Below are 57671 nucleotides of genomic sequence, written 5' to 3' on the forward strand. Positions count from 1 at the left end.
CTCGTCTCTGCCCGGCGGCAGGGCGCCGAGTTCGGCCCAGTCGAGTTCCTGTTCCAGCATGTGAAAGACATCGTCGTCGATCTCGCCGGCGCGGCGCATTGCCGCCAGTCTGCGGCGTTTCGCAACGATGACATTGCGGCGCTGCTTGTCGAGCCGGCTGACCTCGCGCGGGTGTTTCCCGTCCACGGCGATCTCGCGCTCGGAGGTGTACACGTCGCGCAGGATGCGGGTGGATTTGTCTTCGCCGCCGGCGAGTTCGGCAAGTGCTGCATCGATCAACGTGACACGGGCTCTGGCGAGGTCGCGGTCCAGGGAGGTGTCCGGTTCGAATTTCAGGAAACGGATCAGCGGCCCGAGCGTCAGGCCCTGGACGATGAGCGTGCCGAGAACGACGGCGAGCGCGCTGAGCAGGATGATGTCGCGATCGGGGAAGTCGATCGGCAGGGCGAGCGCGGTGGCCAGCGTGACGAGGCCGCGCATGCCGCACCAACCGGCAAGCAGGCTCGTCGCGAAGGTGGGAACGGCCTGTTTCGTGCGCCCGCGCGCGGCAAGAAAGTTGATGACGCGGTTATAAAACAGCACCCAGGCCAGCCGGACGAGAATGACCGTGACGAAGACCATGGTGGCGAAGGTGATCGCGAAATCCAGGCGGCCGGGATCGAGGTCGAGGACGATCTGACGGGCCTGCAGGCCCATCAGCAGGAAGGCCAGCACATTGAGCAGAAAGACCGCGGCCTCCCAGACCGAATAGGAATGGATGCGGTGGCGGGCCGTCTGCCGCTCGGGCATGTAGCGGGCGATGACCATCGCGTAGACGACGATCGCCAGTATTGCCGAAAAGTGTAGCCGCTCGGCGATGATCCACGTGCCAAAAGTGGCGACGAATTCAAGCAGGGTGCCGCCGAGCGTGCCGGCGAGCCTCAGGCCGACGACCATGTAGAGACGGCCCATGAGGTAACCGAGGATGAGGCCGCCCGGCACGGCGAGCGCCAATTCCGTCAGGGCACCGGCGAAGAAGGCGGGGCTCGCGGCGGCTGCCACCGCGGCGCTGAAGATCAGGAGCGCGACGGCGTCGTTCAGAAGGCTTTCGCCCTTCAGGATCACATAGGTCTGGCGCGGCAGGGTGAAGCGGTCGAGCATGGCGGTCGCCGCCGCCGCATCCGGCGGCGCGACGATGGCGCCGAGTGCGACGGCCGCGGCAAGCGGCAGGCCGGCGATCGTCACGCTGACGGTGGCGACGGCGGCGGCCGTCAAAATCACGGCGATGGCGGCGAGCGAGAGGAGCGGCAGCCAGTTGTGTCTCAACGTCCTCGGCGGCAGATCATAGGCGGCGTCGAAAAGCACGGGCGCGACCAGCAGCGCCAATGCAAGCTCGGGATCGATTGCGACCTCAGGCGCCCAAGGCACGGTGGCGACGATGACGCCGGCGATCGCCAGCATTGTCGGATAAGGGATCCGGAACTTCCTGGAGAATTGCAGAAAGACGATCGCCACCAGCAGCAGCGTCAGCATGCTTTCGAAGAACGCCATCGAGCTCCCCAATGCGGCGCCTCCGGCGGAGGCGACGACTACAGGCAGAATTAGGGCGGAGCTGGGCCGCGGCTACCGTCTGGCGTCTGCAACCGGCGAAAGGAAGAACTGCAGGGCAAGCCTGAGCCGGCCTGCGGCATTTTCGCCGCTGCTTCCGAATCTGGCATCCCAGCTCTTGTGTGGCGTACATGCTCAATATATCTACCGATATCATAAGTATGCTTATAAATAATGATCGCAGGTTTTCATGAACGCCACTCCGACCCTTGGTTTCCTTCTCCACGACGTCGCACGGCTGCTGCGCAAGCGGTTCGAGCAGCGCGCGAAGTGCCTTGGGCTGACCCGGTCGCAATGGCAGACGCTTGCCTATCTCTCGAACAATGAAGGCATCCATCAAGGTGGCCTTGCCGAAATCCTCGAAGTCGAGCCGATCACACTGGTGCGCATTCTCGACAAGCTCGCCGAACGCGGGCTGATCGAGCGCCGCCAGCACCCGACCGACCGGCGCATCTGGCTGCTCTACATGCGCGACGAGGCGCACCCGCTGCTCGCCGAAATGCGCGAGCTCGGCGACACCACCCGCGCAGAAGCGTTGGAAGGCGTCTCAGTCGAGCAGCGCGAGCAGCTTTTCCACATCCTATCCGTAATGAAGACGAACCTGGTTCAGGCATGCCGGAGCCCGGTTGACGAGAACGAGACGAACGATGGCTGATCAATCCCCCCTCCGCGTCGTTGCCGACGCCAATGCCAAGACTCCTGTCGAAGAAACGGAAGCGAAACAGCAGGAAACGGTAGCCGAAGCGCCTTCATCCAATTCAGCGCCGGCTGCCGCCGTGGCTGCGCCTGGCGGCAATAAGGTCCGCCGCCGGCGCAGTCTCACGCGGCCGATCCTGTTCGCCCTGCTGCCGGCGGCGCTCGTCGTCGGCGGCTATTATTATGTCAATGGCGGCCAGGTGATGTCGACCGACAACGCCTATATCCAGGCCGATATGGTCGGACTCACCACCGATGTCTCGGGCATCGTCGATCAGATAAACGTGCATGAGAACGAGGCGGTCAAGGCAGGGCAGGTGCTCTTCAGCCTGCGGTCGGATGCTTTCAAGATTGCGCTCGATGGCGCCAAGGCGCAGCTCGGCGCGCAGCGCAACCAGATCATGAATCTCAAGGCCAGCTATCAGCAGTCGCTTGCCGAGATCACGCAGGCGCAAGCCGATCTGCCCTACTATCGGGATCAGTTCGATCGGCAGCAAAACCTCGTCAACAACGGTAGCGCGACCCAGTCGGCCTATGACGAAGCCAAGCACAATCTGGAAGCCGCTGAGCAGAAGGTTGCCGTCGCCAAGGCGGAGGCCGCAACGACCCTCGCCCAGCTCGGCGGCTCCGCCGATCAGCCGGTCGAGGAGAATCCGCTCTACCTGCAAGCCAAGTCGAATGTCGACAATGCCCAGCGTGAACTCGACCACAGCGTCGTCAAGGCGCCGTTCGACGGCATTGTCACCAATGTCAACGCGCTGCAGGTCGGTTCCTATCTGCAGGCGTCGCAGCAGGCCTTCTCGCTTGTTGCCACCGATCACCTTTGGATCGCCGCCAGCCCGAAGGAAACCGAGCTCACTTACGTCAAGCCCGGCCAGACGGCCGAGATCTACGTCGACACCTATCCCGGCGTGAGATGGAAGGGCAAGGTCGAGAGCATCAGCCCGGCCTCCGGCTCCAGCTTTTCGCTGCTGCCGGCGCAGAATACCACGGGCAACTGGGTGAAGGTCGTGCAGCGCATTCCGATGCGCGTCAGCATCCAGGAAACCGAAGGCAAGCCGCCGCTCCGCGTCGGCATGAGCACGGTGGTCGATGTCGAGACCGGCCATGTCCGCGGCCTGCCTGATTTCGTCAACAAGCTTCTGGGCCGGCCTCAGGGCGGGGATCATGAGTAGCGCTTCTGCATCTGCGGCGACGCCGGTTGCCAATCGCGGTGCGATCACGGCCTGCGTCATTCTCGCCGTCATCATGCAGGCGCTGGACACGACGATCGCCAACGTGGCGCTGCCCTATATCCAGGGAAGCGTGTCGGCCTCCGCCGACCAGATCAACTGGGTCTTGACCTCCTATATCGTCGCGGCGGCGATCATGACGCCGCCATCGGGCTTCCTCGCCGCCAAGTTCGGCCGCAAGCGCGTGCTGCTCGTCGCCATCGCCGGCTTCGTGGTTGCTTCGGTGCTCTGCGGCCTGGCGCAATCGCTGAACCAGATCGTTGCCTTCCGCCTGCTGCAGGGCCTGTTCGGCGCATCGCTGGTGCCGCTTTCCCAGGGCATCCTTCTCGATATCTATACGGTGGAGGAGCGCGGCTCGGCCATGGCGCTTTTCGGCGTCTCGGTCATGGTCGGACCGGTCCTCGGCCCAGTCATCGGCGGCTGGCTGACCGACAATATCAGCTGGCGCTGGGTGTTCTACATCAACGTGCCGATCGGCGCGCTTGCTTTCGCCGGTATCGTCATCTTCGTTTCGGAAACGAAGAGGGATGCGCTCGCCAAACTCGATTGGTTCGGCTTCGGGATGATGAGCCTGTTCATCGCCGCGCTGCAGCTCTTCCTCGACCGCGGCGAGCAGCTCGACTGGTTCTCCTCGGGCGAGATCATGCTCGAAGCGATCGTCTGCGCCGCCGCATTCTATTTGCTTCTGGTGCACACGCTGACGGCAGAAAAATCCTTCGTCAATCCGAAGCTGTTTCTCGACCAGAACTTCACGGTCAGCATGATCTTCATCTTCGTGGTTGGCGTCACCTACCTCGCATCACTGGCGCTGATGACCCCCTATCTGCAGACGCTGATGGGTTATCCCGTCATCACCGCCGGCATCGTCATGGGGCCGCGCGGGCTCGGCACTATGCTCTGCATGTTCATTGTCGGGCGGCTGATCGGCAAGGTCGATACGCGCTTGCTGCTGGTGCTCGGTCTCGGCCTAACCGCCTGGGCGATGTACGACATGACCGGCTGGACGCCCGATGTTTCGCAATGGACGATCGTCTCGGTCGGCTTCATCCAGGGCGCCGGCCTGGGCTTTCTCTTCGTGCCGCTGACGACCATCGCTTTCGCGACGCTGCCGGCCCATATGCGCGGCGACGGCACCGGCCTCTACAATCTGTCGCGCAACATTGGTTCGGCGGTCGGCATCTCGATCGTCTCGGCCCTGATCGTCGAGAACACGCAGAGCAACCATGAATCGATCGCGGCCTATGTGACGCCGTTCAACCATGCCTTCAACGCTGTGGCGGCGCAGGGCCTCAGCCCGGTAACGGCGGCGGGGCGTGCTTCGCTCAACGAGATCATCACGCTGCAGTCGACGATCATCGCCTATATGGACGATTTCAAGCTACTGATGCTGATGTCGCTTGCGGTCATCCCGCTGGTGCTCTTGCTACGCAAGCCGAAGGCGGCGCCCGCCGTCGACCACAGCGCAGTCATGGAATAGTCAGCGAAACGGCTTGCTGAGATAACGCGATCCCTGAATGCCGAAGCGCCACGGAACTTCGGCATTCTTCGTAATGCCGATGCGTTTTCCCGAAACTATAGGCACCGGCGCGGAGGGCGTGAGTGTGTAGGGCGGGCGGTCGAGCAGTCTGTCATTGATCTCGATATCGATGCCGAGCGCCTGACAGAGCTTGCCGGGGCCGCTGCAGAGCGACGTCAGCGCATCGGTGCCGCGTCGCTCCATCATCACGGGGATTCCGGTTTCCGGCTCCAGGGCGCGGATGAGGGCCGCCGAGCCCGGATGGCAGACGAAGTTCAGGCACCAGTACATGCCGTAGATGCGGTAGATATAGACATTGCCCGGCTTGCCGTACATGGCGCCGTTGCGCTTGGTCGGGCCGCGGAAGCTGTGCGAGGCCTCGTCATCGGGGAAATAGGCTTCGGTCTCGGTGATGCGTCCGCCGACGCCATTCACGGTCAGATGGCAGCCGAGCAGGTCGCGGGAGACGGCGATCGCATCGCGCTCGAAAAATGCCCTGAGGCTTTCGCCGGCGAGCGTGCCGGCGCCGATCGCGCCTGATATCGTTCCACCATCGGTCATATCAGACGCAGATAACATCCAGTGTGGCTGCCGTCATCCCAAAAGGCATCAGTGGCCGGCATTCGGATCGCGCATCGGGATCGACGACGATGTGACCGAGACCGGGTCACTCGCCGGGAAGGAATCTTCCAGACCCTCCTCCAGCTCTTCTTCGAGCAAGGCGGGATCCTTGCTGCGCGCGCCGTCGCTATGGGCCGGTTCGATGGCTGCTGCGAGCAGGGTCTTGGCGCGCATGACGGCGTTTTCCGAGGTCAGCTCAGGCGTGCTCCGCAGCGTCACGGCAATGCTGTCTTCGCCTTCGCCGCCGAATTCGACGACGAAACCGTCTTCCGTCTGGTAGACGGTGATATCGTAGAGTGCCATGGCCGTTCTCCGAGGGCGCGCATATTAGCAGGGCGCATTTTAGTGAAGCGCGTTTTCGGAATTTTGTCGAGCGAAGACCTTCACCAGCCAGTCGATGAAGACGCGCACGCGCGGTGAAAGCTGGCGGTTGCGAGGGTAGAGCAGGGAAACCGGCGTCGGGGTCAGTGGAAAATCCTTGAGCACGTGGATCAGCGCTCCCTCGGCAAGGTCCTTTTCGGCGTGATAGCGCGGGATCTGGATCATGCCGAGGCCCATCCTCGCCGCTGAAATATAGCTTTCAGCGGCGTTGACGGCGACGGTGGCGGGAATGGTGATCTCACGCACCGTGCCGTCGACGATGAATTCGAGCGGCAACAGGCTGCCGGTGCTGCTGGACCGGAAGCCGACCATGCGGTGGCCGGCAAGCCGATCCGGGTGCTGCGGCAGGCCATGGGTGGCGATATAATGGGGAGAGGCGAGCGTGATCTCATCCAGCATGGCGACGCGCCGGGCGACCATGTCGCTATCGCCCAACGTGCCGACGCGCAGCACGCAATCGATGCCTTCGCGCACCAGATCGACCAGCCGGTCGCCCTCGCTCATGTAGAATTCGATCTCTGGATAAGTCTCGAGAAAGGACGGCAGGCTCGGCAGCAGGAAATGGCGGGCAAGCGTGCCGTGCACATCGACGCGCAGCAGGCCCTTCGGTTTGGCGCCGGCAAAAGCGCCTTCGGCATCCTCGATATCGGCAAGAATCGACAGGCAGCGCTGGTAATAGGCTTCGCCATCGAGCGTCGCACTGACATGACGTGTCGTGCGCTGGAGCAGGCGCACGCCGAGGCGGGCTTCGAGCTGCTTTACCGCATCGGTAACGGTCGAGCGCGGCAGGCCGGTGTCTTCGGCGGCAAGCGTGAAGCTGCGACGTTCTACGACACGGCAAAACACGCGCATGGCATCGAATCTGTCCATCTATTTGTTCGTTATTCCCGGATAGTTATGGCGAAGAATGCACGATTATCCGCTTTTGGGAAAGGCGCATCTTGTCCTCATCGAAAACGCGCTGCGGCGCAGGATGAAGGAGAAGGACAATGGCTTCCAACGAAAACGGCAAGGTTGCACTCATCACCGGTGCTTCCCGCGGCATCGGCGCAGCAGTCGCTCGACGCCTCGCCAGGGACGGTTTCACCGTCGTCATCAATTATTCCGGCAATGCGGCTCCGGCCGAGGAACTGGCCCGGGAGATCGAGCAGGCCGGCGGCAAAGCGCTGACGGCGAAAGCCGATGTCAGCGAGGCGCAGGCCGTCCGCCGCATGTTCGATGCTGCGGAAACCGCCTTCGGCGGGGTCGACGTGCTCGTCAACAATGCCGGCATCATGATGCTCGCGTCGCTTGCCGAGGCTGACGATGCCAATTTCGACCGCCAGATCGCCGTCAATCTCAAGGGTACCTTCAATACGCTCAGGGAAGCGGCCAAGCGCCTGCGCAACGGCGGCCGGGTCATCAACTTCTCGACCTCGGTCGTCGGTCTGAAGCTCGAAACCTACGGTGTCTACGCCGCCACCAAGGCCGCCGTCGAAACACTGACGGCGATCATGGCCAAGGAGATGCGCGGCCGCAACATCACCGTCAACGCCATCGCGCCCGGCCCTGTGGCCACGGATCTTTTCCTCAGCGGCAAGTCGGACGAACTCATCGCCCGCATGGCGAAGATGAACCCGCTGGAACGTCTCGGCACACCCGAAGACATTGCATCTGCGGTTGCCTTTCTCGCCGGCCCGGACGGCGGCTGGATCAACGGCCAGACGCTGCGCGCCAATGGCGGGATGATCTGACGACAGACCGGCGGCCGCTTCCAGACCGCCGTCATCGCAATTATGTGAACGTGATTGCGGAATTTTTCCTTACAATCCTGCGGAGAGTGCGTATATCTGTTTTATCGCGAGAGAGTGGAATTCCCTGCCGCTCTCTTCCGAACCTCCGGAGCCTGCCGCGCCCATCTGCGGTGCGACAGGCTTGATGTTCAAAGTTGTAAATTGCGGCCCGTCGAAGGTTTTCCCCTGCCTTCCGGGCCGTATTTGTACTGGCGCTTAGACGTCGTTCAGTCTCGCCTCTCCCAGAAGCTTCACCAGCCAGTCGACGAAGACCCGCACCTTGTTGCTGAGATGGCGGTTCGGGGGATAGACGACGTAGAGCGGCAGCGCATCGCGGCGCCAATCCGGCAGCACGCGCACGAGCTCGCCCTTCGCAATCGGCTCGCGCGCCATGAAGATCGGCACCTGCGCGATGCCGAGACCCGTCAATGCAGCTGTCAGATAGGTGCGGCTATCGTTGACCGAGGCGATGTAACGCGGACTGGTCTCGATCACCTCCTCGCGCCGGCGAAATTCGAAGGGCAGCGTTCGGTTGTTTTGGGCGCGGAAATAGTTGACGGAGTAGTGGTCAGACTCCAGATCCTCCGGCCGCTCGGGCATGCCGAATTTCTGGATATAGCTCGGCGAAGCACAGGTGATCATCTCGACTTCGGAAACGCGCCGGGCAATCAGCGACTGGTCGGCCGGCGTGCCGGCGCGCAGCGCGCAGTCGACATTTTCCGCGAGATAATCGACCGTGCGATCGCCGACACCGAGGTCGATACGGATATCGGGATAACGCTGATAAAAATCGCAGAGTGCGGGAACGACGATCCAATCGGCGAAAGCGCCGGCCATCTCGACGCGCAGCCGCCCGCTCGGCAAGCTCTGCGAATTGGAGAGGCTGCCGTCGAGTTCCTCCAGCTCCGAAATAATCTGGGCGGCGCGTTCGTAATAAAGAGCGCCATCCGTGGTGACCATGACCCGGCGCGTCGTACGATTCAGAAGCTTGGTGCGCAAATGCGCCTCCAGGCCCTGGATGAGATTGGTCACTGTTGCCTTGGGCATGGCGAGCATGTCGGCGGCGCGGGTGAAATTGCCCGTCTCCACGACGCGAATGAAGACGCGCATTGCCGAGAGTTGATCCATCGGTTTCAAATCCGCAGTTTGCGTTGCACCATTGTTCGAGATCTGGAACAGTGTTATCGCGATATAGCTTCTTATTCCTTGGTTGGAATAACAATATCTTTTTTATGGAAAATGCAAGCGGCAGCTGTTGTCTGCCTGCGGCCGACGCAAAGAGACCGGAAGCATGACGGTGGAATGGAAAGATATGTTGCTGGATAAGGTGGCCATCGGCCCCGTTTCCGCACGCATCTACCAGGGCGCCGATTACGGCAAGGGGCCGCCGATCGTGCTTTACCTGCATGGCGGCGCCTTTCTCGACAGCGAGAAGAACGTCGACCGGCCGGTGGCGATGAGTCTGGCCAAGGCCGGCGCCATCATCGTCGCCGCCGACTACAGCAGCCTGTCCGGCAATCTGTTTCCGCAGGCGCTCGAAGTCTCTTTCTCGGTTTTCACTTATCTCGCCAACAAACGCGCCGGTCTTGGCGACCGCAAGTCGCTGCTCTTCGTTGCCGGCGAAGAGGCAGGCGGCAATGTCGCTGCCGGTGTGGCGCTGAAGGCGCGCGACCAGATGCCGGATGCGCTCGACGGCCAGGTGCTGATTTCGCCGCTGCTCGATCCCTTTATGGGTACGTCGTCGATCCGCAAGGCCGAGGCCATCGGCATGCGCCAGCGCTGGACGGAGGGCTGGAGCCATTATTTGAGCGGCGGCGGTTGCCACCCTTATGCGGCGCCGTGCCTCTGTTCGCGTATTTCTGGCGTCGCGCCGGCGCTGATATTCACCGCGGAGGATGATCCTCTGCACGACGAAACAATTGGTTACGGTGCCCGCCTGAAACAGGCCGGCGTCGGTGTGCGCCAGCATGTTCTTCCCGCCGGGACGGGCTGGCCCTCGATTTATGGTGGGAAATCCGACGGAGCGCCCGACTGGCAGGAAAACGTCAGCCGCCATTTCGGAAGCTTCCTTCGGGACGTAAGCGTCCAACCGCAATTGCATTGAAGAAGACCTGATATTTCGGCGGCCTGGGGCCGCAAGGAGAGTACTCATGACGTCCAGAAGTAAGCGCTGGGCCCTGTTGGGCGCCGGCATAGGCCTTGTTGCGTCCGTTTCCGGGGCCGCATTGTTTTTCGAATTGCCGATGAGCACGACCGCCACGGCTGCTTCCGCCCCCGCGCAGGCTCCCGCTGTGCCGGTGACGGTTGCCGTCGTTGCGGCGCGCGACGTGACGGCCTGGGAGAATTTCTCCGGCCGTCTCGAAGCGGTCGACCGGGTGCAGGTGCGCTCCCGTGTTGCCGGCGCCATCCTGTCGGTGGCTTTCCGTGAAGGGGCGCTGGTCAAGCAGGGCGACCTGCTCTTCACCATCGACCCGGCCCCCTACCAAGCGAGCGTGGCGCAGGCGCAAGGTCAGGTCGCTTCGGCCGAAGCCAAGGTCAGCCTGGCACAGACCGAACTCGACCGCGGCCGCAGGCTTTCCGACAATCGCACCATCTCCCAGAGCGATCTCGATCAGCGCCAGAGTTCACTGGCCGAGGCCCAGGCGGGGCTGCGTTCGGCGCAGGCCGCCCTGCAGTCGGCCCAGCTCGATCTCGATTACACCGAGGTGCGGGCTCCGGTTTCCGGCCGCATCGGCAAGATCGAGGTGACCGCTGGTAACCTCGTCGCGGCCGGTTCGACCTCGCCGGCGTTGACGACGCTCGTTTCCGTCGATCCGATCTATGCGAGCTTCAATGCCAGCGAAGAGATGGTGACGCGCGCGCTTGCCCAGCTTCCGCAGACGGACAGCGCCCTGCCTGCCGTCGAAGAGATCCCGGTCGAGGTCGGCACGCTGACCGACAGCGGTACCCCGATCAAGGGCAAGCTGCAGCTGATCGACAACGAGGTGGATGCATCAAGCGGCACGATCGGCGTGCGGGCCGTCTTCGACAATCCGGGCGGACGCCTCATCCCCGGCCAGTTCGTGCGGGTGCGCATGGGCCAGCCGAAGGCCGAGAACAAGATCGTCATCAGCGACCGTGCCGTCGGCACGGACCAGGACAAGAAGTTCGTCTTCGTCGTCGATGGCGAGAACAAGGTCGCCTATCGGCAGGTCCAGCTCGGCACGCTGGCTGACGGCCAGCGGGTCGTCGAAAGCGGCCTGAACGTCGGCGAAAAGATCGTCGTCAACGGTCTGCAGCGCATCCGTCCCGGCGCCGTCGTCGCACCTCAGATGGAAGAGAAGGTCGCGACCGCGCAGTAAAGACTTTGCCTTCCCCTCCGGGGGAAGGCCAACACCCGAAATGATATGACCCGCCGGCGGCTCCCAAACCGCCGGAGAGGGACGTTGCATCCATGTTCACCCCGGAGAGGGCTTTGATATGAACATCTCCAGATTCTTTGTCGACCGCCCGGTCTTTGCCGGCGTTCTTTCGGTCCTCATCCTGGTTGCCGGCCTGATCGGCCTGCGCGCGCTGCCGATTTCCGAATATCCGGAGGTCGTGCCGCCGTCGATCGTCGTGCGCGCCACCTACCCCGGCGCCAATCCGTCCGTCATCGCGGAAACAGTGGCAACGCCGCTCGAAGAGCAGATCAACGGCGTCGAGGGCATGCTCTACATGTCCAGCCAGGCGACATCGGACGGCGTGCTCAACGTGACCGTCACCTTCAAGCTTGGCACCGACGCGGACAAGGCGCAGCAGCTCGTGCAGAACCGCGTCAGCCAAGCCGAACCGCGGCTGCCGTCGGAAGTTCGTGCCCTCGGCATCACCACGGTCAAGAGCTCGCCTGACTTCATCATGGTCGTCAACCTCGTCTCTGACGGCGACAATCACGACATTACCTATCTTCGCAATTACGCGACGCTGAATATCAAGGATCGGCTCGCCCGTATCGCAGGCGTCGGTCAGGTGCAGGTCTTCGGCGCCGGCGACTATTCCATGCGGGTCTGGATCGATCCGCAGAAGGCAGCCGAGCATGATCTCGCCGCCAGCGACATCAGCAACGCCATCAGCTCCCAGAACGTTCAGGCCGCCGCCGGCATCATCGGCGCTTCGCCGAGCCAGCCGGGTGTGGACCTGCAGCTGAATGTGAATGCCCAGGGCCGTCTGCGCACGCCCGAGGAGTTCGGCAGCATCATCGTCAAGACGGGCGCCAATGGCGAGATCACCCGCCTTCGCGATGTCGCCCGCATCGAGCTCGGTGCTGCGGACTATACGTTGCGTTCGCTGCTTGACGGCAAGCCGGCCGTTGCCGTTGCCGTCCTTCAGGCGCCTGGTTCGAACGCGATCGAGATTGCGGACAATGTGCGCGCCACCATGGACCAGCTGCAGCTCGCCATGCCCCAGGGCGTCAAATACGAGATCGTCTACGATACGACGAAGTTCGTACGCGCCTCGATCGAGAAGGTCATCGACACGCTGCTCGAAGCCATTGCGCTCGTCGTCCTCGTCGTCATCCTGTTCCTGCAGACGTGGCGCGCCTCGATCATTCCGCTGATCGCGGTTCCGGTATCGATCATCGGTACCTTCGCGGTCATGTATGTCTTCGGCTTCTCGATCAACGCGCTCAGTCTGTTCGGGCTGGTGCTTGCGATCGGTATCGTTGTCGACGACGCGATCGTGGTGGTGGAAAACGTCGAGCGCAATATCGAACATGGCCTATCGCCACGGGCTGCGACCTACAAGGCGATGAAGGAAGTCTCCGGTCCGATCGTTGCGATCGCGCTGGTCCTCGTCGCCGTCTTCGTCCCGCTCGCCTTCATCTCCGGACTGTCGGGACAGTTCTATCGCCAGTTCGCGCTGACGATCGCCATCTCGACCGTCATCTCGGCCTTCAACTCGCTGACGCTCTCTCCGGCGCTGGCCGCTCTTCTCCTGAAGGGCCATGATCAGCCGAAGGACTGGCTGACGCGGTTCATGGACGCCATCTTCGGCTGGTTTTTCCGCGGCTTCAACCGTGTCTTCGGCGCGGGTTCGAATGCCTACGGCAAGGGCGTGGGTGGGCTCTTGTCGCGCAAAAGCATCGTCATGGTGATCTATCTGGCGCTGGTTGGTGCGACCTACAGCATGTTCAGCACGGTCCCCGGCGGCTTCGTGCCGTCTCAGGACAAGCAGTATCTGATCGGCTTCGCCCAGTTGCCGGATGCTGCAAGCCTCGACCGCACGGAAGACGTCATCAAGCGCATGACCGATATCGCGCTGGCGGAGCCGGGCGTTGCCAATGCGATCGCCTTCCCGGGGCTGTCGATCAACGGCTTCACCAACTCCTCGAATGCCGGCATCGTCTTCGTGACGCTGAAGGACTTCGAAGAGCGCAAGACGCCGGATCTCTCGGGCGGCGCAATCGCTATGGCGCTGAACCAGAAATTCGGCGCCATCCAGGATGCCTTCATCGCCATGTTCCCGCCGCCGCCGGTCAATGGTCTCGGCACGACAGGCGGCTTCAAGCTGCAGATCGAGGATCGTGCCGGCCTCGGCAACCAGGCGCTCGACGAGGCCACGAAGGCAGTGCTTGCAAAGGCCTACCAGACGCCTGAACTCGCGGGGCTGTTCTCCAGCTTCCAGATCAATGTGCCGCAGCTCTATGCCGATCTCGACCGCGCCAAGGCCGAGCAGCTCGGGGTTTCCGTCACCGACGTCTTCCAGACGCTGCAGATTTATCTCGGTTCGCTTTATGTGAACGATTTCAATGCCTTCGGCCGCACCTACAGCGTCCGTGTGCAGGCCGATGCGAAATTCCGCGCCCAGCCGGAAGACATCGGCCAGTTGAAGGTCCGTTCGGCATCGGGCGAGATGATCCCGCTTTCGGCGCTGCTGAAGGTGGAGCCAAGCACTGGTCCGGAGCGTGCGAACCGCTACAACGGCTTCCTCGCTGCCGATATCAACGGCGGTCCGGCACCGGGCTTCTCGTCCGGCCAGGCGCAGGCGGCAATCGAGAAGATCCTTCACGAGACCCTGCCGGCGGGCATCGACTTCGAATGGACGGATCTGACCTATCAGCAGATCCTTGCCGGCAATTCGAGCATTGTCGTCTTCCCCCTGGCTCTGCTGCTCGTCTTCCTCGTGCTGGCCGCCCAGTATGAAAGCCTGACGCTGCCGCTTGCGATCATCATGATCGTGCCGATGGGCGTTCTGGCCGCACTGACGGGCGTCTGGCTCACGGGTGGAGACAACAACATCTTCACTCAGATCGGTCTTGTCGTCCTTGTCGGCCTATCGGCGAAGAACGCGATCCTGATCGTGGAATTCGCCCGCGAACTGGAGTTCGAGGGAAGGACACCGCGGGAGGCCGCGATCGAGGCCAGCCGCCTTCGCCTTCGCCCGATCCTAATGACCTCGCTCGCCTTCATCATGGGCGTCGTGCCGCTCGTCGTCTCCACAGGCGCCGGCTCGGAAATGCGCGCCGCCATGGGGGTCGCGGTTTTCTCGGGTATGATCGGCGTGACCTTCTTCGGCATCTTCATGACGCCGGTTTTCTACGTGTTGCTGCGGCGGCTGACGGGCAACCGTCCGCTCGTCCAGCACAAGCCGGACGAACACAAGGAAGAAGAGGCGGAGGTTATCCGGCTCGCGGCGGAATAAACGGAATTCAACCTTCCTTTGTCGAGTAAATCGGGCGGGAACTTCGGTTCTCGCCCGTATCGTTTGGGGCGTTCGATAAAAATGCGCTACGTCCGTCAAAACGGTTTGCATCGCCGAACGAGGGGACTATCAAAGATGGACAACGGTTTGGGAGGACTGAATGACGAGTTCGACAAAAGGTCATGACGGCAGGCGGATCGCCTTTCTCGGCACCGGCCTGATGGGGGCGCCCATGGCTCGCCGGCTGCTTGCCGGAGGCTTTGCCGTCATCGTCTGGAATCGCGATTCCAGCAAGGCCGAGGCGCTTGCGGAAGACGGCGCGGTTTGCGTGAAAACACCGGCGGATGCCGTTTCCGGCGCCGACGTCGTCATCACCATGCTGACCAACGCCGGGGCGGTGGAGGACGTGTTGTTCGACCGGGGCGCGGCCGATGCGATGGCGCCGGGCACCGCCGTCATCGACATGAGTTCGATTGCCCCGCATTTCGCCCGCGATCATTCGGCGAGGCTTGCCGAACGCGGCATCCAGCATGTCGATGCGCCGGTATCCGGCGGTGTCGTCGGGGCGGAAGCCGGTACGCTCGCGATCATGGCGGGCGGCGACAAGGACGTGATCGACGGACTTGCGGATGTCTTTGCGCCGATGGGGCGGGTAACCCGCGTCGGTCCGAGCGGGGCGGGCCAGCTCGCCAAGCTCGCCAACCAGCAGATCGTTGCCGTGACGATCGGCGCCGTCGCCGAAGCGATGTTGCTGATCGAGGCGGGCGGCGGCTCGCCGGCGGCCTTCCGAGACGCCATTCGCGGCGGCTTTGCCGAGAGCCGCATCCTGGAACTCCACGGCAAGCGCATGGTCGAGCGGCAGTTTACTCCAGGCGGTTCGTCCAGCAACCAGCTGAAGGATCTGAACGCCGCCATGGCGACGGCCAAGACCCTGTCGCTGACGCTGCCGTTGACGGCGGCGGTGCATGCCGAATTCAGCGAATTCGTCGCCAACGGCAATGGCGAAAAGGATCACAGCGGCCTGCTTCTCCATCTCGAAGAGAAGAACGGCCGGCCGGGAGGAAAGCAGTGACGGACAGCCATTCGCCGCAGCGGCGCCTGCGCTCGCAGGATTGGTTCGACAATCCCGATCATATCGACATGGCGGCGCTCTATCTCGAGCGTTTCATGAATTACGGCATCACGCCGGAAGAGCTGCGCTCCGGCAAGCCGATCATCGGGATTGCCCAGAGCGGCAGCGATCTCACGCCTTGCAACAGGGTGCATGTCGAACTTGCCAAACGCGTGCGCGACGGCATCCGCGACGCCGGTGGCATTCCAATCGAGTTTCCGACGCATCCGATCTTCGAGAATTGCAAGCGCCCGACGGCCGCACTCGACCGCAACCTCGCCTATCTCGGTCTCGTCGAGATCCTCTACGGCTATCCGCTCGACGGCGTTGTGCTGACCACCGGCTGCGACAAGACCACACCTTCGGCGATCATGGCGGCTTCGACGGTCGATATTCCGGCGATCGTGCTCTCCGGCGGCCCGATGCTCGACGGCTGGCATGAAGGGGAACTGGCCGGCTCCGGCACGGTGATCTGGCGGATGCGGCGAAAATATGCGGCAGGTGAGATCGACCGGGAAGAATTCCTGCAGGCCGCACTCGATTCGGCTCCCTCCGTCGGCCATTGCAATACGATGGGCACCGCTTCGACGATGAATGCATTGGCCGAAGCGCTCGGTCTTTCGCTGACAGGCTGCGGCGCCATTCCGGCCGCCTACCGTGAGCGCGGCCAGATGGCCTACCGCACCGGGCGGCGCGCCGTCGAGATCGTGTTCGAGGATCTGAAGCCGTCGGACATCCTGACGCGCGAGGCTTTCCTCAATGCGATCCGCACCAATTCGGCGATCGGCGGCTCGACCAACGCGCAGCCGCATCTGGCTGCGATGGCCAAGCACGCCGGCGTCGAACTCCATCCGGACGACTGGCAGGTGCACGGCTTCGATATCCCGCTGCTGGCCAATGTCCAGCCGGCCGGCGTCTATCTTGGCGAGCGCTATCATCGCGCCGGCGGCACGCCGGCGATCATGTGGGAACTGCTGCAAGTGGGGAAACTCGATGGTAACTGTCGCACGGTGACCGGCAGGACGATGGCCGAGAACCTGGAGGGCAGGCAAGCGCGCGACCGCGAAGTCATCAAGCCATTCGCCGAGCCGCTGAAGGAGCGGGCGGGCTTCCTCGTTCTCAAGGGCAATCTCTTCGATTTCGCCATCATGAAGATGAGCGTCGTCTCAGAGGATTTCCGCCGGCGCTATCTTCAGGAACCCGGGCACGAAGGCGTCTTTGAGGGCAGGGCGGTGGTCTTCGACGGTTCCGAGGACTATCACAAGCGCATCAATGAACCCGAACTCGGCATCGACGAGAATACCATCCTCGTCATCCGCGGCGCCGGGCCGATCGGCTGGCCGGGTTCGGCTGAGGTCGTCAACATGCAGCCACCGGATCACCTCCTAAAGCGTGGTATCCGCAGCCTGCCGACGATCGGCGACGGTCGCCAATCGGGCACGGCGGACAGTCCCTCGATCCTCAACGCCTCGCCGGAAAGTGCGGCCGGCGGCGGCCTCGCCTGGCTTCGTAGCGGCGACATCATCCGCATCGACTTCAACGAGGGGCGCTGCGACATGCTGGTCGATGACGCCGAGATCGAACGGCGCAAAGGTGAGGGTATTCCGCCGGTACCGGCGGATGCGACGCCGTGGCAGCAGATCTACCGTCGAACGGTCACGCAATTGTCGGACGGCGCGGTGCTGGAGGGGGCGACGGAATTCCGCCGGATCGCGAAAAACCCGCCGCGGCACAACCATTGATCTCGAGATACGGTAGACTGCAAGTTCCTTGATCCAAAAGGGGAAAGTCGTAACGAACAGTTCACCTAGTCACGAGTTCGATCATCAAGACAAGGCTTCATTAATGCCGGCCTGAGACCATATTGCAGTTATGCAAGCTTCTAAGGCTAGACCGCGTTGCCAGAAAATAAACCCACACGATCCGAACAAGAGTTTCAGGATCTTCTGCGCCGGCTCGAACTCGCTCTCGATGCATCGCGGATCGGTGTCTGGGAGCACAGTATCGCGAAGAACGGGATCTTATGGGACGCGCAGATGCACCGGCTCTACGAGACCGGCGAGTCGTTCCGGGAGGTGCCGGCATGGCTCTGGTCGAATGCCATCCATCCCGAAGATCGCGAGCAGGCCGAACGCGACTTCGACCACGCGATTGCGACACGGGGCGCCTATAATTCGCAATTCCGGATCGTGCTGCCGAGCGGCGAAATCCGCCATCTGCGCTCGCGCGCGCATTTCTACGTGGATGCGGAGGGGTCGCCTTCCTTCATCGGCGCCGAATGGGATGTGACTGCCGACGTACAGCTCAACGCGGAGCTGGCGCGGCAGAAGCTGGTGGCCGAGGCGAGAGCGCTGGCGCTCGAGGAGAGCAATGCGCGCATCGAGCATGTCGCCGATCACGATTATCTCACCGGCTTGTCGAACCGGCGCCTTCTCGACAAGCGGCTCGCGGAGCTGCCGGCCGACAAGAGCATCACGACGCTCGCGGTCCTGCATCTCGACCTCGACCAATTCAAGCAGATCAACGACAGCCACGGTCATGCGGCCGGAGACGCCGTGCTCAGGGCGGCAGCCCTTCGCATTACCGCTGCCATTCCCGCGAATGGCATGGTCGCCCGCGTCGGCGGCGATGAATTCGTCATCGTGCTGGTGAATTTCACCGATCTCACGGAACTGAAGCTGATCACCGAGGACCTCCAGCGCCGATTGCGCAAGAAGATCCGCTTCGGTCAGGAGATGCTGCAATCCGGCGCCTCGATCGGCGTATCCTGGAGCGGCGATCGGCGAGCGCGCAACCTGCTGGCCGAATCCGACCTGGCGCTCTACCAGGCCAAGAAGCTCGGGCGCAATCGCGTCGAATTCTTCACGCGGCAACTGCAGGAGGATCTGCGCGCCAAGCGCCGGCTAGCCGAAGAGCTGAAGCTCGGGCTGGAGCGCGGCGAGATCGTTCCCTATTATCAGGTGCAGCTCGACGCCAGGACACGGGAGGTCATCGGCTTCGAGGCGCTGGCGCGCTGGAAACATCCGGAAAAGGGTGTGCTCGCCCCGGTGATATTCCTGAAGATTGCCGATGAGCACGGACTTGCGGCGGAGATCGACGCGGCGATCCTCAAAAACGTTCTCCAAGACCGGCTGTTCTGGCTGTTGCGCGGCTTTGCGGTTCCGCGCATCGCCGTCAATATCTCGGCGTCGCGCCTTGCCGATCCGGCATTGCTCAACAAGCTGAGGAAACTCGACATCCCGCCCGGTGTGATCGTTTTCGAACTGGTCGAAACGATTTTCCTCGACGACAGCGACGAAAAACTGCTCGAGCATATCGGCGATATCAAACAGATGGGCATCGACATCGAGATCGATGATTTCGGATCGGGCCATGCCTCGCTCATCGGTCTCGTCAAGCTGCGGCCGAAGCGGCTGAAGATCGACCGGCAGCTCGTCACCGAGGTCGTCAGCTCCGCCGAGCAGCGGCGGGTGGTGGGGTCGATCGTGGAAATCGCCAAGGCGCTCGATGTCGAGGTGATCGCCGAGGGCATCGAGACCGAAGCGCATGCCGTCGTGCTGGCGCAGCTCGGCTGCGACGGCCTGCAGGGTTATGCCTTCGGTTATCCCGCCCCAGCCGCAGAGACAGACCGTCTTTTCGCATCGACGGCGAGCGGCATCGAAAAGCAGAAGACCGCGACGGGCGGTTGAACGGCCGGTGATCCTTTTTGCCGGCTGGCGAAAATGATTTCGGCCGGAATGCTCTCCTCGCCTTTCGGATCAGGCAGGCGATATCCTGTCGGCGCGGCGTTTTATTTGCCGCGGCAGGAAGATAAATGGGACACAAGTAATTTGCTTGAGCTTGCAACCGCATTGTTTCATGGTAAGGCGGAAACGAAGCTTTCTGCATTGCATCGAAAAATGATTATACGCGTCGTCAACACCATGAGCGCGGTTCTCCATCATTGACAGATGCAATCGGGGCGCCTGGGGCCTGACAATTGCTTTGCCGTTGCCGGGATGGACTTGCGGGACATTCAATCTGGGAAGGTCGCATGAATTCGGAATTTGCCGTTCGTTCGATGCGGCCCGGCGAACTGGAACTCGTACTCGAATGGGCGCGTCAGGAGGGCTGGAACCCGGGCCTCGATGATTCGCTTGCATTTCTCGAGGCCGATCCGTCGGGATTTTTCGTCGGCTCCATCGGTGAAGTCCCCGTCGGATCGATCTCGGTCGTCAAGTATGGCGAGAGTTTTGCCTTCCTGGGCCTCTACATCGTCCATCCCGATTTCCGCGGCAAGGGTTACGGCAAGGCGATCTGGGAGGCCGGCATCGCCAGCGCGGGAGACCGGACGATCGGTCTCGACGGCGTTGCCGCACAACAGGACAATTACCGCAAGGCGGGCTTCGAGCCTGCCTCTTCCACCATTCGCTACGGCGGTGTCGCCACCTCCTTGCCGGTTTCGACGCTGGTCGCGCAGCCGGTGCTCGATTCGCGTCTCGAAGGCCTGCAGCGGTATGATTCGGCGATCTTTCCGCAGCCGCGCGATGCCTTTCTTGCCGCCTGGTGCACCGGCCGCAAGGGCCGTCGCTCGGCGGTGGTGCGTAAGAGCGGCAAGATCCGCGGTTACGGCACGATCCGCCGCTGCTACGAGGGCTACAAGATCGGCCCGCTCTTTGCCAACGATGCCGACAGCGCCGCGGCGCTGCTTGCCGAATTGATCCCCGAGGCGAAGGGGGCTGCGATCTTCATCGACATTCCGGCGGAGAACCACGAGGCGGTCGCGCTTGCCGAAGGCCTCGGCCTTCAACCGGTGTTCGAGACGACGCGCATGTATCGCGGGCCGGCGCCGGCCATCCCGCTGAAACACGTCTTCGGTGTGACGACGTTGGAGCTTGGTTAGGGCCTAATCCAGAGGTGAGGCGGTTACGGTCGGAGCCGAGGCTTTCGGCCGGCCCTTTTCGGCGATTGCGATGCCGCCCAAAGTCAGTACCAGCGCGATGACATGGAAGGACTGCAGCGTCTCGCCGATCAGAGCTACGGAGAGCAGCGTCCCGAATACCGGCACGAGATTGATGAACAGCCCGGCCCGGTTGGCGCCGATGGCTACGACACCCTTGATATAGAGGATCTGCGCCACCAGCGAGGGGAAGATCGCCGTATAGAGCGTGATGACCCAACCGGCCTGGTCCGGCCACTGTGCGGCGCCGCGTTCGGCCTCCCAGATGAGCAGCGGCAGCGAGGTCAGCATGGCACCAAGCGCCGGGACCGCCATCAGCGTTCGCCAGTCGAGTGGCGGCTTCCAGCGCAGGAAGATCGTGTAGACCGAATAGGCGGCAATGGCGATCAGCATCAGTCCGTCGCCGCGGTTAAGGCTCAATTGCAGCAGCGTTGTGAGGTCGCCATGGGCGGCGGTCAGAGCAACGCCGATCAGCGTCATGCCGAAGCCGAGACATTGCGCCAGCGAGATGCCGGTGCGGAAGAACATGAAATTCAGCAGGAAGATCAGCATCGGGATGCCGGCCTGCTCGATGGCGACGTTGATCGCCGTCGTATATTGCACGGCCGAATAAAGCATCGCGTTGAAAAGCGTGTAGCCGATGACGCCGTAGAACAGCAGCAGCGGTAGGTTCTTCCTGACCACCGGCCAGTCCTTGCGCAGTTGCGGCACCGAAATGGCGACGATCACCGCCACGGCGAGGAACCAGCGCAGGAAGGTCAGCATCATCGGGCTGACATGCCCGAGCGCGAGTTTGCCGGCGACGGAATTGCCGCCCCAGCAGAGGGTGGCGATAACGAGGCAGATATAGGCCGTGGCTTGCAAGAGCGTTCTTCCCGTCTTTCTGCGGTCGTCGTCCGGCGTTTTGTGACGGGCAATAGCCTGCCGGCTGCTGATTTGTCACGTAAAAAGCCCAATCTACTGTGACAACAGGGTCGCTTTCCAAAAAACAAAGCTTTATAGATGCGCGGGTTTGAGCAGGTGCGCGGTTCAGCGCCGGTAACAGGAAGAGTTGGATGACGAACGTAGTCGTGGTCGGTTCGCAATGGGGTGACGAAGGCAAGGGCAAGATTGTCGACTGGCTTTCGGAGCGTGCGGATATCGTTGTGCGCTATCAGGGCGGACACAATGCCGGCCATACGCTCGTCATCGACGGCACGAGCTATAAGCTTTCGCTCTTGCCGTCCGGCGTCGTGCGCCCGGGCAAGATGGCGGTAATCGGCAACGGCGTCGTCGTCGATCCGCATGCGCTGATCGCCGAGATCGGCCGGCTGGAGGCGCAGGGCGTGACGGTTACGCCTGACAACCTGCGCATCGCAGACAATGCGACACTCATTCTTTCCCTGCACCGCGAGCTCGACGCGATGCGCGAGGATGCTGCGTCGAACAGCGGCACCAAGATCGGCACGACACGCCGCGGCATCGGTCCGGCCTATGAAGACAAGGTCGGCCGCCGCGCCATCCGCGTCATGGATCTTGCAGATCTCGAAAGCCTTTCCGGCAAGGTCGACCGTATTCTGACGCACCACAATGCGCTTCGCCGCGGCCTCGGCGTCGCCGAAGTCAGCCATGAAGCGATCATGGAAGAGCTGACTTCGATCGCCGATCGGGTGCTGCCGTTCCGTGACACCGTCTGGCTCTTCCTCGACAAGGAGCGCCGCAAGGGCTCCCGCATCCTCTTCGAAGGTGCACAGGGCAGCCTGCTCGATATCGACCACGGCACCTATCCCTTCGTGACGTCGTCGAACACCGTGGCCGGTCAGGCCGCGGCCGGTTCCGGCATGGGTCCCGGCTCGCTCGGCTATATCCTCGGCATCACCAAGGCCTATACGACACGCGTCGGCGAAGGCCCGTTCCCGACCGAGCTGAAGGACGCGATCGGCGAGTTCCTGGGCGAAAAAGGTCATGAGTTCGGCGTGGTGACCGGACGCAAGCGGCGCTGCGGCTGGTTCGACGCCGCGCTGGTGCGCCAATCGATCGCCACCAACGGCATCACCGGCATCGCGCTCACCAAGCTCGACGTGCTCGATGGCCTCGAGGAATTGAAGATCTGCGTCGGCTATATGCTCGACGGCGAACAGATTGATCATCTTCCCGCAAGCCAGGGAGCGCAAGCTAGGGTCGAACCGATCTACATCACGCTGGAAGGGTGGAAGGAATCGACCGTCGGCGCCCGCAGTTGGGCGGACCTGCCGGCACAGGCGATCAAGTATGTTCGCCAGGTCGAAGAGCTGATCGGGGCGCCTGTCGCGCTCCTTTCCACCAGCCCGGAGCGGGATGACACGATACTTGTGACCGATCCGTTTGAGGATTAAGCTCACGGGTCACTGTGGAGGATGGTTCGGTAGGGTACCGGACTTCTTGAGAAAGTACTGATGGCGGATTTTATTGCAGTTATTCGGCGGGCCGTCGACGGCTTGGCTGAAAATACCCCCGAAATGCGGGTGAAGGTCTACGAACGTGCCCGCGGCGCAGTGCAGCGGCAGCTCGAGAACATGAAGCCGCGTCCGCCGGAAGCCATGCTGCAACGCCAGCTCGAAAAGCTCGAGGCCGCCATCCGCGAAGTGGAAGGTGAACACTCCGAAGCGCTGTCGCTCGACGAGCCTGTTGCCGCCGCCACCGCGCTGGACTCCGCAGAAGAACAAGCGCTTCACGACGAAAGCGAACCGGCGCCTGTGCCGGAGACTGATGTCGAGGAGCCGGTTGACGAAGCCTATGCCGAGCCGCAAGCGGCCGAGGCCGCCGACGAGCCCGGTCACGTGGAAGCTGCTGCCTCGCCCGAGGAAGCTGAGGAAGAGGTCGCTGCCGAGGAACCCCTTTCCGCGGAAGCATCCGTTCCCGCGGAAACTCCTGTTCCCGCGGAAGCTCCTGCTTCCGCCGAGACATACTGGCATCCCTCGCATGAGGAGGAAGCGCCGGCCGAGGAATGGCATGCCAGCGAGGCGCGCGACGTCGCTGCCGAGGATGTGCCGGCCGAACATGACGGCTGGGAGCCGCCCGTTGGGGATCACGACGAACAGGCCGGCGACTATCATGCGGACGAGCAGCATCCTGCGGAAGCCGAAGAGGTTGCGGCGGAACCGGTGGCGGTGGAGGCTGACGAGCCGGAAGTCGAGGAGGCTTACGAGCCCGCCGAGCCGCTTCAGCCGGTCACGCGTGGCATAGATCACGCGTCGAACCGGCTGGTTGAGCCGGTCGCCGATTTCGATCGCCCGCAGGAGTTCGTCGAGCACAGCCGCGAGGAGCCGCTGCAGGCCGACGCCGCGGCGCATTTCGATCCCGTCTGGGCCGAGCCCGCCGCCGAGACGCCGGCTCCGGCGCCCAAAGATGCGGAGACCGAATGGGCGGAAGAGGAACTCAGGCAATATTCGCAGACGGCGCCGATCACCGCGGATGCTTCGGCGCGCGCCTTCGAGGAGGTGATATCGAGCCTCGAAAATGCGGCCCCCGCCGCCGTCATGCCGGCTGCCAAGGAAAGTTTCTCCTGGGAGACGGCCGCTTTCGACGATCTGCCGCCGATCGAGGCCGGCAGCAATAAGAAGACGCCGGTCGCCTCGCATTTCGACGATGTCGATATCTTCGCAGAAGTGCACAACGGCAAGCCGGCGCCTGCCAACGCTGCGCCGAGCGAAGACTGGCGCGAGGCGAAGGCGCTGCGCGGCTACGACCGTCGCGGTTCGGTCGCCGCTGACGACGATGACTCCAATCCGGCGATGGATATCGATCAGATTGTTGCGTCCAAGCTGCAGGGCAAGAATTTCCGGATGGAGCCGAAGCGCCGTCGCTTCGGCCTCGGCACCGTGATCACGCTCCTCTTCGCCCTCATCCTGATCGGTGGCGGCGCCTATGCCGGCTGGATGAACAGAGAGGCGCTGGTGGCGATGGTCGACGGGCTTGTCAGTTCGGCACCGTCGCAGGCGACCCGGAACGAGGCGGCAACACCGCCGGCTGGCTCCGCGACGCCTGCCCAGCCTGAGCCAGCGACGCCTGCTCAGCCGACCACGCCAGGAGCGCAGAATACGCCAGTGGCACCGGCGCAGCCGAACCCGAACCCGCAGGTGGCGTCAATGAACAATGACGGCGCCGCGGCCAATTCGAAATTCACTCAGCGGCTGCTGACCGATGGGACAGAGGTCGACAGCGGACCGGCCACGGTGCCGGGAACGCCGACGGCAGAAGGAAAATCGGTCGCCGAGCAGAACGTCGCGGCAGCCGATACGCCGGCTGCCAGCGCACAGGGCGATGCGGCACCCGCCGAAACGCTGACGCCGAACGGTCCGGCGGCATCGCCGCAGCAGACCGCGCCCGTTGGTTCGTCGCAAAAGATGTTCCTCTATGAGGAGCGCATCGGCCAGAGCTCGCCGACGGCAATCGAGGGATCGGTCATCTGGAGTGTGCAGCACGAGGCCGGTCAGGGCGGACGGCAGGAGGCGACGGTGCAGGGCAATGTCAGCGTGCCCGAGCGCAATCTCTCGGCTCTCATCACCTTCAAGCGCAATTCCGATCCGTCGCTGCCGGCAAGCCATCTCGTCGAGGTGGTCTTCTCGGTGCCGCCGAATTTCGAAGGCGGCAGCATCGACAGCGTCCAGCGCATCTCGATGAAGCGCACAGAGCAGGACCGTGGTGACGCGCTGATTGCGGTTCCGGCCAAAATCACCGACGATTTCCACATGATCGCGCTCAACGACTATCCCGATGCGCGCAAGGCCAATCTCGACCTGATGGCGACCCGTAGTTGGATCGATATGCCGATCACCTATCGCAACGGCCGCCGCGCGCTGCTGACGATGGAAAAGGGCGACACCGGAACGAACGCCTTCAACACCGCGATCAAGGAATGGACCGCCCTCGGGGATGTGTCGACGAGCCAGTGATGGTTTTTTCCGCAATGCCAACTTTATCGGACTTTGGCGGCTGACGAGGCTGCGAAAAGCGAATGAAACAGAAAAGGCGGGCCGCAAGGACCCGCCTTTTTCAATTCTATCACGCGGCAGGTTTATGCCGTGGCTTCGACGACGCGGACGGCCTTGGCGCGTTCCAGCGCTTCCTTGCGGACCGCATCCTGCACCTTTTCGAAGGCGCGGACCTCGATCTGGCGGACGCGTTCGCGGCTGATGTCGAATTCGGTCGAAAGGTCCTCCAGGGTCACGGGATCCTCAGCGAGGCGGCGAGCCTCGAAGATGCGGCGTTCGCGCTCGTTCAGCACGCTCATCGCTTTCGCCAGCATGCGCCGGCGGGTGTCGAGCTCATCCTGTTCGATCAGCACGTCTTCCTGGCTGTCATGGTCGTCCACCAGCCAATCCTGCCATTGGCCGCTATCACCTTCGGCTGCCTTGATCGGCGCGTTCAGCGAAGCGTCGCCGGAAAGGCGGCGGTTCATCGAAATGACCTCCTCCTCCGAGACGTTCAGCTTGGTGGCGATTTCCGAGACGTGCTCCGGCTTCAGGTCGCCGTCGTCGATCGCCTGGATGCGGCCTTTCAGCCGACGCAGGTTGAAAAACAGGCGCTTCTGGTTGGCGGTCGTGCCCATCTTTACCAGCGACCACGAGCGCAGGATATATTCCTGGATCGAGGCCTTGATCCACCACATGGCGTAGGTGGCGAGGCGGAAGCCGCGCTCGGCATCGAACTTCTTGACGGCCTGCATCAGGCCGACATTGCCCTCGGAGACGACTTCGCCGATCGGCAGGCCGTAGCCGCGATAACCCATCGCGATCTTCGCGACGAGGCGAAGATGGCTGGTGACCAGCTTGTGGGCGGCGTCGCGATCGCCATGCTCGGCATAACGCTTGGCGAGCATGTATTCCTGCTGCGGCTCGAGCATCGGGAATTTGCGGATTTCGTCGAGGTAACGATTGAGACCGGCTTCGCCGGCGGTAATGGACGGCAAGGTATTTCGGGCCATAGTGCACCCTCCTAAAGTGAATTCCGGCTCCCGATGGAAACGCGTTCTCGCGTTAAAAAAGGCAAACCGGGACGTGCGGCTCTACTGTGAGCCCGCACTAAATCCATATACAGATAAGTGTGGCGAAACGGCGGTTCAAGGGTGCCGCTCACGCAGGTGTGAGTTGGAAGAGGGGTCTCTATCGCCGCAGTGCCTCGACCAATTCCACCATATCATCCGGCAGCGGCACTTCGAAATGCATGATTTCGCCGGTGCGGGGATGCTCGAACTGCAGCATGAAGGCATGCAGCGCCTGGCGGTCGAAACCGTTGACGACCTTACGGATCTCTTCGGGCAGAAGATTGACCTTGGTCTTGAAGCCTGCGCCGTAAACCGTGTCGCCGAGCAGCGGATGGCCGATATGGGCCATGTGGACACGGATCTGGTGGGTGCGCCCGGTTTCGAGGTGGCACTCGACCAGCGAGGCGAACGCGGTGGCGTCCGGCTTTTCGTGGAAGCGTTCGACCACCGTGTAGTGCGTGATCGCCGCGTCGGCGTCATGACTGTCGGGGCGCTTGACGGCGCGGCGCGTGCGATCGCCGGTGGCGCGGCCGAGCGGCGCGTCGACGGTGCCCGTCAGCGAGCGCGGCCGGCCCCAGACGACTGCCTGGTAGGCCCGCTCCAGCGGCATGGTGCGGCCGTGGTCGGCAAATTGAAGCGAGAGGTGGCGATGGGCGATGTCGTTCTTGGCGACGACCATGACCCCTGTCGTGTCCTTGTCGAGACGGTGGACGATGCCGGGGCGGCGCACGCCGCCGATGCCGGAGAGCGTATCGCCGCAATGGTGGATCAGTGCGTTGACCAGCGTTCCTGTCCAATTGCCGGGACCGGGATGGACGACGAGACCGGAAGGCTTGGAGATGACGATGACGTCGTCGTCCTCATGGAGGATAACGAGCGGGATGTCCTCGCCCTGCGGCGTCGGGTCTTCCGGCTCGGGCAGCGTGATCTCGAAACTATCGCCGGTGCGCACCTTGCGCTGCGGGTCGGTGACGGGTTCTCCGCGCAGAAAAACCTGGCCGTCCTTGATCAGCGCCTTGATGCGGCTGCGTGAAAATTCCTCGCCAACCTGCGCCGTCAGCCAGGCGTCGAGCCGGCCTTGGGCGGTTTCATCGGCAGTCAGGACTTTTCTATTGCCGGCTGCTTGTTTAAAGGGGTCGCTCAAGACGCTTCTTCTCCGACGTATTTTTTTAGAACGGGACGCACAGATGACAGCAATCGAGCCAGACGACCAGGAAGAGAAGCCCCTTGATCCGGCGATGGAAAGTGTCCGGCGCAAGATGGTCCGCCTGCAGATCGTTTCCGGCGCCATCATGTTCGTGAGCCTTATGGCGGTCTTCGGTGCCGTTGTCTACAAGACGATGCGCGACGATCCGAAGGAGACGGCAGCAACCGTTGCCGCCTCCGGCGTGCCCTCGGATGCGCCGCTTGCCGCGACCGTTTCTCTGCCGCTCGGCTTCAAGGTGCAGTCGACCTCGTTGTCTGCCGGGCAGATCCTGTTTTACGGCGAAACCGTCGAGGGCAAGAACAAGGCCCTGGTCTTCGACCTCAGGACCGGCCGTACCGTCGCCGACGTCACCGTCGCGGGCAATTGAGGTCGGCATGGCCGCCGTCCCGATCGCCATCGACAGCGCCGACGATCCGCGCCTCGCCGAATTCCGCGACATAAGAGAGCGCGACCTGACGGGTCGCGAGAACCGCTTCATCGCCGAGGGCACCGTCGTGCTGCGCATGCTTGCCGAGGCGCATGCGGGAGACCGCGGCTTTTTCGCCGAAAAGATTCTGCTGCTGCGCAATCGCGTCGAGGGCGTGCTGCCCATCCTGGAGCGGTTTCCGGCCGATGTGCCAGTCTATGTCGCCGAGGCCGATGTGCTTAACGGCGTCGTTGGCTTCCATCTGCATCGCGGCGTTCTCGCGCTCGGCCGGCGGGAGGATGGCGGAGAGGGTGCCCTTCTCGCGGCGCTGCCGGAACGGGCGCTGGTGCTGGTCGGCTGCGGCATTTCCAATCACGACAATGCCGGCTCGATGTTCCGCAATGCGGCCGCCTTCCGGGCGGATGCGGTGCTGCTCGACGAAACTTCCTGTGATCCGCTTTACCGCAAGGCGTTGCGTGTTTCGGTCGGTTCGGTGCTGAGCGTTCCACATCGGCGCGGCGGCAAGGCGCTGGATGTGCTCCTGGCGCTTGCCGAACGGGGCTTTGCCATCTGGACGCTTTCGCCGCACGGCAAGACCGATATACGCGCCATTCCGGCTTCAGCGCGCATGGCGCTGGTCGTCGGCACGGAAGGGGAGGGCTTGCCCGAGGCGCTGCTTGCGCGTTTCCAGAGCGCCCGCATTCCACAGTCGGAGGACCTCGACAGCCTCAACGCTGCGACGGCGACGGGGATCGCGCTGTTTTCCATGGCTTCCGCGATGGCGCGGATCTAACCGGGGTTATCTGGCAGATCGGCATGATGGCGCGCCGCCGCGCGTCCTATCGGACGCGCTCGGGATCGGCGATGATTGCGGCCGCCCTGTCGGCAAGGCTGATGCGATCGTTTGGGTTCTTTTCCGCGGTATCCGCCAGCAAGGTACGGATCGGCGAGGAGGGACCTTCGTTGAGGGCGGTCAGCGCCACCATGTTGGCGGCGATCGAGGCGATCTCCTCGCGGATCGCGCCATCGCGCCCGGATACCGCCTTTGCCTTCTGCAGGCGCTCGGCAAGGGCGGCGCTGCGCGTGCGGACATCCTCGCCGATCTCGGCGATGACGTCGGCGGTGCCGAGCGCGGATACTGTCGTGTCTTCGACCGTCATTTCCGCCGGCAGCTCGGCGGCCATCCCGGCAAGGCCGGCGTCGCGCAGCACCCGGTTGACCTTGCGGATCTCGGCATTGGCGGCCTTCAACTGTTCCTTCAACTTGGCAATCTCCTGCAAGCGGCGGGCGACCAGGGTTTCCTTTTCGGCGACGGAAGCGCTCTCGCGCGCGGCCTTGTCCTCCAGGCGGATCACCATATGCTGCTGCTGCGTCAGTTTCTGTTCGGCGTCCCTGGCGCGCTTCTGCAAAAGAGTCACGTCCTGGCGTAAGGTATCGCGTTCGTCACGCAGCGCGTTGGCGCGGAATTTCAGGCTCTCCGCCTCGGTCTCGCGCGCGGCCAGGTCGATCCTCAGCCCATCGGCCTGTTCACCGAGCTTGCTCAGCCGCGTCCTCATCGTCGCCAGTTCGCTTTCCTTATTGGCAGCGGACTGCTCGGCAATATGCAAATTGGTCTTCAACTGGCTGATATAGTTCTCGTCCTTGCGCAGATGCGAGCGTTGCTCGGCCGCTTCGACATGCATCTCGCCGATCTGGGCCTGCAATTCGCCGATCTCAGCGGCAAGCCTGCCGGCGTCGACGGCGAGTGCATCATGGCGAAGCTGGAGCGACAGGGATTTCTCGCGCTCACGCAGAAGGTCCTGGGTGGTGCGGGCGTTCTCGGCGGCATAGAGCGCGCGGACCATATCCTTCTGGGCGCGAACTTCCTGCGGGCTCAGCGGCATGGTCGCCTTCAGCCGGTTCTCGGTATACCAGACGATGCGGCGATGAACGGCGGGCGAGACCAGAAAGACGAGGAAGGCCGCGGTCAGGAAGCCCAATCCGAACAAGAGAGCATATTCGATCACGGCGCGGCCATCGGTAAGAAGGTTGATACGGGTTCAGCCGCGATGATTAAGCGCGCATGATGCACATGGCAAGGCCGCCGGTGCGGGCGGCCGCGGATTCCAGCGGCTTGGCGGCCTCAGAAGGGGTTCCAGGTTGGCGCCTGGGTGATCTTGAGATAGCCGACATTAACACCCAGGCGGGCGCCGACACCGGTGCGGATCGGCACGACCAGCACGTCGTTGTTCTTGAGCAGCGTCATGCCGAAGCCGGCGATCACATAGGCCGAGCCGCTGACGCCGCCGAAGCGGGCATAGATGCCGTTGATGGAGGGCAGGTCGTAGACCAGCATCATCACCCGCGAGCCCTGGCCGCCGTAATCGAGGCCGAGCGAGGGCCCCTGCCAGTAGAGATTATGTTCGCCGGCATTCTTGGTATTCAGCTGGCCTTCGCCGTAGGTCAGACCGGCGATGAAGGCGCCGCCGCCTTCCTGTCCGAGGATATAGCCGTTCGGCAGGCCGTATTTCTGGAAGGCACTCTCGACCACTTTGGCAAGCCCGCCGCTGGCGGAGCCGAAGAAGGAGTGGCCGGCATCGACGATTTCCTGCATCGTATACTGGCCGTTGTCCTGGGCGGCGGCCGGCCCGGCAACCATCAGCGAGGAGAAGACGAGGGCCGAAAGCAACCTGCAGAAGCCGATGAATCGGTGCGGAATTTGAGGGCGCATGGTGTCATCCGTTCGTCGTTTGGCTGAGAGCGGGCAACCGCTCGCGGCGATTGGTGCATTTTGCGCCGATGATCTTAACAATCGGTTTACCAAATATGGTGTCATTATGGCATCGAGTACGATCGCAAACTTCGCGCAATTTTGATGAAGCATATTCCGGGCGCAATGAAATTGCCGCCCCTCAGGAGACGATGATGTCCAAGAACCCCAATCTCACCCTGTCCGGCCCGGATCTGGCCGCGCTTCTCTGCAGCCGCGTTTGCCACGATGTCATCTCGCCCGTCGGCGCGATCAATAACGGGCTGGAACTCCTGGATGAGGGTGGCGCCGATTCCGATGCAATGGACCTGATCCGCACCAGTGCGCTCAACGCTTCCGTCCGCCTGAAATTCGCACGCCTCGCCTTCGGCGCGTCGGGCTCTGTCGGCGCCTCGATCGACACCGGCGAGGCCGAACGCGCCGCCAAGGATTTCGCCATTGCCGAGAAGAAGACCGAGGTGATCTGGAACGGACCGCGCGCCATCGTCGCCAAGAATCGCGTCAAGCTGTTGCTCAACCTCTTCCTCGTTGCCTATTCGGCCATTCCGCGCGGCGGCGTGCTTGAGGTAACGCTCGAAAATCCCGAATTCGATGCCAGGTTCACGCTCACGGCCAAAGGCAAGCTGATGCGCTTGCCGCCGAAATTCGTCGAGATATCGACCGGCACGATCGAGGAGGCGATCGACGCCCATTCGATCCAGCCCTATTATACCGTTCTTCTGGCGCAGGAGTGCGGAATGACGCTCGATCACAGCGCCAGCGCCGAAGAACTGGTGTTCACCGCGGTGGCTGCGGCCGCCTGATTTTTGCGCGTAAAACGAGTATCGGTGTTCGCGCGGTAACGATTCCTTAGCCTGATCGACCTATGCTTGGCTGCTGTTTAGAGGCCTTTGCAAGGACAGATGCAGGGGTAAAGGAGTCGCCATGCAGAGATTCATGATCACCGATAATTCGGACATCGTCCGCAAGGTCGGCAAGCGCATTCTCTCCGAACTCGACTTTCTCGTCAGCGAGGCCTCCAATGCCGGCGAGGCGCTGCAGCGCTGCCAGGCGGAGCTGCCGGAATATCTGATCGTCGATTCCGGCATGGAAGGCGCTCTCGACCTCATCGCCGCCATCCGCGCCATGGACGGCGGCAAAGAGGTCAAGATCTATTACTGCGTCGTCGAGGCGGATCTGAAGAAGCTGATGGCTGGCAAACGGGCCGGCGCCACCGACTTCCTGCTGAAGCCGTTCGATCGCAAGATCCTGACAGCCGTCTTCGGAAACCGCGCGATCGCCGCCTGACGGCAGATCTCATCCCGCCCAATCGGCGACCTTGGAGCATAATGCCGAAAGTGCAAGCGCGTTCGGCCGCCGCAACGCTCTATTTTTTTGACCGAAAGACAGGGAATTTCAGGCCGATCCAGCCTGAAATCCTCTCCGTCACGGCGGCTTGTTGTTGCCGGCAGAAACGAAAAATCCCGCCGGAAAGGCGGGATCTTCGTTTATCCGATAAGGGGGATCGGAAAATCAGGCGGTTTCGGCGTATTCGGCCCCATCCGGCTCGCGAAGAACGTAACCACGGCCCCAGACGGTCTCGATGTAGTTGGCGCCGCCGGCAGCGTTGGCGAGCTTCTTGCGCAGCTTGCAGATGAAGACGTCGATGATCTTCAGTTCCGGTTCGTCCATGCCGCCGTAAAGGTGGTTCAGGAACATTTCCTTGGTGAGGGTGGTGCCCTTGCGGAGCGAAAGCAGCTCCAGCATCTGGTATTCCTTGCCGGTCAGGTGGACGCGCTGGCCACCGACTTCGACAGTTTTGGCGTCGAGGTTGACGATCAACTCGCCGGTCATGATGACCGACTGGGCGTGACCCTTGGAGCGGCGGACGATAGCGTGGATGCGGGCGACGAGCTCGTCCTTGTGGAACGGCTTAGTCATGTAGTCGTCGGCGCCGAAGCCGAGGCCGCGAACCTTGTCTTCGATGCCGGCCATGCCCGACAGAATGAGGATCGGTGTCTTGACCTTGGACAGCCGGAGCGTGCGGAGCACTTCATATCCGGACATGTCGGGCAGGTTCAGATCGAGAAGGATGATGTCATAATCATACAGCTTGCCCAGATCGACGCCTTCTTCACCGAGATCGGTGGTATAAACATTAAAACTTTCTGATTTCAGCATCAACTCGATGCTCTGCGCCGTAGCGCTGTCATCCTCGATGAGAAGTACCCGCATAATTATCCCCTTTACCGCCGCCGAAAGGTGGTCTGGCCCCCTACACGATACCGAACACGCTACGTGATTTGGAAGCTGCCACGAAATGGTTAACAAATTCTAATTCACTCTGGCAAGGAGTATCGAATTTATTAAATAATTTTTCCATTTCTCTGTTTTCCAATAGGAATCTCAAAAAGGCTCTCCTCAACTTTTACATTAGGAAAAGGCGCTAAGTGATTCATCCGACTCGCCAATGAAAAGGTTCGAACTTCATGCCTCGGCATTTACCGACCCTTAAATCATCGGGCCTATCATTAACGATGCCCGTAAACGAAAGGTTACCAGCGGTAGGTATTTGTTAATATCGCAGGAAATTTTTTAGCAAACCGTGTCAAAGCGGCGCGCAGGGCGGTTTCAAGTTGAGCCGGGGTCTCGCATCACGGGAGTAATGCGTATGAAGTCGCGAGAGAGTCTCGTTCGCCTGAAGGAATTTCAGGTGAACGAAAAACGACGTCAATTGCAGCAGTTGCAGATGATGATGTCCGAATTCGAACGGATGACGAAGGATCTGGAGAGCCAGATCGTCGTCGAGGAAAAGAAGTCCGGTATTTCCGACCCGAATCACTTTGCTTATCCGACCTTCGCCAAGGCCGCGCGTCAGCGGGCCGATAACCTGCAGGTTTCGATCAAGGAACTGAAGATGCAGGAAGAGACGCTGGAAATGGCGCTCGAGGAGATGCAGGCGGAATATGCAAGGGCGACGGCGCTGGAAGAGCGTGACGGCGGCGCCCGCGCAAGGGCGTAAGAAAACGGCGGGCGCCGGCTTCGGCGCCCTGGGATCGCCACTGAGAAGCCATGTATGATGGGCACGCTGTCCGTCATACATGGCTTTTGGTGTTTGCCTGACGGTGTCACTCCCACCGGCGACGAGATTCGTCACCGACGGCGAGGATTTGCCTTATGGACGTCGTGCTCCCAAAACCGTTGCACGGTTTTGGGAGCACGCTTCAATTCACGACATCCTTCCATTCCGGATGGCGTTGCGCCTGCGCCTTGAAGAAGGGGCAAAGCGGAATGATCTTCCAGCCGCCGGTACGGGCTGCTTCCACAGCATGGAGCGCCAAGGCCTGGCCGACACCCTTGCCGCGCAGCGCATCGGGAACGGCGGTGTGATCGATGATGACGAGCGTCGGCGATGTGCGTGAATAGGTCATCTCAGCCTCATGCCCTTCGACCTCGGCCGCATAACGGCCGCCGGAGGCGCCTTCCTCATTTCGAATGTCCATTGTCTTTCCTCGCAGCGAATATTGTCGTAGCGGACCGTGACACGGCGGCGCGGTCGTGCCAAGCCGTGGAAGGAATAGGGACAGGAGACGGAGTGTTCATGCAAAATATCGGATCGATACGAGGCTCAGGGCAATGAGTGCACTTTCGATGATCCGTCCGGTCCTTCTCGTGGCGGCGCCGTTCTTCCTGGCACTCGGCCTGGTTTTGCCGCTGGTCCGTTTCGAGACGCTGTATTTTTTCGACAGGACGCCGTCGCTCATCGAAGTCGTCGTGTCGTTGTGGCAAGGCGGGGATGGGCTGCTGGCGGCGATCGTCGCACTGGTTTCGATTCTGCTGCCGCTTCTGAAGATGATCGGGATCGCTGCAGAGGCAACGGCCGCCGGCGGCGGGGCCGGCAGTCTGTTCTATCGTCGAGTCGTACCGCATCTGTCCAAGTGGTCGATGATGGACGTGCTGCTGGTTGCGATCGTCATTGCGGCGGCGAAGACGACGGGGCTGGCGGATGCTTTCACGCAGCCCGGTCTCTGGTGCTACGCGGCCTCGTCAATGATTTCGGGCCTTCTTCATTCCCTCATGGGAGATGCGTCCGGCCCGAAATAAATGTCGTCGATGCTGGGGATTGATCAGTGACGATATTGCTGGATGCGCGTGGTGCGCAGGCCGGCGAGACCGTGACTGTTGATCGACGATTGCCAGGAGAGGAATTCTTCGACTGTGAGCGTGTAACGCTCGCAGGCCTCTTCCAAGCTCAACAAGCCACCGCGGACAGCCGCGACAACCTCTGCCTTACGGCGAATCACCCAGCGCCGCGTATTGGGCGGCGGGAGATCCGCGATCGTCAGGGGGCTGCCATCGGGGCCGATGACATATTTTACTCGGGGACGTATCATTTCGGTCATTGGACTCTCTACACAACGCAAGACCACGAAGCCCACTCTAGCCTGCCACATTTAAAAATTGCCTAAACCCATCGTAAGACTTTGATAACAAATTTAGACGCCCCGCCCTGGTCGGTGATTGGCGGCCGCCGCCTGCCGTTACGTCAATTTGCAGCGCCTGCATGGGAGGCATGCCGGATAAATATCACCCCAATTTCCCTGGATGATGTTATCAGCGCGGCAACATAGGAATGAGGGCGAGACCCGTCGTCTCCCTTCTTTCCGCTGTATCGGTCCTGTTCGTGCTTTTTGAACTTCGATCCTTTGGATGCGGGGGCAGAAGCCGTCTTTGCCGATCCTCCGGCGTGAGCTTCCTGCCGCAGGGCAGCGGGGCCGATCCGAAGCCGGCCATACGAGGATATGAAGATGACAAGACGTGAGCGCGCAGCCGACGACTGCGCTGTGGATGCGGCATTTTCGCCTTCTGAGGCCGATGGCGGCGGATTTCGCTCAACGACGGCAAGGAACGGCTTGGCGGGGTGGCGAAGCTTGCGGGCTTCGACTTCCATCTGTTCTCGGCTTTCCGGCGGAGAGACCGTACCGCCTTCACCGGAAACCGGTTGATCAGCACCTTGCCGCAAAGCCTTATCGGCTTTTACGAGGTTGCCGATCTCTTCCATTGCAGCAAACTGGTGAACGAGATGAAACGACGATCATGCCGATCTTCTGCGGGGAGGGGGCGTTTGCGGGCGGTGCCGCCAATCGGGAAAACCGCCGTTTCAACACGCTCTTTCCGATGCTAGAGCTGAAGAACACCGTCGCCTTTCCGCCACCCGTCGCTGACCTGAAACGGTACATCTTCGCCTTTTCAGGTGGCTGTCCCAATCCTCACACAGGAATGGGCGATGGCGCTGCTGCACGGGCGCATGGAGCTTCTGGGCCCGCGGCGCTGTCATACGCAGCCGCCCGAGCAACGACGAGATCGCGGTCGTTCTCGATCTCTCGTCGTATACGGTGGCGGGGTTATCTGAAGAGCGCGATGCGCAAGCTCGATTCGGTCAGCCGCATGCAGGCGATTGCCACGGCATTCCAGTACCGGGTGCCATAAAGCGCGTTGCATCACGCTTTGGGTCTTTGTCCTATGCAGATCGCCCAAAACCGCTACGCAGTTTTGGGCGATCTGTGTAAGGCAGCAGATGTCTGGGCTGAAAAGCTTGAAAGCGGGGAAGCTTAGAAGCCCTTTCCGCCGGTCAGCTCCGACACGACGGTTCCGGCAATGATGCGCATATCCATCCAGATCGAAAAATTTCCGACGTAATAGAGATCGCTGACGATGCGGGCGCGTGCTTTGGCCGGGCGGTCGGTAGGGCCGCGCAGGCCGCGCATCTGGGCAAGGCCGGTCATCCCAGGACGCATCGCGTGGCGCTGATGGTATTCCGGTACGAGCTCTTCGTAGAGCATGCCGCCGGCGCGCATGCCGATTGCATGGCAACGCGGACCGACGACCGACATATCGCCCAACAGCACGTTCAGCAACTGCGGCAACTCATCGATATTCGTGCGGCGCAGAATGGCGCCGATGCGGGTGATGCGTGGATCGTCCTTCACCGTCTGGGCAATGCCGGAGACATCGCAGAGATCGGTGCGCATGGAGCGGAACTTGTAGACCTTGATGGTCTTGCAGTTCTTACCCCAGCGGGTCTGCTTGAACAGCACCGGTCCCGGGCTGTCTAGCTTGATCAGCAGGGCGACGAACAGGAGGAAGGGCGCGAGGACGAGGAGGGCGCTCAACGACGAAACAATGTCGAACGCCCGCTTCAGGACCATATCCATCAATGGCGCCTGCGGCGCATCGCTGTGGATAACCGGGGTCTGGATCTTCAGGCTCGGCTGCTGGCGGCGGCTCGGCCGGAAGGATTCTGTCGAAATGCTGTTGTTTAGTTCCGTGATGCTCAAGGATCGTACTCTGTTGTCTTCGAGGGGGCGCGGCGGCAATAGGCGATCAATGGTTAACCCTGTCACCAGGGCTGCACTCAGGTCTTGGTAACCCTACTAAAACGGAAAAATGCGACAATTGTGTAATGGTGTCCAGAGAAATATCGCATCGCAGCAAATCTTTCGCATTTGCGTTAAGTTGAGGCAAGCTCATGATATTTCGTTAATAATTGGAATTTTGTCAAAGTTTCTAGGCCCTTGGCAGGGGTTCGCAGGGGGCCGGGGGCGCGTCGTTTCGACACGTGACCTAGGTCTCTTAAGCGTATTTGTTAACGGAACAGGAGGCGAAATTTTTGTGATGAGGATATCGATCACTGCCGAAGCCGTGTCGAAATGTGACAAAATCAAGGCGGGATTGATGGCGGGCAGCGTCTTGAAACGATGCAAAGCAACGAATTCGTCCCCAGAATCGCTTGATAAGGCCCGATAACGCGAATCACTTCACGGCTGGAAACGGGATCGCGGCCATGCTTCCGGGAGGGACGGCTTGCTCAGTTGGCGCGCACCGGAGGCCGGCTGCGGATTGTCGCGACAGGGCTGAACTCATGGTTACGATGCAGAGAATCGCACCGCCTGCCGGTATTCAGCGATTTGTAAGGATGGTCACGCCGGTTCGAGGACGCGTTTCCTGCCGCCCCAGGAGATGAAGTTCGGGTTGGCGAAGTCGAAATCGGCGGCCTTTCCCGTCTTGCCGTAGGTCAGCAATGTTCCGTCCAGTGTCACCGTTGAGCCGCCAGCGGCGCGCAGCACCGCATCGCCGGCCGCGGTGTCCCACTCCATCGTGCGGGTGAAGCGCGGATAGACGTCGGCCTTGCCTTCGGCCAGCAGGCAGAACTTCAGCGAGGAGCCGATATTGGTGCATTTGAAGATCGCGTGGTCGGCGAGGAAGCTCCCGGTCTCCGGGCTGTTGTGGCGAAGGCTTGCAAGCGCCAGCCTGTCGTCCGGCTGTTCGCGCACCGTGATTGCACTGCGTGCGCTAACGGTGAAATCGTCGGCGACGACGAGCCTCTCGGCGTGACCGCACTCTCCGGAGAAGACTAGCCCGAGCGCCGGCGCATAGACGATGCCGGCCACCGGGGCGCCGTTCTCGATATAGGCGATGTTGACGGTGAATTCCTGCCGTCCTTCGACGAATTCACGCGTACCGTCGAGAGGGTCGACCAGAAAGAAGCCTCGGCCGCTGATGTCGGGCACCTTGCCGGCAGCGACCGATTCTTCCGCCACCACGGGTATCTCGGGATAATCTCTGGCGAGATGAGTAAGGATGATGCGTTCGGCCTCCTCGTCGGCGACCGTGACCGGACTTGCATCCGCCTTCATCGCGACGGGGAAACCTTCGCGCAGGACCGTCATGATGGCCTTGCCGGCTTCGAGCGCCGCCTTTTCAAATGTCCTCAGCATTGTCCTTTTGCCGTTCGCCATGCGGGCCGAGCACCCCACTGTCGCTCGTCCGCAAACCATCCCTGTCACACCATATACCTGTCAAAGATTGATATGGTGTTTCCCGTTGCGCTTCGCACCCTTACACGTAAGGCAGTGATGCTACCATAAGTTCCCAGTCCTGTCAGAGGAGATGGTGGGCAGTCGCTCATGAAATGGCATTCGGAAAAGCGTCCGGTTTGAGGTCTGAATTTGCGTAATCTTCCAATTTTGTGGAATAGCTTGCACAGCAGACGGCGCAAGAAATCGGTGGCAACATTGCCGAACGTTTAACCGCGTGGCGATTTCTGGCTAAAAATCCGCCGCTCCATGCCGTTTTTATGTGGATTTTGGTTCAAAACGAACCATTTAGCCCTGTTCTGACAAGAATCTGTCGGAATAAATCCTTTTTGTCTTCACATTTCCAACGAAACCGGTATGCATTCGGCCTATGAGGTTCCCTGAAACGGGGAACCAAAGAACCAAAAAGAGATGCAGTGTCTTCCGCTCGCATCCAGGGGAAAACGACATATGGAGTATTTCGTCCAGCAGCTCTTCAATGGGCTGACGCTCGGATCCATCTATGGCCTTGTGGCTATTGGCTATACGATGGTTTATGGCATTATCGGCATGATCAATTTCGCCCATGGCGACATCTTCATGCTCGGTGGTTTCGCCGCTCTTATCGTCTTCCTCGTCCTCACATCCATCTTCGCAGGTCTCCCGGTGGCAATTCTGCTGCTGGCGATGCTTGTCGTCGCGATGCTGATGACGAGTTTATGGAATTGGACGATCGAGCGCGTCGCATACCGTCCCTTGCGCGGGTCTTTCCGCCTGGCGCCTCTGATCACGGCAATCGGCATGTCGATCACGCTGTCCAACTTCATCCAGGTGACGCAGGGTCCGCGTAACAAGCCGATCCCGCCGATGGTGAGTTCGGTCTACCAGTTCGGCAACATCTCGGTATCGCTGAAGCAGATCATCATCATCGCGATTACGGCGGTGCTGCTGACGATCTTCTGGTATATCGTCAATCATACTTCGCTTGGCCGCGCCCAGCGCGCCACCGAGCAGGATCGCAAGATGGCCGCATTGCTCGGCGTGAATGTCGATCAGACGATCTCGATCACCTTTGTGATGGGGGCGGCGCTGGCTGCTGTCGCCGGCACGATGTATCTGATGTATTATGGCGTCGCTTCGTTCGCCGACGGCTTCACGCCGGGTGTGAAGGCATTTACCGCAGCTGTTCTCGGCGGCATCGGCTCGCTGCCGGGCGCCGTTCTCGGCGGGCTGATGATCGGCCTCATCGAATCGCTGTGGTCGGCCTATTTCACCATCGCGTACAAGGATGTCGCGACCTTCGCCATCCTCGCTTTCGTACTGATCTTCAAGCCGACGGGTATCCTGGGGCGGCCGGAAGTCGAGAAGGTATAACGTCATGGCAAACATTGAGAATTCTGCAGGCAAGCCCGATGCCGGACTTGTCCGCAAAGGCCTTACCGAAGCCCTTTTCGCCGCTGTCCTGTCGTTCGGCATGTTCGTTCTCTATGTCGGCCTCAAGACCGACCAGAATATCAACAACGAGCTGATCATCGTCCAGCGCTGGGGATTGCTTGCAATCTTCGTCGCCGTTGCCGCGATCGGGCGCTTCGCCATGGTCGTTTTCATCAAACCGAATATCGACCGTCGCAAGCTCTCGAAGGCGCGCGAGGGCGAGCTCGACATCTCGACCGAGAAGGGCTTCTTCCGTCGGCATTTCCTGAAGATCTCGCTGATAGCACTGCTGCTCTATCCCGTGGTGATCGTGGCGTTGGTCGGCGCTCAGGGCTCGCTGAAATGGGTCGATAATTTCGGTATCCAGATCCTGATCTACGTGATGCTTGCCTGGGGACTCAACATCGTCGTTGGCCTGGCCGGCCTGCTCGATCTCGGTTATGTCGCCTTCTACGCGGTTGGCGCCTATTCCTATGCATTGCTGTCGAGCTATTTCGGCTTTTCCTTCTGGGTATTGCTGCCGCTTTCCGGCATCTTCGCAGCCCTCTGGGGCGTCATCCTCGGCTTCCCGGTGCTGCGCCTGCGCGGCGACTACCTCGCCATCGTGACGCTTGCCTTCGGTGAAATCATCCGCCTCGTGCTCATCAACTGGACCGACGTGACCAAGGGCACTTTCGGTATCTCGAGCATTCCGAAGGCGACACTCTTTGGTATTCCCTTCGATGCGACGGCCGGCGGCTTTGCCAAGCTCTTCCACCTGCCGATGTCGTCTGCCTATTACAAGATCTTCCTCTTCTATCTTATCCTGGCGCTCTGCATGCTGACGGCCTACGTCACCATCCGGCTGCGCCGCATGCCAATCGGGCGTGCCTGGGAAGCGTTGCGCGAAGACGAGATCGCCTGCCGTTCGCTCGGCATCAACACGGTGACGACCAAGCTCACCGCCTTTGCGACGGGCGCCATGTTCGGCGGGTTCGCCGGCTCGTTCTTCGCAGCCCGCCAGGGCTTCGTCTCGCCGGAATCCTTCGTCTTTCTGGAATCGGCCGTCATCCTCGCCATCGTCGTTCTTGGCGGCATGGGGTCGTTGACCGGCATCGCGATCGCCGCGATCGTCATGGTCGGCGGCACCGAGGCGCTGCGCGAAATGGACTTCCTGAAAGCGGTCTTCGGGCCCGACTTCACGCCGGAACTTTACCGCATGCTGCTCTTCGGTCTCGCCATGGTCGTCGTCATGCTGTTCAAGCCGCGCGGTTTCGTCGGCTCACGTGAACCGACTGCCTTCCTCAAAGAGCGCAGGGCAATATCCGGAAGCTTCATCAAGGAGGGCCACGGTTGATGAGCCCCGTTATCAATACAATGTCGAGCGATACGCTTCTCAAAGTTGAACACCTGTCGATGAAGTTCGGCGGCCTGATGGCCATCAACGACTTCTCCTTCGAAGCCAAGCGCGGCGATATTACTGCGCTGATCGGGCCGAACGGTGCCGGCAAGACCACGGTCTTCAACTGCATCACCGGCTTCTACAAGCCGACGATGGGCATGATCACGCTCAACCAGAAGAGCGGCAAGCAGTACCTGCTGGAGCGTCTGCCGGACTTTCGCATCACCAAGGAAGCCAGGGTGGCGCGTACTTTCCAGAACATCCGGTTGTTCTCCGGTCTGACTGTTCTAGAAAACCTGCTCGTTGCCCAGCACAACAAGCTGATGAAGGCATCGGGTTATACCATCCTCGGCCTTATCGGCGTCGGTCCCTATAAGCGGGAAGCGGCCGGAGCGATCGAGCTTGCCCGCTTCTGGCTCGAGAAGGCCGACCTGATCGACCGCGCTGACGACCCTGCCGGCGATCTGCCTTATGGCGCCCAGCGGCGTCTGGAAATCGCTCGCGCCATGTGCACCGACCCGGAGCTGCTTTGCCTGGACGAACCGGCTGCAGGCCTGAACCCGCGGGAATCGGCAACGCTCAACGCGCTGCTGCAGAATATCCGTGCTGAAACCGGAACGTCGATCTTGCTGATCGAGCATGACATGTCGGTGGTCATGGAAATTTCCGACCACGTCGTCGTTCTCGAATACGGCCAGAAGATTTCCGATGGCACGCCGGATCACGTGAAGCACGATCCGAAGGTCATCGCGGCCTATCTCGGTGTCGAGGATGAAGAAGTGGAAGAGGTGATCGCGACCGTCGAGCAGCTCGAAGGAGGCGCAAACTGATGGGCGATGAAGTAATGACGGGTCAACCGCTCCTTCAGGTGAATGGCGTCGAAACGTATTATGGCAATATCCGTGCACTGGCCGGCATCGATGTTCACGTCAACAAAGGCGAGATCGTCAGCCTGATCGGCGCCAATGGCGCCGGCAAATCGACGCTGATGATGACGATCTGCGGCAGCCCGCAGGCCCGCACCGGTTCGGTCGTCTTCGAGGGCCGCGAAATCACTCGCATGCCAACTCATGAAATCGCCCGCCTGCGCATCGCGCAGTCACCGGAAGGCCGCCGTATCTTTCCGCGCATGACGGTTCTGGAAAACCTCCAGATGGGCGCCGGCCTCGACAATCTCAAATACTTCGCCGAGGACGTCGAGAAGATCTTCACGCTCTTCCCGCGCCTCAAGGAACGCCATGCCCAGCGCGGCGGAACGCTTTCGGGCGGTGAGCAGCAGATGCTGTCGATCGGCCGCGCGCTGATGGCGCGCCCGAAGCTGCTTCTTCTCGACGAACCCTCGCTAGGTCTTGCGCCGCTGATCGTCAAAGGCATTTTCGAGGCGATCAAGAAGCTCAACGAGGCGGAGGGGTTGACCGTTTTCCTCGTCGAGCAGAACGCCTTCGCCGCCCTCAGGCTGTCGCACCGCGCCTACGTGATGGTGAACGGCAAGGTGACGATGAGCGGCTCCGGCAAGGAGCTTCTCGCCAATCCCGAGGTCCGCGCTGCCTATCTCGAAGGCGGAAGACACTAGGTCGAAAGGAGAGTTTGATATGCAGGGACTTTTCTTCGAAGGCGATGCCGGCTCCCTTGTGGCGATCCGCGTCATCGTCGTGCTCTTGGGCTTCTGGACGGCTTGGCGTGCCGGCAAAGCGGTCGCCGAGAGCTGGAACAACTATCCGCTGGCCGTCGTCTACACCTTCCTGTTGGCCTGGGCGATGCAGTTCCTGCACCACGCCCTGTTCAACGGGCCGATGCTCGACGCTTTCTACTACATCATCGATTTCGTGACGCTGCTGGTCTTCTCGACGGCCGGCTTCCGCTACCGTCGCACCAATCAGATGGTCAACAACTATTACTGGCTGTACGAAAAAACTTCCGCGTTCTCGTGGAAGGACAAACATTGACAGTCCGTTGAAACTAGGCATGAATTGCCTTCCGAGTGGAACAGCTTCCCTGGTGCAGTCAATGGTGGGTAATGCGCCGGGTCTTGGACCGAAACCCGCCCAAAAATTGGGAGTAACAATATGAAGAAGTCTCTTCTGTCGGCAGTGGCTCTGACGGCGATGGTCGCCTTCAGCGGCAACGCTTGGGCCGACGTCCTCATCGCTGTCGCTGGTCCGCTGACTGGTCCGAACGCCGCATTCGGCGCTCAGCTTCAGAAGGGTGCCGAGCAGGCGGCTGCCGATATCAACGCCGCCGGCGGCATCAACGGCGAGCAGATCAAGCTCGAGCTCGGCGACGACGTCTCCGACCCGAAGCAGGGCATTTCGGTCGCCAACAAGTTCGTTGCTGACGGCGTCAAGTTCGTCATCGGCCACTTCAACTCGGGCGTTTCGATCCCGGCTTCGGAAGTTTATGCCGAAAACGGCATCCTCGAAATCACCCCGGCCGCAACGAACCCGAAGTTTACCGAACGGGGCCTCTGGAACACGTTCCGCACCTGCGGCCGTGACGACCAGCAGGGCGCCATCGCCGGCAAGTATCTTGCCGACCACTTCAAGGACGCCAAGATCGCCGTCGTTCACGACAAGACCCCCTATGGTCAGGGCCTTGCCGATGAAACCAAGAAGGCGATGAATGCCGCCGGTCTCACCGAAGTCATCTATGAAGGCATCAATGTCGGTGACAAGGACTTCTCCGCCCTCATCGCCAAGATGAAGGAAGCCGGCGTCTCGATCATCTATTGGGGTGGTCTGCACACGGAAGCCGGTCTCATCATCCGTCAGGCAGCCGACCAGGGCCTGAAGGCGACGCTGGTTTCGGGTGACGGTATCGTTTCGAACGAACTGGCCTCGATCGCTGGCGACGCAGTCGCCGGTACGCTGAACACCTTCGGTCCCGATCCGACGCTGAACCCGGCCAACAAGGAACTCGTCGAAAAGTTCAAGGCCGCCGGTTTCAATCCGGAAGCCTACACGCTCTATTCCTACGCTGCGATGCAGGCGATCGCCGGTGCCGCCAAGGCTGCCGGTTCGACAGACGCAGAAGCCGTTGCAACGGCCATGAAGGAAAAGGGTCCGTTCCCGACCGTTCTCGGCGACATCTCGTTCGACGAAAAGGGCGACCCGAAGATCCCCGGCTACATCATGTATGAGTGGAAGAAGGGCCCGGACGGCAAGTACAGCTACTTCCCGCAGTAAGCTTCGCTTCCCCAATATGGGACATGACTATCGAAGCCCGGTTCCGACCGGGCTTCTTTTTTTGAATGTTTACATTCTCTTTCCTGGTTTGCTCGGCGTCACGAGGCCGAACCGATATGCCGGAGGCGTTACGGCGGATGGAGAACTCCGGGCATCGCCACGGAAGAGACGCGGACTGCGACGGCCAGGTGTCAGGCATGTCTGCGAACACCTGTCAGCTATGTATCAGGGCCGTACAACAGGTGGGGAGATGGCCGGTAGGCCAGAGGGGGACTTTTGATGTTTCCTCACATCTCGTGCAGCACATGCGTTGCCTTTACGGCGGCTGATGCCCGGTTCTCGACGCCGAGCTTCACGTAGATCTGTTCGAGGTGCTTGTTGACCGTGCGCGCCGACAGTCCCAATATTTCGCCGATGTCGCGGTTGGCCTTGCCTTTGGCGATCCAGAGCAGCACTTCGGATTCGCGCTGGGTGAGCGAGAAGCGCTGGCGCAGCACCTCGTCGTCGCTGCGCTGATTGGCGGCGGTGAGGCGGAAGAGATATTCGTCGGGACCGATCGCGCCGAGGAAGGCGAGCTGGAGCGCCGCCTGGCCGGCATGGGCGATCGAGATGATGCCGTCACGCACTGCGGCGACGCGGTCGCGCATCCAGCCGGCGATATGGCGGACGACGATGTCCATGCCGTCATCGCTGCCCATGGCGGCATTGACCAGCCGTGTCGCTTGCGGCGTCGACCAGTGGATGGCGCCGTCGCCCTTGACTGCCAGCAGATGGCGGCCGGCTGCATCCAGCGCGATGCGGGCGCTTTGGGCCGAGCGAGCGTTGCGCAGATGCACGCGGATGCGGGCGCGCAGCTCGTCGATGTTGATCGGCTTGCTGAGATAATCGACGCCGCCGGATTCCAGCGCGTGCACGACATGCTCGGTTTCGGTCAGGCCGGTCATGAAGATGACGGGCACCTGCGCCACCGCGGCATTCGCCTTCAGCCGGCGGCAGGTCTCGAAGCCGTCCATGCTGGGCATCACCGCGTCGAGCAGGATGAGATCGGGGGTGATGCGCTCGACGATACCGAGCGCCGCCGCGCCAGATGTGGCGATCAGCACGGAGAAGCCGGATTGTTCGAGCGCGTCGGTCAAGAAGCCGAGCGCTTCGGCTGAGTCGTCGACGAGCAGAACTATGTCGCGGGGCAGGGCCGGCTCAGCCAATGGATTCCACCTTTTCGTCGAAGTCGTGCAGGAAGGTCATGAAGCCGGCGAGATCGAAGGCGGCGACATAGACGCGAAGCTGCTCGGTGAATGGCTGATTTGCCTCCACCTTGGCAAGATCCGAAAGCTTGGCTTCGATGCCTCTGATATAGCCGATTTCGCCAAGCCGCAGCAATTCCTGCACATGGGCGGCACCTGGGCTCAGCATCGGCGCTTCGATCTTGACAGGAATGGCAGGAGCGGCGTCGGCATAGATCCATTTCAGCCCAAGATGCAGGGCGAGCTTGTCGCGCAGTTGGCGGATGTCGACCGGCTTGCCGATCGCGTCGTTGTGGCTGTCGTCACTGTCGATCAGAGCGGCCGCGTCGCCGATATTGGCCGAAAGCATCAGCACTGGCGCCGTCTGACCGGCCTCGCGCAGACGCGAGACGAGCTGCCAGCCGTTCATCCCGGGCATCAGGATGTCGACGAGGAAAAGATCCGGTATGATGCCCTCGATCAGCGTCAGGCATTCGCCGCCGCCTGCCGCCGTCAGCACGATGAAATCGAGAGGCGCCAGGATTTCGCGCATCATCTCGCGATGGTCTTCGTTGTCGTCGACGACGACGAGCGTGCGCCGCGGGCCGTCGTAGCCGGCGATCCGCTTTTCCTGCGGTGCCGCGGCCGCAACGCGCATGACGGCAGACAGCATCAGCCGCACGCGGAAGGTCGAGCCTTCGTCCTTCACGCTCGAAACCGAAATCTCGCCGCCGAGCGTGTTGGTCAGAAGCCGGGTGATGGTGAGTCCCAGGCCGAGCCCCGGCATCGGCCGCACGCTTTCGGCCTCGCCGCGCTGGAAGGGTTCGTAAATGCGGGGCAGGTCTTTCTCGGTAATGCCGCGGCCGGTATCGGCGACGGTGAAGGTCGCGACTTGGCTGCGATAGCCGACATCGAAGGTGACGCTGCCTTCGTCGGTGAATTTGATGGCATTGGAGAGCAGGTTGACGAGGATCTGGCGCAGGCGTTTTTCGTCGGTGCGGACGAATTGCGGCAGAGCGGCGGAGCGCTCATGGATGAAGGCGAGCCCTTTTGCATGCGCTTGCGGGCGGAACATATCGACGATCTGGTCGAGGAAATCCTGGATGTTGATCTCGTTGGAATAGACCTGCAGGCGGCCAGCCTCGATCTTGGAGATATCGAGCAGGCCGTCGATCAGCCCGGAAAGGTGTTCGGCGCTGCGGCGGATGACCTTGATCGAGGATTGGCGCGGCGCCGGGATGGTCTCGTCACGCTCGAGAATCTGGGCATAGCCGAGCACGGCGTTCAGCGGCGTGCGCAATTCATGGCTGAGCCCGACGACATAGCGGCTCTTGGCGCGGTTGGCGGCCTCGGCCGTCTCCTTGGCATTCTGCAGGGCGGCGTCGGTCTTCTTGTGGGCGGCAATTTCCTTTAGCAGCAGCGTGTTCTGGCGCGAGGATTCCTCCTCGGCGACGACGCGGCTGTCATGGGCGAGCACATAGAACCAGCAGACGACGCCTGAGATCACCGAGAAGACGAAGAAGACGATGAGGATCGTCCGGTTGACGACCTCGGCCGTCTCGGGTGAGGCGGCGGCGACCTGATGGGCGATCATCGCCAGGATCGCGCCGATGGCGGTCAATGCCAGCACGACGGCGATGCCGTAACGGCCGAGGCGCGTCGTCAGCTTTCCGACAATTGTATCCGGCAGCAGCGCCTTGGCGACGGTGCCGACCTGCGCGTTGAAACGGGCGGCCGGCTTGCACATGTCGTGGCAGCGGCTGTCGAGCGAGCAGCAGAGCGAGCAGATCGGTGCGGCATAGGCCGGGCACCAGGCCATGTCCTCCGGTTCGAACGGGTGTTCGCAGACCGAGCAGGTGATGTTCGTCAGGTTCTTCCAGCTCTGGCGCGGCTTGCGGGCGAGGTAGAATTTGCCTTTGGTCGCCCAGGCGATGACGGGCGACGCGATCAGCGCGATGACGAGGGTGATATAGGGGGCGAGCGAGGCGGCGATCTCGCCGAAGGCGCCGAAATGGGCAATCAGCGATACCGTCGCCGACAGCGTCATGGCGCCGAGGCCGACGGGATTGATGTCGTAGAGGTGGGCGCGCTTGAACTCGATGCCGGGCGGCGCCAGCCCCAGCGGCTTGTTGATGAACAGATCGGCGGAGATCGTGCACAGCCAGGCCATGGCGATGATCGAGAAGATGCCGAGCGTCTCCTCCAGCAGCCGGTAGATGCCGAGTTCCATCAGAAGCAGGGCGATGGCGACGTTGAAGACCAGCCAGATGACACGGCCGGGGTGGCTGTGGGTCAGCCGCGAGAAGAAATTCGACCAGGCGAGCGAGCCGGCATAGGCGTTCATCACGTTGATCTTCAGCTGAGAGACGACGACGAAGGCGGCCATCAACAGCAGCGCCGCATTGTGCCAGGGGACCATGTAGCCGAAGGCGGTCAGATACATTTGCGCCGGGTCGGCGGCGCGGTCGAGGGGGACGCCCGAGGTGAAGGTGAGCACGACCAGGAAGGAGCCGGCAAGCAGCTTCGGCGCGCCGATGATGACCCAGCCGGGGCCGGCCAGAAAGACCGCCAGGCGATGGCGCCACTTGCGCTGCGGGTCCGGCGGCAGGAAGCGCAGGAAGTCGGCCTGTTCACCGATCTGCGACATCAGCGCCAGGATGACGGCGGAGGCCGCGCCGAACTCGACCAGATCGAATTCGGCGATGGTGCCCGGCGGGCCTGAGGCGTGGCGAATGCCGGCGAAGGCGCGCCAGAGATCGAATTTTTCCCAGTCCAAAAAGGCGATGAAGATGAAAGGCAGGATATTCAGCACGATCCAGAAGGGCTGGGTCATCAGCTGGAACTTGCTGATCAACCGCACGCCGTGCGTCACGAGCGGGATCACCATGACGGCGCTGATGATGTAGCCGATCCAGAGCGGGATGCCGAGGGTAAGCTCCAGCGCCCCGGACATGATCGATGCCTCGATCGCAAACAGCATGAAGGTGAAGCTCGCATAGATCAGCGAGGTGATGGTCGAGCCGATATAGCCGAAGCCTGCGCCGCGCGTCAGCAGATCGATGTCGACGCCGTGGCGGATGGCATACCGGCTGATCGGCAAGCCGATCGCCAACATGGCGATGCTGGCGACGATAATGGCATAAAAGGCGTTGGTGGTGCCGTAGGAGAGGGTGATCGCACCGCCGATCGCCTCAAGCGCCAGAAAGGAAATCGCGCCGATCGCCGTCTGCGAGATGCGCTGCGAGGAGAAATGGCGGGCGCTTTTGGCGGTGAAGCGCAGCGCGTAATCTTCCAGCGTCTGGTTGGCGACCCAGCGATTATATTCGCGTCTTACCGGAATGATGCGTTGGCGCGCTGCCATGTCTTCCTTTCGGCATTCCGGTTGGGGCTCATCGTCTCTCCGGCAGTTTTGGCGGGATGGGCGGGAAAGGCAAGAGGCGGGTGCCGGCTGGTTCACAGAATGGCAATATTTTTGCAATTGATCTGTCACATAAGCGCTCTAACTCTCTCGGCGTTCGTTCAACCATTTCGGGTATCACCATGTCTGTTTTAAGCCTTTGCCGCCTGAGCACCGCCCTTGTCTGCCTTCTTTCCATCGTGCCATCGCTTGCCAGCGCCGAGCAGGCCACGGCGGCGAAAGTTCCTTATGCGGAGGCTGGAAACACCAACAAACGTGGTGACGCCTGCTTCTCGACGGCGGACACCAATGCCGCCGTTCACCTCCTCTCCGGCTTCCTCGAAATCTGGACCCCGCGCACGCCTTTCGTCGATGCGGGTGTCGAAGCCCCGGCCAAGGACAATTGTCCGGCAGTCGCCAAGACGGATTGGGACGGTATTCCCGCCAGCAAGACCGACGGCCATATCGTCAACCAGGCCGTCCATGACGCCAACATCGCCTATGTCGTCAATGCGACGCGGGCGCGGACGGCCGATCAGGCGTTGGCCGCCTATCTCGACGATCGGCGCGGCAAGAATGCCAGCATCGTCGATGGTCTCGGTCCGCTGACGGATGCCTGGAAGGCCGGCTCGAAGCAGACCACCACGATCACCGAGGTGGCGGCTGATGCGACGACGGTCAAATACGACGATAAGGGCAACAATCGCGGCGCCGGCAGCAAGCCGGACACGGAAAACAAGACCGATGCCAACCCCGACATGGGCCTTGCGATCGACTTCATCAACGCCGCAAGCGGTGACGGCTCGACGGAGCCTGCCAAGCGCTATTTCAAATATGGCCGTCCCTACCGCTGGAGCCAGGATGTGTCGGTCGTCCCGACGCTGGAGCCCGCCAAAAGCGGCAAGCCGGTCGAAGACGGCGGTTTCCCGAGCGGGCATACGGCGGAAGCCTGGCGGGATGCACTGGCCATGGCCTATCTCGTGCCGCAGCGCTTTCAGGAAATGATCACGCGCGCCAGCGAACTGGGTGAAGACCGCATCCTTGCCGGCATGCATTCTCCTCTCGACGTGATGGGCGGCCGCATGCTCGGCACCGCCACGGTCGTCTACAATCTGAACAAGGCCGACAACTCAGCGCTGAAGAGCGATGCGTATGCCCAAGCGCAGGCATGGCTCATCGCCAAATCAGGCGTTGCGGATGCGGCTGCGCTCGAAGTCGCCGCGCATGCAGCGCCGCTCGCGGCAGACCGTTTTGCCGATCATGACGCCAACCGCGCTTACGTGCTGCAGCGCCTGGGCTACGGCCTGCCGACCATCCATGCAACCGATCAGCCGGCGCGCGTGCCGCAGGGCGCCGAAGCGCTTCTCGAAACGCGTCTGCCCTATCTGGATGGCGCGCAGCGTCGCGACGTGCTTGGCACAACGGCGATTGCGTCCGGCTATCCGCTCATCGACGACGCGGAAGGGTACGGCCGCCTCAACCTGTTTGCCGCCGCCGATGGCTATGGCGCGTTCGAGCAGGATGTCACCGTGACGATGGACGCGGCAGAGGGCGGTTTCAATGCGATCGATACCTGGCGGAACGATATCGGCGGCAAGGGCAAGCTGGTGAAGCGCGGCAGCGGCATTCTCGGGCTTTCGGGCGCCAACAGCTATGCCGGCGGCACCGTGCTGGAAGATGGCGTGCTGGTGGCCGGCTCGCCCTCGGCCTTCGGCACCGGCGGGCTGACGGTCAATAGCGGTTCGCTCGTTCTGGCGGCTGACAAGCCGTTGACCGTAGGCGGCGATTATCAACAGCTCGCCAATGCGACAGCGAAGCCGACGCTCGGCGCTAACGGCGCAGGCGCGCTGGTCGTCGCAGGCAAGGCGGTGCTGGCCGGCGATCTCGACGTGACGCTTGCCGATGGCTATGCCCCGACGCCGGGAACGAAGATCGAGATCTTGAAGGCGAATGCCGTGACCGGCACCTTTGGCAAGCTCACGGTCTCCGGCCACAAGGCGAGCCTCTCCTACAGCCCGACAACGGTTACCTTGACGATCGACGGATAATTTCCGGTATCGAGCGGACAGGGCATCCCTGCTGTGGGATGCCCTTCCTGCCCTGGCCTGTCTGTTTGACCCCCGCACCTACGTCATTTTGCGTATGTGTTTTTGCGCTGCAGCACCCGATAGTCCCTTAAGCAACAGTTAATCTCCGTTTCCGGCCTGTTGCGGAACAAGAAGAGGGGCTCAACCTGATGAATCTCAAAACCACTATCACCGGTGCTGCGCTCGGCGCCGTCATGGCGGCATCGGCCGCTTTCAGCGGGGCGATTGCCGCCGACGACACGATCAAGGTCGGCGTATTGCATTCGCTCTCCGGCACCATGGCGATTTCCGAAACGACGCTGAAAGATGCCATGCTGATGCTCATCGACGAGCAGAACAAGAAGGGCGGCCTTCTCGGCAAGAAGCTCGAGGCCGTCGTCGTCGATCCGGCTTCCGACTGGCCGCTGTTTGCCGAAAAGGCACGCGAACTGATCGAGAAAGACAAGGTCGCTGCCGTCTTCGGTTGCTGGACCTCGTCTTCGCGCAAATCCGTGCTGCCGGTTTTCGAAGAGCTGAACTCGCTGCTCTTCTACCCGGTGCAGTATGAAGGCGAAGAATCCTCGCGCAACATCTTCTACACCGGTGCGGCTCCGAACCAGCAGGCGATCCCGGCCGTCGACTACCTGATGAACACCGAAGGCGTGAAGCGCTTCGTGCTCGAAGGCACCGACTACGTTTATCCCCGCACGACCAACAAGATCCTCGAAGCCTATCTCGAAGCCAAGGGCATTCCGAAGGAAGACATTCTCGTCAACTACACGCCGTTCGGTTTCTCCGACTGGCAGACTGAAGTCGCCAAGATCAAGGAATTCGGCTCGGCCGGCAAGAAGACTGCCGTCGTCTCCACCATCAACGGCGACGCCAACGTTCCCTTCTACAAGGAACTCGGCAACCAGGGCATCAAAGCCACCGACATCCCCGTCGTCGCCTTCTCGGTCGGCGAAGAAGAGCTTGCCGGTCTCGACACCAAGCCGCTCGTCGGTCATCTCGCCGCCTGGAACTACTTCGAGTCGGTCGAAAGCCCGGCCAACAAGAAGTTCATCAAGGAATGGCATGCGTTCACCAAGAACGACAAGCGCGTGACGAATGACCCGATGGAAGCCGCCTATATCGGCTTCAACGCCTGGGTCAAAGCTGTCCAGGCTGCCGGCACCACCAATACCGATGCCGTTCTCGACAACATCATCGGCGTCACCGTTCCGAACCTCTCCGGCGGCTATGCCACCGTCATGCCGAACCACCACATCACCAAGCCGGTGCTGATCGGTGAAATCCAGGCCGACGGCCAGTTCGAAATCGTCCAACAGACGCCTGCCGTCGTCGGCGACGAATGGTCGGACTACCTGCCCGACTCCAAGGACCTGATCTCCGATTGGCGCAAGCCTATGTCCTGCGGCAACTTCAATGTCGCGACCGGCAAGTGCGGCGGCAAGGGCTCCTGAGCGAGCTGACCTGACACGAGCCTGAAGACTTCCGTCCGGATTGCAAATCCGGGCGGAAGCTCCGTCCCCGGCGGTCGCTGCCGAGAAGGCAACGCTGGAGCAATTCCAACAAAGGTGCACAGCGGTTCTGTGTCCGGAATTGCGTGAGAACACTGAGATAGAGCATTTCACACTATGCTCTGGTTAGGCGGGAAAGCCGATGTATCGCGCCATCAAGATTTTTCTTTTGACCCTTTGCCTGACCCTCTCGGGGCTGACGGCCGGCCTGAAGGCTCAGGACGATATCCATGCCCTCGTCGATGCGCTCGGCACCGGCGGGTTTCCGGAGCGCGAAGCCGCCATCAAGGCGCTCGTCGCCTCGAAGGATGCGCATGTCAGCCAGATATTGCAGCAGTTGAGCGACGGCCTGCTCTATGTCAATTCCGAGGAGGGCGGTCCAGTTCTCGTCCAAGGCGGCACCGAAGACGAGCCGACCTTTTCCGATCCGATCACCGGCGAGGCTGTCGCCGATCTCGATCCCGACATGATGTCCAAAGTCCGGATCAACAATTCCGTTCGTACCCTGATCGGCACCATCATGAGCCAGTTGACGCTGCTGAGCCCCGATCGCGGCGCTCGCCTTGCTGCGGCTCAAGGCCTGCTGAAGGATGCCGATCCCGCCAACCTTGATCTGCTTAATTCCGCGCTGGCGGGTGAGAAGGACGCCGAGATCAAGAGCACCATGGAAGCGGCCCGTGCCGTGATGGTGCTGAAGGGCGATGTCAGCGCCGCCGAGAAGAAGGAGGCGATCGATACGGTCGCAGCCCGCGGCGGTCGCGACGCCCTGACCATTCTGACCACGGCGTTGACAACGGCGCCCGAAGATCTGAAGCCCGTCATCCAGGCGCATATCAGCTCGATCAACCGCAGCTTGGCGCTCTGGGATATCGTCCAGAACGTCTGGTACGGTCTGTCGCTCGGCTCGGTGCTGCTGCTAGCGGCAATCGGCCTTGCCATCACTTTCGGGGTCATGGGCGTCATCAACATGGCGCATGGCGAAATGGTGATGATCGGCGCTTACACCACTTATGTCGTGCAGGAATACATCACCTCGACCTTTCCTGAGCTTGCCGATTATTCGCTGGCCTTTGCGGTGCCGTCCGCCTTCATCTTCACCGGCTTCGTCGGCCTGATCATCGAGCGTGTCGTCATCCGCTATCTCTACGGCCGGCCGCTGGAAACCTTGCTTGCCACCTGGGGCGTATCGCTGATCCTGCAGCAGGCGGTGCGCAGCTATTTCGGCCCGACCAACCGCGAGGTTCGCAATCCGAGCTGGATGTCCGGCACCTTCGATTTCGGCGGGCTTGCCATCACTTGGAACCGGCTCTGGATCATCGTCTTTTCGGTCGTGGTATTCCTGACGCTGCTGATGCTGCTGAAGCGTTCCGCCTTCGGCCTGCAGATGCGGGCGGTGACGCAGAACCGGCGCATGGCCTCCTCAATGGGCATCCGGACCGGCTGGGTCGACGCCTTCACCTTCGCGCTCGGCTCCGGCATCGCCGGCATGGCGGGTGTCGCACTCTCGCAGATCGATAACGTCTCGCCGAACCTCGGCCAGAGCTACATCATCGACAGCTTCATGGTCGTCGTCTTCGGCGGTGTCGGCAATCTCTGGGGCACGCTGGTCGGCGCGCTTTCGCTCGGCGTCGTCAACAAGTTCCTCGAGCCTTTCGCCGGCGCCGTGCTCGGCAAGATCCTGGTGCTCGTCCTCATCATTCTCTTCATCCAGAAGCGTCCGCGCGGGCTCTTCGCACTCAAAGGAAGGGCGGTGGAAGCATGATTACGGCCTTCCTTCTCCGGTCTCTCGATCGCAGGATCTCGATTGCCATCGCCCTGTTGCTGGCGGTCGCCATTCTCGTACCGGTGCTCAATCTGGCGACCGGCCCGACCAACCCGCTGCACATCCCGACCTATATCATGGCGCTGTTCGGCAAATATCTGACCTATGCGCTGCTGGCGCTGGCGCTCGATCTCGTCTGGGGCTTCTGCGGCATCCTCTCGCTCGGCCACGGCGCCTTCTTCGCGCTCGGCGGTTATGCGATGGGCATGTATCTGATGCGCCAGATCGGCTCGCGCGGCGTCTACGGCGATCCTGTCCTGCCCGATTTCATGGTGTTCCTGAATTGGAAGGAGCTGCCCTGGTTCTGGTACGGTTTCGACCAGTTCTGGTTTGCGGCGCTGATGGTGCTCGCCGTGCCCGGCCTGCTCGCCTTCGTCTTCGGGTGGTTCGCCTTCCGCTCGCGCGTCAACGGCGTCTATCTTTCGATCATCACCCAGGCGATGACTTATGCGCTGCTGCTGGCCTTCTTCCGCAACGATATGGGCTTCGGCGGCAACAACGGCATGACCGATTTCAAGGACATCCTCGGCTTCAACATCCAGGCGGACGGCACGCGTGCGAGCCTCTTTGCGGCGACCGCGATCTTCCTGGCCCTGTCGCTGATGATCGCCTCGGCGATCGTGCGCTCGAAATTCGGCAAGGTGCTGGTCGGCGTGCGCGATGCCGAAAGCCGCACGCGCTTCCTCGGCTACCGCGTCGAGCATTTCAAGCTCTTCACCTTCGTCGTCTCGGCGATGATGGCAGGCATTGCCGGCGCGCTCTACGTGCCGCAGGTCGGCATCATCAATCCGGGCGAATTCGCTCCTGCCAATTCGATCGAAGTCGTCATCTGGACGGCGGTCGGCGGGCGGGCGACGCTGATCGGGCCCATCATCGGCGCGATCCTCGTCAACGGCGGCAAGACGATCTTCACCGGCCTCTTCCCGGAGATCTGGCTGTTTGCGCTGGGCGGCCTTTTCGTCGCCGTGACGCTGTTCCTGCCGAAGGGCGTCGTCGGCACGATTGCGCAATATCTCGGCAAGCAGAAGCTTGTCTCCAAGGCTGCCCCGCCGGCGGCTGAAGAAGACGACATCGAGCCGAAAATCCAGGCAGCGGAGTGAGCACAGTGATTCCCGACGTCAAACCCACCAGCGTGCTTTATCTCAACGGCGTGTCGGTTTCCTTCGACGGCTTCAAGGCGCTGAATTCGCTGTCGATCGTTATCGAGCCCGGTGAGCTTCGCGCCATCATCGGCCCGAACGGCGCCGGCAAGACGACGATGATGGATATCATCACCGGCAAGACCAGGCCCGATGAGGGCGAGGTGTTCTTCAACGGCACGATCGACCTGACCAAGAAGGATGAAGCCGATATCGCCCAGCTCGGCATCGGCCGGAAATTCCAGAAGCCGACGGTCTTCGAAAGCCATACGGTGTGGGACAATCTGGAGCTTGCGCTGAACCGGCGTCGTGGTGTGTTCCCGACGTTGTTCTACCGGCTTTCGGGCGAGGACAAGGCGCGCATCGAGGAGATCCTGGAAACGGTGCGGCTGACGCACCGCCGTGACGAATTCGCCGCCAACCTCTCGCATGGGCAGAAGCAGTGGCTGGAGATCGGCATGCTGCTGGCGCAGGAGCCGAAACTCCTGCTGGTCGACGAACCGGTGGCCGGCATGACCGATGCGGAAACGGCGGAAACGGCGGTCCTGCTCAAGGATATCGCTAGGACCCGCTCGGTCGTCGTCGTCGAGCACGACATGGGCTTCATCCGCGACCTCGGCGTCAAGGTGACGTGCCTTGCCGAAGGCTCGGTGCTGGCGGAAGGGTCGATCGATTTTGTCAGTTCCGATCCGAAGGTGATCGAGAACTATCTGGGGCGGTGATCAGTGCAACTTGGAGACTTGAACCTGACAAAAGAAGACGCTCTAAAACGGGCGGGTTTTACTGTGGGGTTTCATCATGGCTTTTCTCGGTATTCTGGTTGTGGCGCTCAGCGGCGCGGTCGTCTGGTATTGGCGTTTGAAAATGGCGCGTGAAGCGGGAAACGAGATCATCGATTCGGTCGAGCGGATGCGGGGCGCTTATAAGCGCAAAAAGTTTCGCAAGCAGGCCGAAGTCGCGCCGCTGGCCTCGATCGCCGATCCGGCGATTGCGGCGGTGGCCTTTTTCTTCTGCCTTGCCAAGGAAAAGCCGATGTATGTCGACGCTGCGAAGGATGTCGTTCGCAACCGCATGAAAGGCATCATCCGGCCGGGCGACATGGAAGAGGTGCTGGTTTTCGGCGAGTGGGCGTCCAAGAACGTCACCAGTCCCGAAGATCCGATCCGCCGGTTCCGGCCTCTCTGGATAGAGGCGCTCGACATGCAAGAGCGTCAGCAATTGATCGGTATTGCCGAGGACGTGGCCGCGGTCGGCGGCGAGAGAACGACGGAACAGGAGCACGCCCTGCAGACGCTGAGGCGTGGCCTAATGAACTGATGGGGAATGGGTGAACGGATGCTGACAGTCGAAAACGCAAACCTGCATTATGGCGCCGCACAGGCGCTGCGCGGCATCTCGATCAAAGCGGAGATGGGAAAGATTACCTGCGTGCTGGGGCGTAACGGCGTGGGGAAGAGTTCTCTTCTGCGCGCCGTTACCGGCCAGCATCCGCTGTCGGCGGGTACCATCACCTTCAATGACACCAGACTCAACGGTCTGCCGCCCTTTGCCCGCGCCAAGCAGGGCGTCGGCTATGTGCCGCAGGGCCGCGAAATCTTCCCGCTGCTTACCGTCAAGGAAAATCTCGAAACCGGCTTCGCTCCGCTTGGTCGCCGCGACCGCAACATCCCCGACGACATCTTCAGCCTCTTCCCGGTGCTGAAGTCGATGTTGTCGCGTCGCGGCGGCGATCTTTCCGGCGGGCAGCAGCAGCAGTTGGCGATCGGGCGCGCCATGGTGACGCGGCCGAAG

General features: G+C 61.7%; 50 protein-coding genes and 1 pseudogene (2 of these 51 cut by a window edge). 33 read left to right on the forward strand and 18 right to left on the reverse strand.

The genetic code is table 11. The features are described from left to right. Positions 1-1530: the 5' portion of a cation:proton antiporter gene (locus FHT69_RS00250; protein ID WP_097595700.1), read on the reverse strand. It extends 15 nt beyond the left edge of the window; 1530 of the gene's 1545 nt are visible here — the first part of the coding sequence; it begins with the start codon at positions 1528-1530; its stop codon lies beyond the left edge, outside the window. Between the two features lie 247 nt (positions 1531-1777). Here FHT69_RS00250 and FHT69_RS00255 point away from each other — a divergent pair, with 247 nt between their 5' ends. Genes FHT69_RS00255 through FHT69_RS00265 form a run of 3 tightly spaced genes read left to right on the forward strand, consistent with a single transcriptional unit; the run spans position 1778 to position 4992 of the window. Continuing rightward, positions 1778-2242, forward strand: coding sequence for a MarR family winged helix-turn-helix transcriptional regulator (locus FHT69_RS00255; protein WP_132573244.1), 465 nt, complete (start codon positions 1778-1780; stop codon positions 2240-2242). Further along, entirely contained in the window at positions 2235-3458 is a 1224-nt protein-coding gene (locus FHT69_RS00260) for an HlyD family secretion protein (RefSeq protein ID WP_097544919.1), read from the forward strand. The genes FHT69_RS00255 and FHT69_RS00260 overlap by 8 nt, the downstream gene beginning before the upstream one ends. After that, the gene (locus tag FHT69_RS00265) at positions 3451-4992 is read left to right on the forward strand and encodes a DHA2 family efflux MFS transporter permease subunit (RefSeq protein ID WP_047618614.1); all 1542 of its coding nucleotides are present in this window, start codon (positions 3451-3453) and stop codon (positions 4990-4992) included. Before FHT69_RS00260 ends, FHT69_RS00265 begins: the two co-directional genes overlap by 8 nt. Here FHT69_RS00265 and FHT69_RS00270 read toward each other — a convergent pair whose 3' ends face one another. Genes FHT69_RS00270 through FHT69_RS00280 form a run of 3 tightly spaced genes read right to left on the reverse strand, consistent with a single transcriptional unit; the run spans position 4993 to position 6903 of the window. Next, entirely contained in the window at positions 4993-5610 is a 618-nt protein-coding gene (locus FHT69_RS00270) for a DNA-3-methyladenine glycosylase (protein WP_047618616.1), read from the reverse strand. A 30-nt stretch (positions 5611-5640) separates the two neighbouring features. Further along, positions 5641-5955, reverse strand: a complete 315-nt coding sequence (locus tag FHT69_RS00275) for a hypothetical protein (RefSeq protein WP_047618619.1) — start codon at positions 5953-5955, stop codon at positions 5641-5643. Between the two features lie 39 nt (positions 5956-5994). After that, positions 5995-6903: a LysR family transcriptional regulator gene (locus tag FHT69_RS00280; protein WP_047618621.1), complete on the reverse strand. Its 909-nt coding sequence runs from the start codon at positions 6901-6903 to the stop codon at positions 5995-5997. Positions 6904-7022: 119 nt separating this feature from the next. On the opposite strand from FHT69_RS00280, the gene FHT69_RS00285 reads away from it, so the two are divergent. Next, positions 7023-7766, forward strand: a complete 744-nt coding sequence (locus FHT69_RS00285; protein WP_047618623.1) for an SDR family oxidoreductase — start codon at positions 7023-7025, stop codon at positions 7764-7766. Positions 7767-8021: 255 nt separating this feature from the next. Here FHT69_RS00285 and FHT69_RS00290 read toward each other — a convergent pair whose 3' ends face one another. Continuing rightward, the gene (locus FHT69_RS00290) at positions 8022-8933 is read right to left on the reverse strand and encodes a LysR family transcriptional regulator (protein WP_047618625.1); all 912 of its coding nucleotides are present in this window, start codon (positions 8931-8933) and stop codon (positions 8022-8024) included. A 163-nt stretch (positions 8934-9096) separates the two neighbouring features. On the opposite strand from FHT69_RS00290, the gene FHT69_RS00295 reads away from it, so the two are divergent. From FHT69_RS00295 to FHT69_RS00325, 7 genes and pseudogenes are all read left to right on the forward strand, one after another. Then, positions 9097-9909, forward strand: coding sequence for an alpha/beta hydrolase fold domain-containing protein (locus tag FHT69_RS00295; protein ID WP_047618759.1), 813 nt, complete (start codon positions 9097-9099; stop codon positions 9907-9909). 46 nt (positions 9910-9955) lie between these two features. Beyond that, positions 9956-11146 carry an efflux RND transporter periplasmic adaptor subunit gene (locus FHT69_RS00300; protein ID WP_047618627.1) on the forward strand — a complete coding sequence of 397 codons (1191 nt, stop codon included), beginning with the start codon at positions 9956-9958 and terminating at the stop codon, positions 11144-11146. Between the two features lie 118 nt (positions 11147-11264). Next, positions 11265-14465 carry an efflux RND transporter permease subunit gene (locus FHT69_RS00305; RefSeq protein ID WP_097595702.1) on the forward strand — a complete coding sequence of 1067 codons (3201 nt, stop codon included), beginning with the start codon at positions 11265-11267 and terminating at the stop codon, positions 14463-14465. Between the two features lie 160 nt (positions 14466-14625). Further along, complete coding sequence (locus tag FHT69_RS00310; protein WP_183904749.1) at positions 14626-15537, forward strand: NAD(P)-dependent oxidoreductase; 912 nt, start codon at positions 14626-14628, stop codon at positions 15535-15537. Next, positions 15534-17318, forward strand: a complete 1785-nt coding sequence (locus FHT69_RS00315) for an IlvD/Edd family dehydratase (protein WP_047618635.1) — start codon at positions 15534-15536, stop codon at positions 17316-17318. The genes FHT69_RS00310 and FHT69_RS00315 overlap by 4 nt, the downstream gene beginning before the upstream one ends. A gap of 130 nt (positions 17319-17448) precedes the next feature. Then, a pseudogene (locus FHT69_RS00320) lies at positions 17449-19265 on the forward strand (putative bifunctional diguanylate cyclase/phosphodiesterase). A 344-nt stretch (positions 19266-19609) separates the two neighbouring features. Continuing rightward, the gene (locus FHT69_RS00325; protein ID WP_063474384.1) at positions 19610-20458 is read left to right on the forward strand and encodes a GNAT family N-acetyltransferase; all 849 of its coding nucleotides are present in this window, start codon (positions 19610-19612) and stop codon (positions 20456-20458) included. Positions 20459-20461: 3 nt separating this feature from the next. On the opposite strand, the gene FHT69_RS00330 is transcribed toward FHT69_RS00325, so the two are convergent. Next, positions 20462-21379 (reverse strand): DMT family transporter, encoded by a 918-nt coding sequence (locus FHT69_RS00330; RefSeq protein WP_063474385.1) that lies wholly within the window; start codon positions 21377-21379, stop codon positions 20462-20464. Positions 21380-21570: 191 nt separating this feature from the next. Here FHT69_RS00330 and FHT69_RS00335 point away from each other — a divergent pair, with 191 nt between their 5' ends. Together FHT69_RS00335 and FHT69_RS00340 are read left to right on the forward strand one after the other, a co-directional pair. After that, positions 21571-22869 carry an adenylosuccinate synthase gene (locus FHT69_RS00335; protein WP_047618643.1) on the forward strand — a complete coding sequence of 433 codons (1299 nt, stop codon included), beginning with the start codon at positions 21571-21573 and terminating at the stop codon, positions 22867-22869. Positions 22870-22929: 60 nt separating this feature from the next. Next, complete coding sequence (locus FHT69_RS00340; RefSeq protein WP_183904751.1) at positions 22930-25428, forward strand: hypothetical protein; 2499 nt, start codon at positions 22930-22932, stop codon at positions 25426-25428. Positions 25429-25550: 122 nt separating this feature from the next. On the opposite strand, the gene rpoH is transcribed toward FHT69_RS00340, so the two are convergent. Both rpoH and FHT69_RS00350 read right to left on the reverse strand, forming a co-directional pair. After that, positions 25551-26459, reverse strand: coding sequence for an RNA polymerase sigma factor RpoH (gene rpoH / locus FHT69_RS00345; protein WP_018243318.1), 909 nt, complete (start codon positions 26457-26459; stop codon positions 25551-25553). Between the two features lie 178 nt (positions 26460-26637). Continuing rightward, on the reverse strand, positions 26638-27663 hold the full coding sequence (locus tag FHT69_RS00350; RefSeq protein ID WP_132573229.1) for an RluA family pseudouridine synthase: 1026 nt from the start codon (positions 27661-27663) through the stop codon (positions 26638-26640). A 43-nt stretch (positions 27664-27706) separates the two neighbouring features. Between FHT69_RS00350 and FHT69_RS00355 the strand changes: the two genes are divergently transcribed. Beyond that, on the forward strand, positions 27707-28093 hold the full coding sequence (locus FHT69_RS00355; RefSeq protein WP_025554582.1) for a hypothetical protein: 387 nt from the start codon (positions 27707-27709) through the stop codon (positions 28091-28093). A gap of 7 nt (positions 28094-28100) precedes the next feature. Continuing rightward, complete coding sequence (locus FHT69_RS00360; RefSeq protein ID WP_025554580.1) at positions 28101-28925, forward strand: TrmH family RNA methyltransferase; 825 nt, start codon at positions 28101-28103, stop codon at positions 28923-28925. Between the two features lie 46 nt (positions 28926-28971). Here FHT69_RS00360 and FHT69_RS00365 read toward each other — a convergent pair whose 3' ends face one another. Both FHT69_RS00365 and FHT69_RS00370 read right to left on the reverse strand, forming a co-directional pair. After that, positions 28972-30138 carry a hypothetical protein gene (locus tag FHT69_RS00365; protein ID WP_132573227.1) on the reverse strand — a complete coding sequence of 389 codons (1167 nt, stop codon included), beginning with the start codon at positions 30136-30138 and terminating at the stop codon, positions 28972-28974. 116 nt (positions 30139-30254) lie between these two features. Continuing rightward, positions 30255-30842, reverse strand: coding sequence for a DUF1134 domain-containing protein (locus FHT69_RS00370; protein WP_025554577.1), 588 nt, complete (start codon positions 30840-30842; stop codon positions 30255-30257). 194 nt (positions 30843-31036) lie between these two features. On the opposite strand from FHT69_RS00370, the gene chpT reads away from it, so the two are divergent. Together chpT and FHT69_RS00380 are read left to right on the forward strand one after the other, a co-directional pair. Further along, a complete protein-coding gene (gene chpT, locus FHT69_RS00375; RefSeq protein WP_097544908.1) occupies positions 31037-31684 on the forward strand; it encodes a histidine phosphotransferase ChpT in 648 nt (215 codons plus the stop codon). Positions 31685-31805: 121 nt separating this feature from the next. Then, on the forward strand, positions 31806-32168 hold the full coding sequence (locus FHT69_RS00380; RefSeq protein ID WP_010069020.1) for a response regulator: 363 nt from the start codon (positions 31806-31808) through the stop codon (positions 32166-32168). 225 nt (positions 32169-32393) lie between these two features. Here the strand turns inward: FHT69_RS00380 and ctrA are convergent, their stop codons facing one another. Beyond that, the gene (gene ctrA, locus FHT69_RS00385) at positions 32394-33095 is read right to left on the reverse strand and encodes a response regulator transcription factor CtrA (RefSeq protein WP_003542362.1); all 702 of its coding nucleotides are present in this window, start codon (positions 33093-33095) and stop codon (positions 32394-32396) included. Between the two features lie 436 nt (positions 33096-33531). On the opposite strand from ctrA, the gene FHT69_RS00390 reads away from it, so the two are divergent. Then, positions 33532-33882 carry a hypothetical protein gene (locus FHT69_RS00390; RefSeq protein ID WP_003542353.1) on the forward strand — a complete coding sequence of 117 codons (351 nt, stop codon included), beginning with the start codon at positions 33532-33534 and terminating at the stop codon, positions 33880-33882. 202 nt (positions 33883-34084) lie between these two features. On the opposite strand, the gene FHT69_RS00395 is transcribed toward FHT69_RS00390, so the two are convergent. After that, positions 34085-34363: a GNAT family N-acetyltransferase gene (locus tag FHT69_RS00395; RefSeq protein WP_025602725.1), complete on the reverse strand. Its 279-nt coding sequence runs from the start codon at positions 34361-34363 to the stop codon at positions 34085-34087. 55 nt (positions 34364-34418) lie between these two features. On the opposite strand from FHT69_RS00395, the gene FHT69_RS00400 reads away from it, so the two are divergent. After that, positions 34419-34964 (forward strand): paraquat-inducible protein A, encoded by a 546-nt coding sequence (locus FHT69_RS00400; RefSeq protein WP_174824507.1) that lies wholly within the window; start codon positions 34419-34421, stop codon positions 34962-34964. Positions 34965-34987: 23 nt separating this feature from the next. Here FHT69_RS00400 and FHT69_RS00405 read toward each other — a convergent pair whose 3' ends face one another. Together FHT69_RS00405 and FHT69_RS34010 are read right to left on the reverse strand one after the other, a co-directional pair. Next, a complete protein-coding gene (locus FHT69_RS00405) occupies positions 34988-35263 on the reverse strand; it encodes a DUF1153 domain-containing protein (RefSeq protein ID WP_007533628.1) in 276 nt (91 codons plus the stop codon). Between the two features lie 143 nt (positions 35264-35406). After that, a complete protein-coding gene (locus FHT69_RS34010; RefSeq protein WP_165932210.1) occupies positions 35407-35922 on the reverse strand; it encodes a hypothetical protein in 516 nt (171 codons plus the stop codon). Positions 35923-35957: 35 nt separating this feature from the next. Here FHT69_RS34010 and FHT69_RS34015 point away from each other — a divergent pair, with 35 nt between their 5' ends. Beyond that, entirely contained in the window at positions 35958-36350 is a 393-nt protein-coding gene (locus tag FHT69_RS34015; protein ID WP_246780682.1) for a hypothetical protein, read from the forward strand. Between the two features lie 122 nt (positions 36351-36472). Here FHT69_RS34015 and FHT69_RS00415 read toward each other — a convergent pair whose 3' ends face one another. After that, the gene (locus FHT69_RS00415) at positions 36473-37198 is read right to left on the reverse strand and encodes a sugar transferase (protein WP_047618663.1); all 726 of its coding nucleotides are present in this window, start codon (positions 37196-37198) and stop codon (positions 36473-36475) included. Positions 37199-37840: 642 nt separating this feature from the next. Then, complete coding sequence (gene cysQ, locus FHT69_RS00420) at positions 37841-38638, reverse strand: 3'(2'),5'-bisphosphate nucleotidase CysQ (protein ID WP_183904752.1); 798 nt, start codon at positions 38636-38638, stop codon at positions 37841-37843. A gap of 549 nt (positions 38639-39187) precedes the next feature. On the opposite strand from cysQ, the gene FHT69_RS00425 reads away from it, so the two are divergent. From FHT69_RS00425 to FHT69_RS00450, 6 genes are all read left to right on the forward strand, one after another. Continuing rightward, positions 39188-40090 (forward strand): branched-chain amino acid ABC transporter permease, encoded by a 903-nt coding sequence (locus tag FHT69_RS00425; protein ID WP_047618665.1) that lies wholly within the window; start codon positions 39188-39190, stop codon positions 40088-40090. 4 nt (positions 40091-40094) lie between these two features. Beyond that, positions 40095-41486, forward strand: a complete 1392-nt coding sequence (gene livM / locus FHT69_RS00430; RefSeq protein WP_025570336.1) for a high-affinity branched-chain amino acid ABC transporter permease LivM — start codon at positions 40095-40097, stop codon at positions 41484-41486. Next, positions 41486-42361, forward strand: a complete 876-nt coding sequence (locus FHT69_RS00435; RefSeq protein ID WP_025554934.1) for an ABC transporter ATP-binding protein — start codon at positions 41486-41488, stop codon at positions 42359-42361. Before livM ends, FHT69_RS00435 begins: the two co-directional genes overlap by 1 nt. After that, positions 42361-43104, forward strand: coding sequence for an ABC transporter ATP-binding protein (locus FHT69_RS00440; protein ID WP_025554932.1), 744 nt, complete (start codon positions 42361-42363; stop codon positions 43102-43104). Before FHT69_RS00435 ends, FHT69_RS00440 begins: the two co-directional genes overlap by 1 nt. Before the next feature lie 19 nt (positions 43105-43123). Continuing rightward, the gene (locus FHT69_RS00445; RefSeq protein WP_025570339.1) at positions 43124-43477 is read left to right on the forward strand and encodes a DUF6867 family protein; all 354 of its coding nucleotides are present in this window, start codon (positions 43124-43126) and stop codon (positions 43475-43477) included. 120 nt (positions 43478-43597) lie between these two features. Further along, positions 43598-44713 carry a branched-chain amino acid ABC transporter substrate-binding protein gene (locus tag FHT69_RS00450; RefSeq protein WP_025570341.1) on the forward strand — a complete coding sequence of 372 codons (1116 nt, stop codon included), beginning with the start codon at positions 43598-43600 and terminating at the stop codon, positions 44711-44713. A 287-nt stretch (positions 44714-45000) separates the two neighbouring features. On the opposite strand, the gene FHT69_RS00455 is transcribed toward FHT69_RS00450, so the two are convergent. Continuing rightward, positions 45001-45918: a DNA-binding response regulator gene (locus FHT69_RS00455; RefSeq protein WP_025570343.1), complete on the reverse strand. Its 918-nt coding sequence runs from the start codon at positions 45916-45918 to the stop codon at positions 45001-45003. Then, complete coding sequence (locus FHT69_RS00460; RefSeq protein WP_168333392.1) at positions 45911-49297, reverse strand: ATP-binding protein; 3387 nt, start codon at positions 49295-49297, stop codon at positions 45911-45913. Before FHT69_RS00460 ends, FHT69_RS00455 begins: the two co-directional genes overlap by 8 nt. Positions 49298-49476: 179 nt before the next feature. On the opposite strand from FHT69_RS00460, the gene FHT69_RS00465 reads away from it, so the two are divergent. The 7 genes from FHT69_RS00465 to urtE all read left to right on the forward strand — a co-directional run. Beyond that, on the forward strand, positions 49477-51381 hold the full coding sequence (locus FHT69_RS00465; protein WP_168333391.1) for a phosphatase PAP2 family protein: 1905 nt from the start codon (positions 49477-49479) through the stop codon (positions 51379-51381). A gap of 188 nt (positions 51382-51569) precedes the next feature. Then, complete coding sequence (urtA, locus tag FHT69_RS00470; protein ID WP_025570349.1) at positions 51570-52862, forward strand: urea ABC transporter substrate-binding protein; 1293 nt, start codon at positions 51570-51572, stop codon at positions 52860-52862. Positions 52863-53061: 199 nt separating this feature from the next. After that, on the forward strand, positions 53062-54681 hold the full coding sequence (urtB, locus tag FHT69_RS00475; RefSeq protein ID WP_183904753.1) for an urea ABC transporter permease subunit UrtB: 1620 nt from the start codon (positions 53062-53064) through the stop codon (positions 54679-54681). Continuing rightward, entirely contained in the window at positions 54678-55841 is a 1164-nt protein-coding gene (urtC, locus tag FHT69_RS00480) for an urea ABC transporter permease subunit UrtC (protein WP_025570352.1), read from the forward strand. The genes urtB and urtC overlap by 4 nt, the downstream gene beginning before the upstream one ends. A gap of 5 nt (positions 55842-55846) precedes the next feature. After that, the gene (gene urtD, locus FHT69_RS00485; protein WP_025570354.1) at positions 55847-56602 is read left to right on the forward strand and encodes an urea ABC transporter ATP-binding protein UrtD; all 756 of its coding nucleotides are present in this window, start codon (positions 55847-55849) and stop codon (positions 56600-56602) included. 76 nt (positions 56603-56678) lie between these two features. Beyond that, complete coding sequence (locus FHT69_RS00490) at positions 56679-57197, forward strand: hypothetical protein (protein ID WP_025570355.1); 519 nt, start codon at positions 56679-56681, stop codon at positions 57195-57197. A gap of 18 nt (positions 57198-57215) precedes the next feature. Beyond that, a protein-coding gene (urtE, locus tag FHT69_RS00495; RefSeq protein WP_025570357.1) for an urea ABC transporter ATP-binding subunit UrtE crosses the window boundary here: on the forward strand, positions 57216-57671 show its 5' portion. The gene runs 240 nt beyond the window's last position; only the first 456 of its 696 coding nucleotides appear in the window; it begins with the start codon at positions 57216-57218; the stop codon falls past the right edge of the window.

This window comes from Rhizobium sp. BK008 (assembly GCF_014197345.1).
GTDB classification, from domain to species: Bacteria; Pseudomonadota; Alphaproteobacteria; order Rhizobiales; family Rhizobiaceae; genus Rhizobium; species Rhizobium anhuiense.

Coding starts and splice junctions, on each gene's coding strand:
- FHT69_RS34010 (WP_165932210.1), bottom strand. CDS start 35,922: ATGGAAGAGATCGGCAACCTCGTAAAAGCCGATAAGGCTTTGCGGCAA.
- FHT69_RS00435 (WP_025554934.1), top strand. CDS start 41,486: ATGAGCCCCGTTATCAATACAATGTCGAGCGATACGCTTCTCAAAGTT.
- FHT69_RS00310 (WP_183904749.1), top strand. CDS start 14,626: ATGACGAGTTCGACAAAAGGTCATGACGGCAGGCGGATCGCCTTTCTC.
- FHT69_RS00405 (WP_007533628.1), bottom strand. CDS start 35,263: ATGACCGAAATGATACGTCCCCGAGTAAAATATGTCATCGGCCCCGAT.
- FHT69_RS00380 (WP_010069020.1), top strand. CDS start 31,806: ATGCAGAGATTCATGATCACCGATAATTCGGACATCGTCCGCAAGGTC.
- FHT69_RS00370 (WP_025554577.1), bottom strand. CDS start 30,842: ATGCGCCCTCAAATTCCGCACCGATTCATCGGCTTCTGCAGGTTGCTT.
- FHT69_RS00275 (WP_047618619.1), bottom strand. CDS start 5,955: ATGGCACTCTACGATATCACCGTCTACCAGACGGAAGACGGTTTCGTC.
- FHT69_RS00300 (WP_047618627.1), top strand. CDS start 9,956: ATGACGTCCAGAAGTAAGCGCTGGGCCCTGTTGGGCGCCGGCATAGGC.
- FHT69_RS00355 (WP_025554582.1), top strand. CDS start 27,707: ATGACAGCAATCGAGCCAGACGACCAGGAAGAGAAGCCCCTTGATCCG.
- ctrA (WP_003542362.1), bottom strand. CDS start 33,095: ATGCGGGTACTTCTCATCGAGGATGACAGCGCTACGGCGCAGAGCATC.
- FHT69_RS34015 (WP_246780682.1), top strand. CDS start 35,958: ATGCCGATCTTCTGCGGGGAGGGGGCGTTTGCGGGCGGTGCCGCCAAT.
- FHT69_RS00270 (WP_047618616.1), bottom strand. CDS start 5,610: ATGTTATCTGCGTCTGATATGACCGATGGTGGAACGATATCAGGCGCG.
- FHT69_RS00460 (WP_168333392.1), bottom strand. CDS start 49,297: ATGGCAGCGCGCCAACGCATCATTCCGGTAAGACGCGAATATAATCGC.
- FHT69_RS00295 (WP_047618759.1), top strand. CDS start 9,097: ATGACGGTGGAATGGAAAGATATGTTGCTGGATAAGGTGGCCATCGGC.
- FHT69_RS00390 (WP_003542353.1), top strand. CDS start 33,532: ATGAAGTCGCGAGAGAGTCTCGTTCGCCTGAAGGAATTTCAGGTGAAC.
- livM (WP_025570336.1), top strand. CDS start 40,095: ATGGCAAACATTGAGAATTCTGCAGGCAAGCCCGATGCCGGACTTGTC.
- FHT69_RS00265 (WP_047618614.1), top strand. CDS start 3,451: ATGAGTAGCGCTTCTGCATCTGCGGCGACGCCGGTTGCCAATCGCGGT.
- FHT69_RS00305 (WP_097595702.1), top strand. CDS start 11,265: ATGAACATCTCCAGATTCTTTGTCGACCGCCCGGTCTTTGCCGGCGTT.
- FHT69_RS00260 (WP_097544919.1), top strand. CDS start 2,235: ATGGCTGATCAATCCCCCCTCCGCGTCGTTGCCGACGCCAATGCCAAG.
- FHT69_RS00340 (WP_183904751.1), top strand. CDS start 22,930: ATGGCGGATTTTATTGCAGTTATTCGGCGGGCCGTCGACGGCTTGGCT.
- FHT69_RS00465 (WP_168333391.1), top strand. CDS start 49,477: ATGTCTGTTTTAAGCCTTTGCCGCCTGAGCACCGCCCTTGTCTGCCTT.
- cysQ (WP_183904752.1), bottom strand. CDS start 38,638: ATGCTGAGGACATTTGAAAAGGCGGCGCTCGAAGCCGGCAAGGCCATC.
- FHT69_RS00280 (WP_047618621.1), bottom strand. CDS start 6,903: ATGGACAGATTCGATGCCATGCGCGTGTTTTGCCGTGTCGTAGAACGT.
- FHT69_RS00445 (WP_025570339.1), top strand. CDS start 43,124: ATGCAGGGACTTTTCTTCGAAGGCGATGCCGGCTCCCTTGTGGCGATC.
- FHT69_RS00285 (WP_047618623.1), top strand. CDS start 7,023: ATGGCTTCCAACGAAAACGGCAAGGTTGCACTCATCACCGGTGCTTCC.
- FHT69_RS00425 (WP_047618665.1), top strand. CDS start 39,188: ATGGAGTATTTCGTCCAGCAGCTCTTCAATGGGCTGACGCTCGGATCC.
- FHT69_RS00450 (WP_025570341.1), top strand. CDS start 43,598: ATGAAGAAGTCTCTTCTGTCGGCAGTGGCTCTGACGGCGATGGTCGCC.
- urtC (WP_025570352.1), top strand. CDS start 54,678: ATGATTACGGCCTTCCTTCTCCGGTCTCTCGATCGCAGGATCTCGATT.
- chpT (WP_097544908.1), top strand. CDS start 31,037: ATGTCCAAGAACCCCAATCTCACCCTGTCCGGCCCGGATCTGGCCGCG.
- FHT69_RS00335 (WP_047618643.1), top strand. CDS start 21,571: ATGACGAACGTAGTCGTGGTCGGTTCGCAATGGGGTGACGAAGGCAAG.
- FHT69_RS00395 (WP_025602725.1), bottom strand. CDS start 34,363: ATGGACATTCGAAATGAGGAAGGCGCCTCCGGCGGCCGTTATGCGGCC.
- FHT69_RS00360 (WP_025554580.1), top strand. CDS start 28,101: ATGGCCGCCGTCCCGATCGCCATCGACAGCGCCGACGATCCGCGCCTC.
- FHT69_RS00440 (WP_025554932.1), top strand. CDS start 42,361: ATGGGCGATGAAGTAATGACGGGTCAACCGCTCCTTCAGGTGAATGGC.
- rpoH (WP_018243318.1), bottom strand. CDS start 26,459: ATGGCCCGAAATACCTTGCCGTCCATTACCGCCGGCGAAGCCGGTCTC.
- FHT69_RS00325 (WP_063474384.1), top strand. CDS start 19,610: ATGAATTCGGAATTTGCCGTTCGTTCGATGCGGCCCGGCGAACTGGAA.
- FHT69_RS00290 (WP_047618625.1), bottom strand. CDS start 8,933: ATGGATCAACTCTCGGCAATGCGCGTCTTCATTCGCGTCGTGGAGACG.
- FHT69_RS00490 (WP_025570355.1), top strand. CDS start 56,679: ATGGCTTTTCTCGGTATTCTGGTTGTGGCGCTCAGCGGCGCGGTCGTC.
- urtB (WP_183904753.1), top strand. CDS start 53,062: ATGTATCGCGCCATCAAGATTTTTCTTTTGACCCTTTGCCTGACCCTC.
- FHT69_RS00255 (WP_132573244.1), top strand. CDS start 1,778: ATGAACGCCACTCCGACCCTTGGTTTCCTTCTCCACGACGTCGCACGG.
- urtA (WP_025570349.1), top strand. CDS start 51,570: ATGAATCTCAAAACCACTATCACCGGTGCTGCGCTCGGCGCCGTCATG.